This is a genomic window from Arthrobacter terricola (assembly GCF_004354015.1).
In the GTDB taxonomy this organism is placed as follows: Bacteria; Actinomycetota; Actinomycetes; order Actinomycetales; family Micrococcaceae; genus Arthrobacter; species Arthrobacter terricola.
Window position 1 is genome coordinate 111721 of sequence record NZ_SMRU01000001.1, and the last position, 57671, is coordinate 169391.

Here is a 57671-nt window from a genome sequence, read left to right on the forward strand (position 1 = left end):
ACCGCCGCCTCGTCGCTGCTTTGCTGCTGTGCGTCGCCGCCGGCATCACCGTCCACCAGTTGACTCCGGCTTCGGAGGCCCGGGTAAGGGTCCTATCCGCGGCGCGGGACCTTCCGGCAGGCGCCAACATTTCGGAAACCGACTTCACCCTCCTCGCCGTGATCCCGGATGGAGCCCCGGCAGGAGCGCTGACCACCGGCGCCGAGGTACGTGGTAAACAACTTGCGTCGCCATTGCGGAAAGGGCAAATTCCCACTAACGCCCAACTAGTCGGACCGGGGCTTCTGACGGGCACGGCTCCTGCCACGGCGGCCGTGCCGTTGCGGATGGCAGACCCCGCATCGATTCAGCTTGTATCCCCCGGCCAGTTGGTCAATATCGTGCTCACGGCGGGTGACGGCCCGGGACGGAAATCCGAAGTCCTGGCGGCATCTGTTCCTGTCTTATGGACCTCCGCGCAGGGAGGCAAGGCCAGCCAGTGGCTCGGCACGAACGACTCCGATGGTTTGGTGGTTGTCGCAGCCAACCCTCAACAGTCCGAAAGCCTGGCCGGAGCGTCAACCAGGGGAAAACTGTTCTTCGTGCTGGTTAGTCCTCCCACCGGTGCTCCCCTCGGGTCCCCCGAAAGTTAGGTGGACCACAGTGGAATTGTCAGCCCCAGTGTGGCGGCCGCTGCTCCCTCAACCACGCGTCCCGATCGTCGTCGGGTTCGTCGCCCCAACGTCGAGGATCATCCTCGGAAGCTTTCTTGGGCAGGATGCCTCCTGCCGCCCGCCTTGTTTTTGGCCGGGGCTTCCGGTCCAGGGTTTCCTGCTCGTCAGCCTGGTTTTCCGTCTGCGGGACCGACTCGTTGTCCGGCTGGCTGCCCTGTCCTACAGCGTCTGCTTCGGCCTTACTGGGGTGGGTCGATTCGGCATGTTCATTGCCCGACATTGCGTTTCCTTACTGGGCAGCGGCCGCGGAACCGTGCGCGTCGGCGCCGCCAACTTCCGCGACGCTCTCTGCCGGCTTCGCATTGGTATCCACATCCAATTGTTCAACGTCGACGTCGAGGAAACCATGCTCCACCGCTTCAAAGGTCGGTGCGGCCGTCCCCTCCAATCGCAAGTAGGAGCCAATGCGATCGGCACAGGACGAAGGATCAGTGAACACCTCGATGGTCCACAAGGACATGTATCGCCAGCCAAGCCGTTCCAGCAGCTGGGGTCGCAGGCGACTCCGCTCCCGGACACTCATCCTCCGGTAACGTTCCGTGCCGTCCGACTCGATGGCTACCGGGGTGGGCAATTCGGCGTCTTCGCGGCCGATGGTGTGCACGGGATCGGCCGCCGCGGCGATGTCGAGCGCACCGTCATAGTGGTGCCACACCCGGGCCCCACGGGCACGGAGCCGTTCGCCCAAATCCGCCACCAACGGGTCTTCACCCAATGCCTGTTCACTGGCCGCTGCCCGGGTTGCAGGCGTGCCGAGATCCGAATTTCCGGAAAGCTCGCGGTCCAGCAACTCGTAGAAATCGATCGCACCATGCGACAACCGGTCCAGGTCCAGATCCTCCGGGCGGAAGCAGCTCAACACATGCAGCGAACGCCGGGATCGGGTCATCGCCAACGCGAATTTGTTGCGCCCTCCTTCCGCGGACAACGGTCCGAAGCTGTGAAGGGCCCGGCCGTGCGGAGTTCGTCCGAAGCCGAGGGAAAAGATGACGTGGTCCCGGACAAGTCCCTGCGCACGTTCAAGGTCCACCACACGGAAGGACTCGACGCCCGCGTTGAAGAAACCGGCCAGCAACGGATAGTTGGGCAGCTGAAGCCTGATCGCTTCGCCGATCCTCGCGGCGTGGCGCAGGCTGGCAGTGACCACCGCAAGGGAGGTCCTCGGACGAAGCATGGCGTGCTCGAACACAAGGTCCACTACACGGTTGACTTCGGCCGCAACCGACTCGACGCCTTCCATGTCGGACCCCGGGAGCCCCGTTCCATCCGGAATGTACTCGACCACAACCGAGCGATCCAGGCCCGTCACAGATTGGCCGTCCGGCAAACGGCGAAGGCCCCCGTCGTAGTAGTTCTTGCTCAGCTGAAGAATCAAATCTTCGTCAACTGTGCGATACACCCAGTTCAACTGCCACGTGGGCAAGACGCGTGCCAAGGCGTTGAATGCGCTGTCGACGGTGTCCTGGCTCGCGACTCCCGAGACCGGAGGTTCGACGGCGACGCTGAACGTACGGGCGTTGGCAATCTTCGCGTCACCGAAAGCGATCACTTGCTTGGCCCTGGCGATGGCCGGCAGGACCGCTTGCAAAGAGGTGCTTTCGGCATCGAGGATCACCACGGCGTCGAACTTCTGTTCAGCCGGCAAAAGGCCGGTCAGCAGATAGGGGCTGACGGACCAAACCGGCACCAAACGGGCGACGAGCGCCGGCGCTTGTGCACTGAGGGCGGAAAGAGTAACCCTGCCGTCTTTGATCAGGTTCCGGAGGAGCTCCGCCTGCCGCGGATGCTCGACAATTCCGGCCCGCCAAATTTCAGCGAGCTTCCACCGCAGCCTGGCCGCCCCGCTCGCAATGTGAGCGTGATCGGCAAGCCGATACTCTGCCTCGAGCCGGCGAAGGGAATCGCCATCGGACATGGCGAGATAGTCGTCGCCACTGATCATCGCCTCCAGGGCGGACTGCCACCAAGCGAGGTCCAGCTCTGCACCGACGGACTCCGCTGGTACCTCACGCTCGGCCAGGTCGGCGAGGAGCTCCCCCAGGCCATGTTCGCGCATGTTCTCGACCAGGAGCGTCCGCTCCGGCAAGGTTTCGAGGGTCGCCGTATCGGCGACAAGCCGTTCGAGGCGCTCCATGAGGTTCTCGAAACGCGTAGCGTGAAGGTCCCCTCCATCGGCCGTGTGCTTGAGGAGATCCCCCAGCCGGCGAAGGTCACGGTCCAATTCCCGGTAGCTAGCCCCGAGGTCGGCGAGACCGGAAGGCACCGCAGGATGCCGCTGAGTGGTGGCGTACTCGGCCCACAGCGCCCGCTGTTCCTGGACGAGCGCAAGGGAACTGTGCAGGTCCGCGATGTGAACTCCGGGGCGGACGTATTCCTTGGCCACACGTCGCAATCGCGATCGCTGCATCGACGGCATCTCAATGCCATGTTCGCGTCGCCAGGCAGACGTCGCCGTCGCGGAAATCAGGTCGTGCACGGGCCGGTCGAAGATGTCCGGCGTGAACTTGTCGAGGCTCTCCCGCACCGCGGTCAGCAGTTCAAGCTGCTCGCCCCATTCGGCGAAGTTGGCCCCCAGCCGGATTTCGGAGTGCTCCGCAACTTGGTTCATCCGCTCGCGCAGTTGCGGAAGCTTCTCCGCCGCAGTGCTGGCCAACTGCTGGGCTTCCTCGGTTTCCTTGCGCGTCACCAGGCGGGCCCCATACCAAGGACTCGACGTGGACGTGCGGCTGAAGCTGCCGAGTTCGGCGGCCCGGCGCAGCCTTTCGGAAAGCTCGGCGCGGTCCTTGATGTTGTCCAGGACGCTGCGCTTCAAGCGCACGGTAGTAGCAGGGGCCGGCTGGATTGCCGTCAGCTCCGCGAGGGACTGCATCGCCTGGTACGGAGAGCACCCCCACCGCTCGCGCACGTTGTGCAAGGACGCAACATGGTCCAACAAGGCGTGCCGGTGTTCGGTGAGCGTCTTATGAAGATTCGCGAGTTGCGGTTCCAGGGACTTCTCGTTGCGGATGATCGCGCTGACCAACTGTGCCTTGAGCTGTTGGGCAGTGGCACCGTTCCCAGGCCGGAACAGCATCGACTCAAGTCCCAGAACCTCGAAATGGGCAGCCAGGCCGTTAAGGCTTGCCCGGCGGTCTCCCACCACGAGGACCGACTTACCCTCCGTGACCAACGCACCGATGGCATTGATGGCCGTTTGCGTCTGGCCGCTGCCTGGCGGCGTGCTGACCACGAGCGAATCTCCCGCCCGGACAGCATCCACGACGTACTGCTGGTCGGTGTCTGCGTCCAGCAGCAGTGCTTCCTCCGACGGATCCCGCTCGTCAAGGCTCGGGAACCGCCCGGACTTGATCGGTTCGGGCTCGATGTCGACTCCGGTCGCCGCCTCGAACAGGGAGGTGACAACTTTGTTGTTCTCATTGATCCACGGATCGTCGAGGTTGCCGGACAGATCAGCCAGCGTGGTCACGAGCAAGTTGTGGCTTACCTCGGCCCCGTGGATCGGTTGCACCAAGGTGGCCAAGCGGTCGAGCACGGGCTGGGGGTCGAGGCGGGCGGTGTTGTACGCCATGCGGGTGACGGCATTAACGTCGAAGACAATCCCGTGCACGGTCTTCAAATGCCGGACCAACGCCGGATTCATGCTGGCCTGTTCAGTGAGCTGAAGTTCGTAGTCGTCCTCGCCCGGCCTAGCGGTCAGGGAGACGGCAGCCAGCATGACGGGAGCCGAGATGCGTTGGGCCTTCCCCCCGACTGCGGATGTCCAGACCACCGTTCCGCAGGCCAGATACCCGGCGTCGATCCCCCTGTCGTTGCCGAGTTCGAAGATCTTCGAACGAAGGTTCCGGGCAGCACGGGCGGCAACAACGTATTGCTGGCGGTCCCGGATCAGCGTGGAAAGACGCGTTCGCCGCCCCGCGAGGAGCTGCGCCAAGCCGGAGGGGTGGCCGCTGCTCAGGTCGATCGAACCTTCCGGAGTCTTGACGAAGCGCAGCATTGTGTCCGCGCCAGTCACAGGCTTAAGCCCAACCAGCCATTTCTTGAGCTCGACTGAGCTCTCTTCGTGGCTTTGACCTACTGACACCGCTGCCTTCTTTTCTGAACTAGCTCGAGACGACTTGGACCAAATCGGCATACTTTCGAGGGTAGCGGGAATCGACCGGCTGCTCGCCTCACCACACTGGCGGAAAGCAAATTCCCCTTGATTTCCAAGGGAAAATGCGAAGTGACCGGTCTCTGCAAAGAGACCGGTCACTCAGACGGCTATTCCCACTCGATGGTTCCTGGGGGCTTGCTGGTCACGTCCAGCACCACCCGGTTAACACCCTCCACCTCATTGGTGATCCTGTTGGAGATCCGTGCCAGGAGTTCGTACGGGAGCCTCGACCAGTCAGCGGTCATGGCATCCTCCGAGGAGACAGGACGAAGGACGATCGGATGGCCGTAAGTGCGGCCGTCACCTTGGACACCGACGCTACGGACATCCGCGAGCAGCACCACGGGCATCTGCCATACGTCGTCGTCGAGGCCGGCAGCGGTAAGTTCGGCGCGAGCGATCGCATCCGCCTTGCGCAGCAGGTCTAGGCGTTCCTTCGTCACTTCACCGACGATCCGGATACCCAAGCCGGGGCCAGGGAACGGCTGGCGACCGACGATTTCCTGGGGAAGGCCAAGCTGCGCGCCAACAGCGCGGACTTCGTCCTTGAACAGCGCACGAAGCGGCTCTACAAGTTCGAACTGCAGGTCCTCAGGCAAGCCGCCCACGTTGTGGTGGCTCTTGATGTTCGCTGCGCCCTCGCCGCCGCCGGATTCGACGACGTCCGGGTACAGGGTGCCCTGAACGAGGAACTTGATGCTCTCGCCTTCGGAAGCGGCCTGGGCAATGATGGCCCGCTCTGCTTCTTCGAACGCACGGATGAATTCGCGGCCGATGATCTTCCGCTTGGTTTCCGGGTCGCTGACACCGGCAAGGGCGTTCTGGAAGCGCTCTTGTTCGTTCGCCACGTAGAGGTTGACACCTGTTGCGGCGACGAAGTCGCGCTCAACCTGCTCGGCTTCGCCTTCGCGCAGCAAACCATGGTCCACGAACACGCATGTGAGCTGGTCGCCAACGGCACGCTGGACGAGCGCGGCTGCAACAGCGGAGTCGACGCCGCCGGAGAGGCCGCAAATAACCTTGGAGTCGCCGACCTGCTGGCGGATCCTCTCGACCTGCTCCTCAAGGATGTTCCCGGTGGTCCAGTTCGGCGTCAGGCCCGCTCCCTTGAACAGGAAGTTCTCCAGGACCTGCTGGCCGTGGGCCGAGTGCTTGACTTCGGGGTGCCACTGCACACCGTAGAGGTGCTTCTCTTCGTTCGCGAAAGCGGCGACAGGGGCACCCGCCGTGGTCGCGAGAACGTCGAAACCCGCGGGAGCTGCGTGGACTGAATCGCCGTGGCTCATCCAGGTGTTCTGGGAATCCGGAATGCCGGCCAGGATCGAGCGGGCCTCGCCCACCGTGGTGGCTTCCGTGGCGCCGTATTCGCGAAGGCCGGTCTGCGCGACAGTACCGCCGAGCGCGTTGGCCATGGCCTGGAATCCGTAGCAGATGCCGAAGACGGGCACGCCTGCCTCGAAGAGGTCGGCGCCGACGTTCGGTGCACCCTCGGCGTAAACGCTGGAAGGTCCGCCGGAGAGGATGATCGCTGCCGGGTTCTTGGCCAGAAGCTGCTCGGTGGTGAAGGTATGCGGAACAATTTCCGAATACACATTCGCTTCGCGGACGCGGCGGGCAATCAGCTGCGCGTACTGGGCACCGTAGTCAACAACCAGCACCGGCTTCTGTGAAGTCTGAACTTCAGAACTGAAGGGTGTGGTGGGAGTAGTCACCATAACAGCGTACTTTGACTGAATGCCCCATGCATCTTGGGACCGGTCGTGAAAGGCTGGAACAGCCAAAAAACCGGGCGGAAGTTAGCGATCTCACACTAGCCCGGGGACTGCCGGGTCAGTAGCGCTTGGACGCCTGCGGGTTCGCAGCGAGTTCAGCTTCGACGTCCGCGTGGAACTTCTTCTCCACAATGAAGGACATCAGCGGAACAACACCGCCCAAGGCAAGCAAGATGAGCTTCAGGAACGGCCATCGCATGAGGGACCACAGGCGGAAGTCCGAGATCAGGTACAGCACGTACATCCAGCCGTGGACAATCAGTACCGCAATGGAGACGTTGAACCCGCCCAGGACGCCCTCGGCGTCGGCGAACCCGAAACCGAAAGGCCGGCCCGTGGCCGCGTTAGTGCCCCCGGCAAAGAGGTAGACGCCGAAAACGTACCGTGCAACGAGCTCCGCGCAGAGCAGCAACAGCATGGTACCGGTCAGGTACGCCATCACCTTGTAGAACTTCAGGGCCGAGCGGATCTGGGCAGTGGTCCCGCCGAAGCGGCGCTTCTTGGTCTTTGCGGTGGCCGGTTTGGCGGATCCGGATTCTTCGGGTTGGATGGCCGGTTTGGGCTCGATCATGGCTTTACCTGTTCTGGATCGGTCATTGCTGGCATATCTTCTGGGAGGAAGTCATCGTCATCATCCGGCTCGTCCTCTTCGAGGCTGCGTCGGTAGTCGTCGGCCACCATGCGCCACCAAATGTAGAGGGCAAAGCCTGCGAAGACCACCCATTCCACGGAGTAGAAGAGGTTGAGCCAGTTGATCTGTTGGTTGGCCGGCTGGGCCGGAATGTTGAGCGGTTTCAGCTGCTGCGGGAGCGCCAGCGTCTTGGCCGCGGACACCTCAGACGTGGCGGCGACGAACCCCGGGTAGCTGGAAACGTTCCACACATTGATGAGTTCCGCGACTGAAACCGCGGACGCCCGGCCGGCGCCGGCGTCGACGTTGGGAACCGGAGCCTCGGTCGGCAGGAGCCGTCCGGTCAACTCAATAGTGCCCGACGGCGGCGGGCTGGCTTGGGAGGGATCGGCGATCCAGCCGCGGGCCACCGGAATCCAGGTCTTGGGGGAAACAGCAGCGCCCTTCAGGACGGGAGCGCCGTCGACTGCAAATGCGGTGACAACCCAGTAGCCCTTTTGGCCCTCCAGCAACCGGCCCTCGACAAGGACCTGCTTGGAGGGGTCGTAACTGCCCTTGGCGCTGACCATCTGATCAGCCACGGAACCGGGGAAGAACACGCCCGGTTGCAAGACGCCTGTCAGCGGTTTGACCTGCTCTACTGAGGGGTCAACCGGGGTTTCGCTCTGGGTAGATCTGCCGAACTGCCACTGGCTGAGCAGCACGAACACCCCGGACAGCAGGAGCGCGAAGACAAGTCCGGCGATCCAGCGGGGCTTTAGAGCGGTTTTTAACACCCCTTAACCGTACTTCGTCAAGCTGTAGAACAGCTAAACGCGTACCACGGTGGAGAAGCAGGCCGCTTCATAGGCCGGTAGCGGCCTTGAAATGGTTCGTCCGATGCCGGTCAGTGGTCGAAAAACACCAGGCTCGAGTTGATCAACTCGGCGATGACTTCCGGGTCATGGGCGCGGCGGAGCGAGTCACGGAAAGACTCCTTGGAGAGGGAACGGGCCAACGTCGCGAGGACCTCCAGATGGTCCGAGAACGAACTGGCTGGCGTTGCGATGAGCAACACGAGCGTGGCGGGCCCGTCGGCGGCGCCGAAGTCGAGCGAGTGCCCGAACTTTGTGACGCCGACTGCGATGGAAACCCGGGACACGAACTCGCTCCGGGCATGCGGCAGGCCGATGCCTCCGGGAAGCCCGGTGGCCAGTTGATGCTCGCGGGAATTGACGTGCTCAAGGAATCCTTCAAGGTCCGTTATACGTCCGGCGGCATACAGGCGTTCAGCGAGCTGCGTCGCGGCGTCTGTCTTGTCTGCCGCTTCCATCTCGAGGATGACGGTGTCCGGCGTCGTCAGTTCGGCATCATACGGGTCCAGTGGTTCCGCCAAGTCGTTTCCCTCCAGTGTGCCCGGCCAACTTTGGACGCTTAGCGCAGGGGAACGATGTCGTCGACTCCCATGCGCGCCGCGTCCGCGGATTCATCATCGGGTTGCTGCTGGCTGAGCCGCTCAGCTTCCACCCTGGCCAGGTAGTGCTTGATTTCGCTTTCCCGCTGCGCGTCGCTCCAGCCAAGAATTTCTCCCATCAGCTTAGCGACAACCGGGACCGCGGAGACACCTCTGTCCCAGGACTCGATGGAAATCCGTGTACGGCGGGTCAGGACGTCATGGACATGCCGGGCGCCCTCGTGGGTGGTGGCATAGATGACTTCCGCGGAGAGGTAGTCGTCAGCCCCGGGTAGCGGTTCAGCCATCGCCGGATTGTCGTTGATGATCGCCAGGACCTCTGTGGCCATGGACCCGTAGCGATTCAGGAGATGTTCCACCCTGGCAACGTGGACCCCGGCCTCGTCCGCGGTCCTGGACCGGCGGTTCCAAGCGGCCTTGAAGCCCTCGGCTCCGAGGAGCGGAATGGTCTCGGTGCAGCTCGCCGGAACGCGCTCGTCCATGGCCCGGGTTGCTTCGTCGACAGCATCCTTGGCCATCACCCGGTAGGTGGTGAACTTTCCGCCGGCCACAACCACCAGGCCGGGGACGGGGTGCGCCACGACATGCTCGCGGGACAGCTTCGCTGTGGAATCGCTCTCCCCCGCCAGCAGGGGCCGCAGGCCGGCATAGACGCCTTCGACGTCCTCGCGGGTGAGCGGCCGTTTCAGGACGCGGTTCACGTGCTCCAGGACGTAGTCGATGTCCTTCGCAGACGCGGCCGGATGTGCCTTGTCCAGCTTCCAGTCGGTGTCGGTTGTGCCGATGATCCAGTGCCTGCCCCACGGGATGACGAACAGCACGGATTTCTCAGTCCGCAGGATCAATCCCACGGTCGATTGGAACCGATCGCGCGGAACCACCAAGTGGATGCCCTTTGAAGCGCGGACCTTGAGCTGGCCCCGGTCCGTCACCATGGCTTGGGTTTCGTCCGTCCACACGCCGGTGGCGTTGACCACTTGTTTGGCCCGGACTTCGATGATGCTGCCGTCTTCCTGGTTCTCCACCTTCGCGCCGACCACGCGTTCGCCTTCACGGACGAACGAGACGACGCGCATCCGGTTCACCGCGTGTGCTCCGTAATGGGCCGCGGTGCGGACAACGTTGACAACCAGGCGGGCATCGTCTACTTGGGCGTCGTAGTACCGGATGGAGCCCACGAAGGCGTCGTTCTTGAGGCTCGGCGCCGCCCGCAATGTTCCGCGCCGGAAGAGGTGCTTATGCCTCGGAACGCCCCGGCTGTGGCCGGACGTGAGGCCCAACGTGTCGTAGAGGAAAATGCCGGCTCCGACGTACGGCCGCTCCCAGAAGCGCCGGGTCAGCGGGTAGAGGAACGGGACCGGACGGACGAGGTGCGGCGCGATTTGCTGGATCAGGAGGCCGCGTTCCTGGAGTGCTTCCTGGACGAGGGCGAAGTCGAGCATTTCGAGGTAGCGTAGTCCGCCGTGGATCAGCTTGGAGGAACGCGATGATGTGCCCGATGCCCAGTCCCGGGCTTCGACGATGCCCACGGACAGTCCGCGCGTGACCGCGTCCAAGGCCGCCCCGGCGCCCACCACGCCTCCGCCGACAATCAGGATGTCGAGTTCCTGGCCGGGCTCGGACGTGCCCTTGAGCACCTCGATGGACTTTGCCCTCGCCTGCGGACTCAGCGCACCTGCCGGTGCACTTCCGTTATCCGAACCACCTGCAACATTGCTCATCGGACGCCTCCCAACGCACAATCCCCGTAGTCCCCCACACTACTTCGTGAGGGCAGGCTTGGGCAGGGGCTGGGAGGCGCCGGAACAGTCGCGAGGCTTTCCGGCGCCTGGTGGTTGCTAGCCCGCGTACGGTGAAACAACGACGTCGACCCGCTGGAACTCTTTCAGGTCCGAATAGCCGGTGGTCGCCATGGAGCGGCGCAACGCGCCAATGAGGTTGGAGGTGCCGTTGGTGTGGTGGCCCGGGCCGAAGAGTACCTCTTCGAGCGGCCCGACCGTGCCGACATTCACCCTGTCTCCGCGGGGCAGTTCGAGGTGGTGTGCTTCCTGGCCCCAGTGCCAGCCCTTGCCGGGAGCTTCCTCGGCGCGGGCCAAGGCGCTGCCGAGCATGACGGCGTCTGCGCCCATGGCGATGGCCTTGACGATATCTCCGGAAGAGCCCATGCCGCCATCAGCGATCACGTGGACGTACCGTCCGCCGGATTCGTCCATGTAGTCACGCCGGGCCGCGGCGACGTCCGAGATGGCCGAAGCCATGGGCGAGTGGATACCCAACGCGCGGCGCGTGGTGGTGGTGGCGCCGCCGCCGAAGCCCACCAGGACACCTGCGGCACCCGTGCGCATGAGGTGCAACGCGGGGGTGTAGCCGGCTGCGCCGCCCACAATCACCGGAACGTCCAGTTCGTAAATGAACTGCTTGAGGTTCAACGGCTCGTGGTTCTTGGAAACGTGCTCGGCGGAGACTGTGGTGCCCCGAATGACAAAGATGTCGACGCCGGCAGCGACCACCGTCTTGTAGTGCTCCTGGGTGCGCTGCGGCGTCAGGGAACCAGCGACGGTCACCCCCGAAGCGCGGATTTCGGCGAGCCGGCTGGTGATCAGTTCGGGCTGGATGGGCGCCTTGTAAAGTTCCTGCATGCGCCCGGTAACTGCGGGACTTGCCGTTTCGTCCTCAAGGGCTGCGATCTCGTCCAGGACTGATTGCGGATCTTCGTAGCGCGTCCACAGGCCCTCAAGATCGAGAACGCCCAAGCCGCCAAGCCGGCCCAGGGCGATTGCCGTCTCCGGGGACATGGCGGAGTCCATCGGTGCCGCGATGACGGGCATCTCGAACTTATAGGCATCAATCTGCCAGGAGACGGAGACGTCCTTGGGGTCGCGCGTCCGGCGGTTGGGGACGATCGCGATGTCATCCAGGGAGTAGGCACGACGCCCACGCTTGCCACGGCCAATCTCAATCTCATAAGTCACTGCTCTAGGTTATCCCAGCGCGGCTGCAAGAAAACCCAGCGGAGCACCCGGAAGACCAGCGCACCTGCAACAAAGCCCGGCAGCCCCTGGAAGCCGAAAGCCCGCCGCCATCGTGGTGATGGGGCAGGCTTTCGTTCAAAGGAGACTCGCGGTCAGCGGGAACCGTAGTTCGGAGCTTCGACGGTCATCTGGATATCGTGCGGGTGGGATTCCTTCAAGCCGGCAGCGGTGATGCGGACAAACTTGCCGCGGGCCTTAAGTTCGGCAATGGTGGGTGCGCCGGTGTAGAACATGGTCTGGCGCAGGCCACCCACCAGCTGGTAGGCAACGGAGGAAAGCGGTCCACGGTACGCGACCCGGCCTTCGATGCCTTCGGGGATGAGCTTGTCATCGCCGGAGACGTCGGCCTGGAAGTAGCGGTCCTTCGAGTAGGACGTGTTCTTGCCCCGGGACTGCATGGCGCCCAGCGAGCCCATGCCGCGGTAGCTCTTGAACTGCTTGCCGTTGACGAAGATCAGTTCTCCCGGCGATTCATCGCAACCGGCGAGCAGGGAGCCGAGCATGACGGTGTCTGCTCCGGCGACGAGCGCCTTGCCGATATCGCCCGAGTACTGGAGGCCGCCGTCGGCGATCAACGGAACTCCCGCCGGAATGGCAGCCTTCGAGGACTCGTAGATGGCCGTGATCTGCGGAACGCCGACGCCTGCGACGACGCGGGTGGTGCAGATGGAGCCCGGACCAACGCCGACCTTGATACCGTCGGCCCCGGCGTCGATCAATGCCTGGGCGCCTTCGCGGGTGGCTGCCTGGCCACCGATGATGTCCACGTGCGCCGCTACTGGATCCGACTTCAGGCGGGAGATCATGTCGAGGACGCCTTGCGAGTGGCCGTTGGCGGTGTCCACGAAGAGGGCGTCCACGCCGGCGTCGATCAGGGTCATGGCGCGTTCCCAACCATCGCCGAAGAAGCCGATGGCGGCACCGACGCGGAGCCTGCCTTCGTCGTCCTTCGTGGCAAGCGGGTACTGCTCGGCCTTGGTGAAGTCCTTGGTGGTGATGAGGCCCTTGAGCCGGCCCTGCTCATCAACGAGGGGAAGCTTCTCGATCTTGTTGGTGGCGAGCTTGTGGGAGGCTTCTTCGCGGCTGATACCAACGTGGCCCGTGACGAGCGGCATCTTGGTCATGACATCGCTGACCAGGCGCGACGGGAATTCGGATTCCGGGACAAAACGGGTGTCGCGGTTGGTGACGATGCCAAGGAGGCGCCCATCGGGATCGATGACGGGCAGGCCGGACACCCGGTAACGCGAGCACAGCTCGTCGAGTTCCTGCAGGGTGGCTTCGGGGTGGATCGTCAGCGGGTTGGTGATCATCCCGGACTCGGAACGCTTCACGCGGTCAACGTGGTCCGCCTGGTCCGCGATGGACAGGTTCCGGTGGATGACGCCGAGGCCACCCTGGCGGGCCATCGCAATCGCCATGCGCGACTCCGTGACCGTGTCCATGGCCGCCGACAGCAAGGGGGTCTGCACCGAGATCCGTTTGGAAATCCGCGAAGAAGTATCGGCTTCGGAGGGGATGACGTTGGTGTGGCCCGGCAGGAGCAGGACGTCGTCGTAGGTCAGGCCGACAAAGCCAAAGGGATCGTGTTCGGGCTGGGTCATGAGTGCGCCTCTTACCTTGGTTCTGGGGGGTGGATCTGGTAGGGGTTGCAGCTGATGACCAGCCCGTCATTACGGGACTGGCCTGTGCAGAAAGGTTCTGAATAAATATTAGAACCTCGCAGCCGATCCCCATATTCCGCAAGGGCAATGTGAGCAACGGCACCTGCTGCCGCCCGCCGTCGGGCGCTTCCGCCCCTTATGTCCACCCGGTGGCGGCCATGAAAGCCTGCTCGAAGTACGGCGTGAGGGTCTTCATGTAAGTGGCGGTCACGTGGTTGTCGTCCTTGTAGACAATCACGTTACCGATCACCGCCGGGCAGTTCGTGTCCGGGCAGAAGTACTTCGAAAGATCCAGGAACTTGGTGTCCGGAAGCTCGCCGGCCACTGCCGCCGTCGGAGAATCCTCGGAGTAGATCTGGTCCCGCTGCGAACCGCACGCGACGTATGCTCCGGGGGTCTTCTCGAGGCAGGCCGGAACGGGTTGGGCCGCACGCGGGGTGTCGCGGAAGGCAACTACCTGGATGCCGGCGGCATTGAGCGTCTTGACCTCGGACACCCAGCCCGGGTCAAGCTTTTCGGGAATTCCGGGCTGCGCGTTCGTGCGCGTGCTGGTTGTCACTACGACGTCCGGGTGCATCTTCAGGACTTCGTCAAGGGTGGACTTGTTGAAGTCGACACAGGCCTGGGTGATATCCGCCGCCGTGTCTTCGCCAAGGGGGCAGTACCCCTTGGTGATGGACGTCAGGCTCCAGTCGTTCTTCGCGGCCATGGTCAGGAGCGGCGTATTCAGCACGTGGGCGTGCGAACTGCCGATCACCACCACGTTCTTCTTTCCGTTCTTGATCCCGTTGGTGCAGATGTTGACGAATTCCTGCGGATCCTTGGCGGTTGTGCAGGGCGTCGGGAACACCGGCCAGTCGGCGTCGATCGCGGTCATGGCCGGAACCAAGGGAACGCTCGGATCCGGGGTGTAGACGTACTGCCCGCCGACGGCCGCCGCGCCCGGGTTGCGGGCATCCATGTTGGCGAGCAACGTCCGGTTGGTCTGCTCGATCTGCAGGGGCCATCCGGTCAGCGGCAGGAGCGCTACGGTTCCGACGGCGACCAAGGAGACCAGGCTCCGGCGCCGGTTGACCTCAGGCCACTTCCACTCGCGCCACGGCTTCTCGATGAACCGCGTGGTCAGGACAGCCATGATCAAGGCTGCAATGATGATTGCGGTTCCGGACAGCCAGCCCGCGTGGGTCTTTCCCGACCATGCCAGGTAGATGACCAGCATGGGCCAGTGCCAAAGGTACAGCGCGTACGAGTTGTTGCCCATGCGGACCAATGGCTTCGAGCTCAGGAACCTGTCCACCCCGAACCGGCTCCCGGTCTGGCCCGCGGTAATGAGGCAGGCAGCCGCAAGGGTGGGCCATAGGGCCACCCAGCCGGGAAACACGCCTTCGACATTCAGGATGAGCCCGCAGCTAAGCATGGCCACGATCCCGATCCAGCCGAGGACGATCCTGACCGTCCGGGAAAACTTCAGTGAAGGCAGGAAGAGGGCCAGCAATGTTCCAAGGGCGAATTCCCACAGCCGGGCCAACGTCGAGAAGTACGCGGAGGCCTGGTCGGATGCGGTGAATATCACGGAATACACGAGCGAGGCGAGAAAGATCAGCCCGAAAATGTAGCGAAGAAGGGGTATGTAGGAGAGCTTGAAGCGGCGCGCGACCCAAGCAACTACTACAAAGATGATGGGCCAGATGATGAACACTTGCCCTTGGATGGAGAGCGACCAGAAGTGCTCCAGCGGGCTGGCCGAGCTGTGGTCAGACGCGTAGTAGTTGACGGCCTGGGATTGCAGCAGGAAGTTCTCTACATAGAAGAGCGAAGCCCAGCCTTGTTGGATGGTGTCCATCCAACGGGTGGCCGGCATGAAAAGGTAAGTCGCCACCAGGGTTCCAATGATGACCGTGACGGCTGCTGGCAAGAGCCTGCGGAAATGGTGCAGGTAGTGCATCAGCAGGGCTGTTTTTTGCCCGGCGGCGTACCGCCTGGTGAACTGGCCCGCCATGAGGAATGCCGAGACGAGAAGGAAGATATCCACGCCGCCGGAAACCCGGCCAAACCAGATGTGGTAAGTGACAACCATGAGCACGGCGACGGATCGAAGTCCCTGGATCTCTGGTCGGAACGTTGATTTCGCCGTTGCTTTCGCCGTCCCGCTTTGATGCCGGGCTGGCACCATTGCGCGCATGGTTGTCAAAGTCTTGCCTCCAGGGTCCTACACGAACCGTCAATGTTACTGATTCGTAATCTTCATCGTCAATTTACGCAGCTCTATCGGCCAACGACTCCTCATCCATTAGGACACAGCTTTCTGGGAGCTTTCGGAACGTTCTCTGGGCCAAAGCCGCTAACAGCGAAGGCCCGGCCCCGAAGAATCGGGGCCGGGCCTCGTGTGCCTTGCGGCCAGGATTCAGCCGGAATTAGTGGCTGTGGCCTGCGTGCTGGTCTTCCTCAGCGGCCTTCTCCACGACCAAGGTCTCGGTGGTGAGGACCAGGGCCGCGATGGACGCCGCGTTGCGGAGTGCGGACCGGGTGACCTTGACGGGGTCGATCACGCCGGAGCCGATCAGGTCCTCGTAGACCGCGGTCTTGGCGTTGAAACCGTGGTTGGCTTCAAGCTCGGAGACCTTGGCGACCACGACGTAGCCGTCGAAGCCGGCGTTCTGGGCGATCCAGCGCAGCGGCTGGGTCAGCGCGCGGCGGACAATGCCGACAGCTGCTGCGGCGTCGCCTTCGAGGGCCTTGACGGCTGCGTCCTCGTCCAATGCCTTGAGGGCGTGGATGAGGGCCGAACCACCACCGGAAACGATGCCTTCTTCAAGGGCGGCACGGGTGGAGGACACGGCGTCCTCGATGCGGTGCTTCTTTTCCTTGAGTTCAACCTCGGTGGCGGCGCCGACCTTGATGACGCCGATGCCGCCGGCGAGCTTGGCAAGCCGTTCCTGCAGCTTCTCGCGGTCCCAGTCAGAGTCGGTGCGCGTGAGTTCAGCGCGGAGCTGCGCCACGCGGGCTTCGACGTCCTCGGCAGTGCCGGCGCCGTCCACGATAGTGGTGTTGTCCTTGGTGACCGTGATGCGGCGGGCGGTACCGAGGACCTCCAGGCCGACCTGGTCCAGGGACAGGCCGAGCTCCGGGGAGACAACCTGTGCACCGGTCAGCGTGGCGATGTCCTGCAGCATGGCCTTGCGGCGGTCGCCGAAGCCCGGAGCCTTGACGGCAACGACATTCAGGGTGCCGCGGATGCGGTTCACGATCAGCGTGGACAGGGCCTCGCCGTCGATGTCTTCAGCGATGATGAAGAGCGGCTTGGCAGCCTGCAGCGCCTTCTCCAGCAGCGGCAGGAATTCCTGCAGCGAGGAGATCTTGCCCTGGTTGATGAGGATCAGGGCGTCTTCCAGCACGGCTTCCTGGCGTTCCGCGTCGGTGACGAAGTACGGGGACAGGTAGCCCTTGTCGAACTGCATGCCCTCGGTGAGGACCAGTTCGGTCTGCGTGGTGGAGGACTCTTCGATGGTGATGACACCATCCTTGCCGACCTTGCCGAAGGCCTCGGCGAGGAGTTCGCCGACTTCGTCGCTCTGGGCGGAGATCGCGGCGACGCTGGCAACCTGGCTGCCTTCGACTTCGCGTGCGTTGCTCAGCAGGCGGGCTGCGACGGCCTCGACAGAGACCTCGATGCCGCGCTTGATTTCGCCCGGAGCTGCTCCGGCGGCAACGTTGCGCAGGCCTTCCTTGACGAGGGCCTGGGCCAGGACGGTAGCGGTGGTGGTGCCGTCACCAGCGACGTCGTTGGTCTTGGTGGCGACTTCCTTGGCCAGCTGGGCGCCAAGGTTTTCGTAGGGGTCGTCGAGTTCGACTTCGCGGGCGATCGTGACGCCGTCGTTCGTGATGGTGGGGGCGCCCCACTTCTTGTCCAGAACGACATTGCGGCCGCGCGGGCCAAGGGTCACCTTGACGGTGTCGGCGAGCTTGTCAATGCCTGCCTCGAGCGAGCGACGCGCAGCGTCGTTGAACGCAAGCTGCTTAGCCATGGTTTTGTCCTTTCAAGACGGAAAACCCGCACCGCTGACCAGGCGGAAGAACTTCCGGCTCAATCTGCGGTGCGGGATCCAGGGAATTACTTAACGACGATCGCCAGGACGTCGCGGGCGGACAGGACGAGGTACTCGCTGCCACCGGTCTTGACTTCGGTTCCGCCGTACTTGGAGTAGATAACAACGTCTCCAACGGTGACGTCTACGGGCACGCGGTTGCCGTTGTCGTCGAAGCGGCCGGGGCCGACTGCAACAACTTCGCCTTCCTGCGGCTTCTCCTGTGCGGTGTCCGGGATAACCAGGCCGGAAGCGGTGGTCTGCTCTGCTTCGAGCGGGCGGACAACAATGCGATCCTCGAGAGGCTTAATGGAGACCGACACTCGGATCTCTCCTTTACGTGAGGTAGTACGTGGACTATCAAACCAGGGGTGCCGTGGCGTGCTTACCGTCGTCGCGGTGCCGGTAAGTACCTTGCGGCATGATTAGCACCCGCCTAGGGAGAGTGCTAATCAAGACTCTATGTAAGCATTAGCACTCGGTCAAGGCGAGTGCCAGATTTTCGTCGTGGGTGAAAGCCGCGGGCGCCCCGCGAAGGCGAGCGGCACGCAAGCAGCTCAGCTGCCGGTGAGGTCCTCGAAGTCGACGTCTTCGCCGTCGTCGTACTCTTCTTCGCCACCTTTTCCGCGGTTCAGGTACAGCACCACGGCGCTGGCAAGGGCGACGACGCCGGACAGCACGAGGCCCACAATCGTCCACACGCGGACGCCGGAGTAGGTGTCCCGGATCTCGCGGGCTTCTTCGGTGGCGTCCTGGACGCTCTTGCCCGTCATGGAATACGCCGCGGCGTTGAAGGAATCAAGGAAGAAAATAATCACCAGAAGCGCGATGCAAATAATGGCGATTGCGGCTCCGGCGATGAGCGCGGGCCGGGCATACTTCGAAAGATTGCCGGCAGGGGGTCGTTGATCGGGAACCGAGGGAGATCCATTGGCGTCGTCAGGCAGGCGTACTGGGTTGTCTTCCATGCAATCAACCCTATCGGCCTGAATCGCCCATTAACCGCCCGGGCCCCATGTGACGGGCGGCCACTAGGCTTGTTTCCATGGCTGACACACCCCCGGACCAGATTGCCCCCTTGCTCACCACGGAGGGCTGGGAATTGCTCGCATCGCTGGGACCGTACAGTGACAGCGAAGCTTTCGCCCTCAACGCCCGGCTCCGCAAGGAAGGGCACTCCCCCGAACTCGTGGCCGCAGTCCTCACCCAATCGAGGCTTCGCACGCGCGCCGAGGCCAAGTTCGGCGAGTTCGCCCGGCACATGCTCTTCACCCAGGCCGGATTGGAACAGGCCACCAGGCTCAACGTGGCTGCGCGCCACGCCGAGCGGTTCGCCAAGGCCGGTTCGCGGCATGTTGCCGACCTTGGTTGCGGATTGGGGGCCGACTCGATGGCAATGGCTTCGATGGACCTCGCAGTAACGGCCGTGGAGCTGGACGAGACCACCGCGGCGTGCGCCACCATCAACCTCATGCCGTTCCCGCACGCTTCGGTGGTGCATTCCGATGCGACCTCGGTTCCGCTCGACGGCGTTGACGGCGTCTGGCTCGATCCCGCCCGACGCACCACATCGTCCTCGGGAACCAAGCGGATCTGGGATCCGGAAGAGTTCTCGCCGCCTTTTTCCTTCGTCGAGTCACTGGCAGCCTCGGGCAAGTCCATCGGCGTCAAGATGGGCCCGGGCATGCCACATGAATCGGTGCCGGCCGCGTGTGAAGCGCAGTGGGTCTCGGTGGGTGGCGATGTCACCGAAGTGACGCTGTGGTTCAACGACGTCGCGCGCCCCGGCGTCCGGCGCGCCGCCTTGGTCCTCGGCCCCCAGGGCGCCGCCGAAATCACCAGCGGCGAGGATTTCGACGGCGGCCCGGTGCCCGACGTCGGGCCCGTTGCGGGCTACCTCTACGAACCGGACGGGGCGGTCATCCGGGCGGGACTCGTGGCCGACGTCGCACTCCGCCTCGGCGGGCACCTCGTCGATGAGCACATTGCCTACATCTGCGCGCCCGAGCTCGTGGAGACCCCGTTCGCAAGCGCCTACAAGGTGTTGGAAGCCATGCCGTATAACGTCAAAGCACTCAAAGCTTGGGTCAAGGACAACGGCATCGGTGTCTTGGACATCAAGAAGCGCGGCACGTCCGTCACTCCCGAGGAGCTGCGCAAGCAACTTCTTCCAGCCGGCAAGGCTTCGGCAAAGGCCCGCGGCAGCAAAACAGCCACCCTGGTCCTCACCAGGATCGGCGAGGAGCGGGTGGCTGTTGTGGTGGAACCGGTAACCGCAGACTAAGCCGCGGCCTACTGGGCGCGGGTGAACTGCTCGGCAGCAGCTACTTGCTCAGGCGTCGGCGTCACCCCTGTGTAAAGGACGAACTGCTCAAGCGCCTGAATGGTCGCCACTTCGGCGCCGCTGATCACGGTCTTGCCCGCGGCACGCCCCGCCTTGACGAGCGGGGTCTCCGCAGGAAGCGCGACGACGTCGAACACCACGTTCGCGGCCGTCACCGCTTCCTCGGAAAAGGAGAGCGAATCGGCCTCGGGGCCGCCCGCCATCCCGATCGGGGTGACGTTAACGAGAACGTCGGCGGTCGACTCCCCTACCTCGGCCTGCCAGCCGAATCCGTAGAGTTCGGCCAACGACGCGCCGGACTCTTCGTTGCGGGCAACAATGGTGACCCGCGTGAAGCCGGCATCCCGGAAGGCTGCCGCAGTGGCCTTGGCCATGCCACCCGAACCGCGCACGAGAACCGAAGATGCGGGATCAATGGCGTTGCGTTCGATCAGCTGGGCGATTGCCGTGTAGTCAGTGTTGTAGGCCGTGAGTACCCCGGAATCGTTGACGATGGTGTTCACCGAGTCGATCGCGGAAGCCGAGGCGTCCATCTGGTCAACCAAGGCAATGACGTCTTCCTTGTAGGGCATCGAAACAGCGCAGCCCCGGATACCCAGCCCGCGCACGCCGGCAATCGCATTCGCGAGGTCCGTCGGAGCGAAGGCCTTGTAGATCCAGTTCAGGCCCAGTTCCTCATAGAGGAAATTGTGGAAACGGGTTCCGTTGTTGCTTGGCCGGGCAGAAAGCGAGATGCAGAGCGTCATATCTTTGTTGAGGATCGGCACGCCGAGGGCTCCTTCATGTAGCGGGTTCTCTGCCCAGCCTAGACGGGTCAGCCTTGGCGCGCCTTGAAGCGGGGATTCGCCTTGTTGATGACGAAAGTGCGGCCCCGGCGGCGCACCACCTGGGCGCCTGGGATTTTCTTGAGGGCTCGCAGCGAATTCCTGACTTTCATGGTTTCTCCTTCGATGGTGATTGGTCTAAATGGTCCGGGGGCAAAAGCTATGGGGCCGCTTCAAGGCCGAACACGTCGACAATGCCGGCGAAGCCGCGCCGCATCTCGTCGTCGGTCAAAGCGCACCCATCCAGCAAGGACTGGATCTCGGCGGCATCAACATCCTCTTCCCGGCCGGTGACGGCCAGTACCGTGCCTCGATCGCCAAAACGGGGGTGCCAGTCAAGGACGGCGTCGACGTCGTGCATCCCCTTCCCGCTTCGGGAACCCGACTCTCCGCCAACCGTTGCGTTAGGGGCATCAGCGAGCCACTTGCCTGTATTTTCGAGCCAGACCCGCGGACCGATCCCTTGGACCGCGATGCGGTTCGTAGATGCCGAGGCGATCCATAGGCGCCCTCGCATCCAGTGGGAGCCTTGCGCAAGGCGGGGCAACGCCTCTTGGAAGCGCCCGGGATGAAGGGGACGTTCCACCTTGTGGAGTTCGGTCCGGAAGCTTCCCGCTCCTTCCTCGAGCGGCACCCTCACGGTACCCGGACGGACCCGCGCGAGCGCCTCGGTGCCGTCATAGCAGCCGGGCCGGAAGTCGCCGTCGCTCTCGCAAACTGCCGCGTGCGGCGCGAGTTGCCCAAGGAGTTCCAGCCCTTGGGCCCAAGCCTCGCTCGAGCCCGGATGCAATCCCGAAAGTTCCGCTCCGAGACCGCGGTGCACCATGACCGTGTCCGCATGGGCCAATTCGCCAATGAGGAATTCCCCGCTGGTGCGCTCGTCCTCCGGCATGGCCGTGAAGCCGGATTCGAACAATGTGTGCTTGTCCCAGATGTGCTCATCCAATTCCGAGGGATCGATCGCGACTACCGCGTTGTCCACGACGACGGCCTGGCCCAGTTGGTGTTTAAGTTCGGTTATCGCGAAGCCCGCGGAAACCCCGGGAGGCAAGCCGAGGACCATGTGGTCATGGCCAAACGAGGCGAGGCGTTCCGCCGTCGGCACCACGTCCAGGCGAACCGTGCAACTAAGGCAACCGTGCTCCAGAACGGTTTGCGCCTGATCCAACAGTTCGCCGTTGCGGAAAATACGCCGAAGGACAATGGACTCCGCCAGGAGGTCGTGCAGCACCACCACGGAATCCCGATGGGTCTGTCCGAGCTTCACCGCAGCAGCCTCTCGGCAGTGGCTATCCAGGGAACTGACAACAGAAAAGTGCATGGCAAGATTATAAATAAAAATGATTCTCATTAGCAACCTGAGTTATATGTCACATGTCATCGCGCGTTGTCCGCCCATGCTGTGCCACCACAACGCTGCATTAGACTTGAGCCAACCGCTGACGGCCCCACGGCGGGCACCGCTCAGGGCGTTGTGGCACAAACCGAGGGGACCTACGTGCAGATTGATTTCGCTCCATCCAAGCAGTCGACCTTGGGGGTGGAATGGGAACTGGCGCTCGTCAATGCCCGCACAGGCGAATTGGTCTCGGTCGCCAATGAGGTCCTGCGGGGCGTGGCTGCCCGGCACCCCGACTTGAACGAAGACGACGAACATCCCCATATCAAGCGGGAACTGCTCCTCAACACCGTGGAACTCGTGACCGGCGTGTGCACCACTGTCAAGGAAGCCAAGGAAGACCTTGCGAGGTCATTGCAGGCGGTCAGGGAAGTCACCGACCCCATGGGCGTCGAGCTGTTTTGCGCCGGAAGCCACCCATTCAGTCCCCCGCAGCTCCAGCCGGTCACGGACAAAGAGCGCTACGCCAAACTCATTGACCGCACCCAATGGTGGGGGCGGCAAATGGTCATTTACGGCGTGCATGTCCACGTCGGGCTGGACAAGAGGGATAAGGCCCTTCCGATCCTCGACGGCTTGGTCAACTACTTCCCGCACTTTCAGGCGTTGTCGGCGTCCAGCCCTTTCTGGGGTGGCGAGGACACCGGCTACGCGTCGCAGCGCGCCCTCATGTTCCAGCAACTGCCCACTGCCGGTTTGCCCTTCCGGTTCCCCAGTTGGACCGAGTACGAGTCCTATGTGCAGGACATGTTCACCACGGGCGTCATCGACACGCTTTCGGAGATCCGTTGGGACATCCGGCCTGTCCCGACGTTGGGCACCATCGAGATGCGAATTTGCGACGGCCTGGCCACGCTTGAGGAAGTTGGTGCGATCGCGGCCCTGACCCAATGCCTCGTGGACGAGTTCTCCACCATCCTGGACAACGGCGGCAGCATTCCCACCATGCCGCCGTGGCACATCCAGGAGAACAAGTGGCGCGCCGCCCGGTATGGCATGGAGGCGATCATCATCCTTGACGCCGAAGGCGACGAGAAACTAGTCACCGAGCACCTCCAGGAAACGCTGAAGCGACTGGCTCCCGTTGCCGAAAAGCTCGGCTGCACGAAAGAGCTTGCCGACGTCGAAAAGATCATTGAGCGTGGCGCGGGCTATCAACGACAACGCCGCATCGCCGCCCAGCACAACGGCGATCTGCAAGCGGTTGTCCTGGACCTCGTCCAGCAGATGCGGTCCGTCTCGCCGTAAACCCGCCCCTCAAACCGCTGTGCCGCCGTCGGGGGCTTTGCCGCGCCTAGACCGAAACGGTGGTGACCGGCAACGACGAGTCGGGTGCGAAGGCGACGCCGCTCGGATCGATTCCCGCCATGACGAGCTGCGCGCCCAAGGCGGCAACCATCGCGCCATTATCCGTACATAGGGACAGGGGCGGCACGTGCAGGGTGATTCCCGCGGCACTGCAACGCTGGCCCGTCAGTTCCCGAAGCCTGGAATTGGCAGCAACGCCACCGCCCAGCAGCAGTTCCGTAATGCCGTTCTCCCGGCAGGCCAGGACGGCCTTTGACGTAATGACATCCACGACGGCTTCCTGGAACGCCGCTGCGATATCGGCCACGGGAACATCCTCCCCGCGCGCCTCGAACTGTTCAACGCAGCGCGCGACGGCGGTCTTGAGTCCGCTGAAAGACCAGTCGTAACGGTGGGGGCCGGGTTCCTCGACTGTTCCCACGTACTTGGGTTGCGTCAGTCCGCGCGGGAACCGGATGGCTTTGGCGTTTCCCTGCTTGGCGAGCTTGTCGATGGCCGGGCCACCCGGATAGCCCAAGCCAAGGAGCCGCGCCACTTTGTCGTAGGCCTCGCCCGCGGCGTCGTCGATCGTGGAACCCAGCATCTCGACGTCGTCCGTGATGCGCCGGATCCGCAGGATTTCAGTGTGTCCGCCGGAAACCAGGAGCGCGCCAAGGTTCTCCGGCAGGCGCCCGTCCGCGCCGAGCCCGTCCGCGCCGAGCCCGTCCGCGCCGAGCCCGTCCGCGCCGAGCCCTGCACTGGCGAGGCCGGCCGCGCCGCCACTGGCGGGAGCACCGCCGTCGGGATTCCCCGCGACCGGTTTGCCGTCAAGGAGTCCGACGCCGACGTGCGCAACGAGGTGGTTGATGGCGTATAGCGGCTTGCCCGTGGCGACGGCGAGCGCCTTCGCCGCACAGACGCCCACCATGAGCGCTCCGGCCAAGCCGGGTCCGGACGTCACGGCAATGGCATCGATGTCCTCGAGTGTCACTCCGGCCTCGTGCAGGGCCTCCTGGAGAGTCGGAACGAAAGCGTCAAGGTGTGCCCGGGAGGCGATTTCCGGAATCACGCCGCCGAAACGGACATGCTCATCCATCGAGGAAGACACCGTGTTGGTGAGCAAGGTGGTGCCGCGCACAATCCCGACGCCGGTCTCGTCGCACGAAGACTCGATCCCCAACACGAGCGGCTGGTGGATATTGGGCTTGTTCACGCAGGGTTTCCTCCGGTCAATGAGAGCCGCATGATGAGGGCAGCCGCGCCGTCGCGATAGTAGCGCGGCCGGATATGGATCTGTTCGAATCCGAACCGCAAGTACAGGGACTGGGCCCGGGGGTTGTCGGCGCGCACCTCGAGGAGGACGTCCGCCGCGCGGCGCCGCCTAGCCTCCGCGATGAGTTCGCTCAGGATGGCCGAGCCGATTCCCTTGCCTTCGAATTCGGGTACGACGGCGATCGTCTGGATATCCGCGATCGGCTCGATGCACATGAGCCCGGCGTAGGCCACTATGTGCCCGTCGACTTCAGCCACGACATAGCGGCGGGTGTCCACCTGCGCGAGTTCATCGAAGAACATCTGCAGCGGCCACGCGTCGATCGGGAACAGTTTGCGTTCGAGGAGGTCGACGGCGGCGACGTCCTCGGCGGTCATGTCCCGCAAGGTCACGCCGTCGAGCTTGGGATGGGACGATGCGGTCACAGGGCACGCTTCCTGGGGCCGGGCACTTGCGCATCGGATTCGCGAAGGTACAGCGGGGTGGAGTCCGGCAGGGTGTTTCCGGCCGCCAGGAGGGCCATGGCGAACTGGCCGAGGGAGGCCGCATCCGGTTGGGTGGTGCTGAAGTCCTCGTTCGCGTTGACGACGTCCGCGTATATTCCCGCGCCGGCCCCGAACACCGGAAGATCCGGCAATTCAGAGGCAAATCCGACGTGCGGACCATCGACGAGTTGCGGCAATTGGCCTTGCACGAGCGTATAGCGGGCCCAGTAGACCTCCTTGCGGCGTGCATCAGTAGCCACGAGGAACTCGGCCTGCGCTTCGGTTGACTCGGCCACTTCCAAGGCGATCGCGTCCAGGCTGGTGAGACCGAACAATGGCTTGTTCCAGGCAAAGGCCAGCGTGCGGGCGGTCGCGATGCCGGATCGGAGGCCCGTGAACGGTCCTGGGCCGACACCCGTCACGATCAGGTCAATGTCTGCTCCGGTCACACCGGCATCGCTCAACAGCTTCTCGATGCCCGGCGCCAGGACTTCTGCATGGCTTCGCGTGTCCTCCGTGGCGAAGGACTCCACCACGCCTTCCATGGCGTCGTCCGAGATGAGGGCCGCGCTTGCCACGGCCGATGTGTCAATGGCCAGGATCAGCATCGAACATTCCTTTCAGGATGGCGGGCACGGTGCTCCATCGCGGGCCGAAGCCGCGGAATACGATCGTGCGCGGTTCGTCGTCGTCATCGGGGTCGAAGTCGAGCACGGCGTCCAGCCCTGTCGGCCCTCCTGCCGCATCCGAACCGCCCGGGCTCCTGTGCATTTCGATGTCCAGGCGGCTGTCCGAAAGGTGTTCCACCCGTTCGCGCCCCCACTCAACCACCGTGACAGAAGTGTCCATTGTGTTCTCGAGGTCGATGTCGTCGATTTCGGCAGCCGAAGCCAAACGGTAGGCGTCGACGTGGACGAGGTCCGGGCCACCGGGCCGGGGTCCGTCAGGCAAGTTGGGATGGATCCGAACCAGGACGAAAGTGGGCGAAATGACGCCGGCCCTGACACCCAGGCCCTCGCCGAGCCCCTGGGTGAAGGTGGTTTTCCCGGCCCCAAGTTCACCCGTGAGCACCAGAAGGTCGCCCGAGGCAAGTACCCCCGCGAGCGCCGAGCCCAACGCGTGGGTTTCTTCCGCCGTCGCGACCCTGACTTCGCGTTCCCACAGTGCCCCGCTCACGGCCGGTCCGCTTCCGGTGCTTCGTTCGCGTAGATGCGCGGCACGCGAGGGCTGATGCGGGTGACGATCTCGTAGTTGTTGGTGCCGGCCGCCGCTGCCCAGTCGTCCGCCGTCGGACCGCCGTTGGTGCCGTCGCCGAACATGATCGCTTCAGCGCCGCGCAGGCCTGCTTCCGCCGGTCCCACGCCTCCGAGGTCAATGACCATCTGGTCCATGGCGATCCGGCCCACTACGGGGTAGGTGATTTCGCCGATCTGCACGGGACCGCCGGTGGCGACGCGCGGCACCCCGTCTGCGTAACCGAGCGGAATCAGGCCGAGAGTACTTGGCCTCGGCGTCCGGTAGTTCAATCCGTAGGAGACGCCTTGGCCTTCGGGGACCCGCTTGCAATTGGAAACGAGGGTCCGCACGGTCATGGCCGGGCGCAGGCCGAGTTCCGCGGAGTTTTGCCCTTCGAACGGAGACAAGCCATAGAGTCCGAGCCCGACGCGGACAAGGTCGAAATGCGTATCCGGGCGGGACAGGGTGGCGGGCGTGTTCGCAAGGTGCCGGACTTCGGTATCAACGCCGGCGTCCTCGGCCACCGCGATGGCCTCCCGGAACGCTGCCAACTGCTCGTCGGTTTCCAGCCGGTGCGGCTCGTCCGCAACCGCCAGGTGCGAGAAAATGCCTACGACCCGGAGGAGTCCCTCATCCTGGTATTCCATGGCACTGCCCACCAGTTCGTCCCACTGGTCGATCGTCGCGCCGTTCCTGCCAAGGCCGGTGTCCACCTTCAGGTGGATCCGGGCGGGGCGTTCCTGCTCACGCGCGGCCGCAACCACGGCGTCCAATTCCCAGCCGGAAATACCGATGTCGACGCCGGCGGCGACTGCCGCTTGGAAGTTGCTTTCCGTGGTGTGCAGCCACGCCAGCAACGGGGCGTCGATACCCGCGGCACGAAGCGCCAAGGCTTCCGAAATGTGCGCGACGCCGAGCCACCGGGCTCCCGCGTCAAGGGCTGCGCGGGCCACCTGCACGGCGCCGTGCCCGTAAGCATCCGCCTTGACGACGGCCATGACGTTGGCGGGAGAGGCGATCGCGACGAAATGGCGCACATTGTGCCGTACGGCATCCAGGTCGATGACGGCCGATCGTTCCAAGACCGTTGCCGAACCCGATGTTGTGGCGGGTTCGAAACTGGCTGCTGCTTCGTAAGTCACCCAACGATTCTAGTGCCGCGCCAACGTGCGAACTGACGGGTGGCTCCGGCTAGCTCCGGAGCCACGCAGCGCGCTCAAGCGTCTGAACTGTGGGCGATTGTCGCCGTCGCACGCCGTTGGGCGCCGGCGGGGACGCTGCGCACGATGTCCTCAAGGAACGCGAACCGCCTGAGCCACTGGCTGGACTTCCGCTCTGCCCTGGCGTTCGCACGGTGCCACCAATCCGCGATGTCGCCCCAACCCGGGGCGGCCAGCGAGCCTCCCACCTCCTGCACCGCGAGCGAGGCGCAAAGGTTCGCGAATCGCAGCCGGTCCCCCAACGGCCAGCCGGCGAGGGAACCGACGACGAACGCCGCCCCGAAACAGTCCCCTGCCCCGGTGGGATCATAGGCAGTCACCGGCAACGACGGCACCCATTCCTCTTCACCGGTTTCTGAATCCACCGCCATGGCACCCTGGGCGCCCAAGGTCACCACGGCAACGGGAACCCGGTCGGCGAGCGCATAGAGCGCGGACCACGGATTATCCATCCCGGTGAAGGCCATCGCCTCCCGCTGGTTGGGCATGAACGCGTGGAAATTGCTGAGCTGCTCCAGCCGCCTCGGCGACCATTCGCCCGTCGGGTCCCATCCGGCGTCGCCGAACAACTTCACCCCGGCTTTCCGCGCGGCGAGCATCCACGGTTCGGGCTCCTCGCCGAGGTCCGCGACGGCGGCGAGCGCCTTGGGCGGTTCGCCGATCAGTTCCGAGGCGCTCATCGGGGCCGGATGGCCGTGCGTCACCATGGATCGGTCGTGATCCACGCACATGGAGACGGTGACCGGGGAGTGCCAGCCTTCGAACCGGCGGGACAGGGAGAGGTCAACGTGCTCCTGGGTTTCGAGGATCCTCCAATTGAAGTCCCCGTAGCCGTCGTCTCCGAACGCGGCTGCAAGGCTCGTCCGCAACCCGAGGCGCGCCGCGGCTATGGCTTGGTTGGCCACCCCGCCCGGGCACGTGCCCATACCTTGGCTCCAGACTTCAGTTCCCGGTTCCGGCCCGTGGTCCAGCCCCGTGAAAATGATGTCCTGGAACACAGTTCCCGTCAGGAGCAGGTCACAGCCGCCGTCTTCGCCGTCGTTCGTTGCCGCGCGGACCGCGGCAAGGGGATCGAATCCAGGCCTGGGCATTGCGTCCATGCACGGCAGACTACGCCGAGGCCGCCCGTTTGGATAGGCGGCCGTTGGATCAAGGATTCCCAAACGGACACGCGTCGAGCTTTCCTCGCCGGTATGGAATCGGGATGCTGAGGTTCTTGACCGCGTACCTCTCGTCAGGGAGCCTAAGCGCATGGCAACTCGACTTATTCGAGCATCGCCGCCGCGACTGCCGCGATGGCGGTGATGAGCGGCCAGTCTGGACTCTTTCGGGGAAGTCACCGGCGATGGGCTCGGCTTTCTTGGCGCGGACAGCCCAAGGGCGAATCGGAACCTCAGCGCGCACCAGACCTTTGAGTGGCATGCCGGCCTGCTGGTCGACGGATCGGAGGACCCATGAACTGCTGTGTCGTCGGGGGTGGCCCCGCAGGCATGATGCTCGGCTACCTTCTGGCCAGGGCCGGGGTCGAGGTCACCGTAATCGAGAAACACGCCGACTTCTTCCGCGATTTCAGGGGCGACACCATCCACCCGGCCACCATCGATCTGATGGCCGAACTCGGCCTGCTGGAGGAGTTCATGGCTCTCCCGCATACCGAGGTTCCGGAACTATCCATCGGGGTCGACGGCAAAGTTTACGGCCTTGTCGATTTCAGCCGGTTGCCGACGCGTTGCCGGTTCATGGCCTTCATGCCGCAGTGGGACTTCTTGACCTTCCTGGCAGAGAAGGCCAAGCAATACCCGAACTTCCACCTCAGCATGAGCAGCGAAGCAACAGATCTGCTGTGGCGAGGCGACACGGTGACGGGCGTACGCCTCGGCGACCGCAGCATCACCGCTGATCTCACCGTTGCCTGTGACGGCCGCTTCTCCGTGCTGCGGGAGACGTCCGGGCTGCCGGTGCGGGAGTTCCCAATGCCCGTTGACGTGCTGTGGTTCCGTGTGCCCCGTCGCCTCGGGGCAACGCCTACGCTCGGCTATCTCGGCGGTGGCCAGATCGTCCTCGCTATCGACCGGGGAGAGTACTGGCAGTGCGGGGCCATCATCGGCAAGGGAACGATGGGGCAGGTCAGGGAAGCCGGCCTGGATGCCTTCCGGGACAGTATTGCCGGTGCCGCGCCTTTCCTTGCCGAACCGCTTGCGACGCTGGTCGACTGGGAGCAGGTCAAACTGCTCTCGGTGCGCGCCAACCGGCTGCAGCGCTGGTACTGCCCCGGCCTGCTGTGCATCGGCGACGCCGCGCACGCCATGTCGCCAGTCGGTGCCGCCGGAGTGAACTACGCGATCGCCGACGCCGTGGCGACAGCCAACGCGCTCGTCACACCGCTGCGCACCGGCACCCTGACCACAGCAGACCTGCACCGCGTGCAGCGCCGCCGGGCTCCGGCCGTACGCACCGCGCAAACGCTGCAACGCCAACAGACGGCGAACCTGGTCCGTCTGGCAGGATCACGTCCACCCCTGGGGTTGATCCGAGCCATCGACAAACTGCCCCCGGTCAAACACCTCCTCGGGAGGTTGATCGGCCTCGGTATCCGTCGCGAGCACATCCGCTTCGAGCAAGCATGAGCGCCGCGACCGGCCATTGACGCTAAGCAGATGCCTTCATCGGCGTGATGAGTGAGTTGCCGGGGAGATACAAGCCGCCGAACGCCGCCCAAGGGCGGGCACGGGCTGCCGCTCATCCGACTCGTGCCTTCTCCAAGGCAACCATTAGCCCGTCAGTATCAGCGACGTCGTAGAAGGCGACCGCCTGGCCCATCCCGAAGATGAAGAAGTCCAGTCCTGTGTTCTGATACATGCCCAAAAGACCAATGAGTCCTTGGTATCCGAAAGTCACGCTCACATGCCGTCCGTCCCTGGCCCTGTCTACCTTCGTCGGCATGCCGATTACAGGAGAATCGGCTACGGATCTGTTCCCCGTGCAGACGATTGCACGCGAATTGGTCAGCCCGTAGATTGTCGCGATCTTCCGCCGCTTCTTGAAGATGAAACGCCCGAAAATGAAATAGAGGCCGACCACAACGAAGGGAATCCCCCAGATAATAAACAGGGGCTCTCTCACCGTCGTGATAGCCGCACCTTCCCAAAAGACCGCAAACCCTCCCCAGAGGACACTGAAGGGTACAAGGAAGGCGTCAGCCCGGGTGAAGCGCACCCGAGGATCGGGTTGCCCCGCCCACAACAGCTGCTCTCCCTGGCGGAGGAGTGGAAGAATGATGCCTCGTGGGTCGTTCATGCCCGAAGTCTTGCACAGCCGCTTCCCCACTGGAATGGGCAGCCCTGCCGAAACACCAGGACGGAAATTCTTGCATATGACAGCACCCGCTTGCCGGCTGGCTCATTGACGGAACCGATGGGTGAATTATCATCGCAGGCAACCTGCCGCACGGAGTATGCCGACGCCACCGTGCCAGCCCTGGCCCTCCATACTCATAGTTCAAGCGCACACTTGAACTATGAGTATGGAGCAACTCCTTGAGACAGTTCGTGCGCTCGATGGCGTTCTCGATCTCGCCCCCGACAAGGGCAGCGCCTCCCCTGAGATCGCGTGGGGAGACCACTTCTTCTACTACGCACCCGATGGCCAAGTGCCACAGCGGCAGCAACCCTACGCCACCATCGTCACGAAGAACTACCCCGGCGATACCCTTTGCGACCTCGACCATCCCGACCGTTGGCGCCTGAACGTTCACGTCGGTACAGATGCGTTTGTCGAGCTAACCGGTGAGATTCCCCGCGCCGAGCCGACATCCAGGGACTACACCGCCGTCGACGTCGTCCTCCCTCATCCTGTGTATCGCGCGCAAGGGTGGGTCTCAATCATCAACCCAGGTGTCAACACATACGCGCTGGCAACCCGCCTCCTACACCAGGCCCATGAGGACGCGAGGCGGCGGGCGGAGCGCCGGAGAGCCAATAACCCGACAGACGGCGACCTCGACGCAGGCACGGAACGGTGACGCACGCAACGCGCCACCCTCAGTAGAACGCAAACACCGCCCTGTTTGGCGGTATCGGCCCGCCCTACAGAAATGGCTACTCATTGAAGACCGCCTGGTTCCGGCTGTGGCCCCGCCGATCTCAGGAGTAGTGTTTTCGCTGAGGCGTCACCGAAGTCGGGTTGCGCTGATTCATGGGTTCGAGGAGGTCGGTCGTGTCGTTGATCCGCCGCGTAGCTTTCCTTTCGCTCCACACCTCCCCCATGGAACAACCCGGTTCCGGCGATGCCGGCGGAATGAACGTTTATGTCCGCGCGCTGGCCATCGCCCTCGCCGACCTCGGCATAGAGGTCGAGATTTTCACGCGTTCGACGGCGGCCGGGCAGCCCGCCGTCGAACATCCGCACCCAGGGGTCTGCGTCCATAACGTCCTGGCCGGGCCGCCCCGGAAGCTCCCGAAGGAAGAGCTTCCCGAGCTCCTGCACGCCATGGTCGCCGAGATCGAGCGGATCCGGCAACGCCAACCGCACGGACGCTACGACGCAATCCATTCGCACTACTGGGTATCCGGTGTTGCTGGCTTGGAGCTCTCCGCACTGTGGAACGTACCGCTGATCCACACCATGCACACCATGGCGAAAGTCAAGAACCTCGTCCTGGAGTCGGGCGAGCAGCCCGAACCCCGGCGGCGCGAGGAAGGCGAGCAGCGGATCGTGGACGGGGCCGCGCGCCTTGTCGCAAATACCCCGGCTGAGGCCCATGAGCTCGTTTCGCATTACGACGCCGATTTCGACAACATCGATGTTGCTCCCCCGGGTGTTGACCTCTCGGTGTTCATCCCGGCGTTCCATGCACGGTCCCGCACGGAACTGGGCGTGCGCTCCGGAAGTTTCCACCTCCTGTTCGCGGGGCGGATCCAGCGGCTCAAGGGACCCCAGGTCTTCATCGCGGCGGCCGGCATCCTCCGCAAGCGCAGGCCCGACATCGACCTCGAACTCACCATCCTCGGCGCGTTGAGCGGAGCGAAGGACTTCGACCTGAACTCCTTGATTTCCGACGCGGGGCTCGACGACGTCGTGACCCACCGTGCGCCCGTCACGGCACCGACGCTGGCTGGCTGGTTCCGCTCGGCAGACGTCGTGGTCATGCCGTCGTTCAGCGAATCGTTCGGTCTGGTTGCCCTGGAGGCCCAAGCCTGCGGGACGCCGGTGGTCGCGACCAACGTGGGCGGGCTGACCCGGGCCATCTCGAACGGCCGGACCGGCATTTTGGTGGATGGACATGATCCGTCGCGCTGGGCGGACGCCATCGAGGCCCTCTACGACGACCCCCGCACACGGGAGGACATGGGCCGCGCCGCCGCAGTGCACGCCGAGGCCTTCGGCTGGCAGCGGACCGCCGCCGTCGTCCTCGAGAGCTACCAAGCGGCCATCGGCCCGGTTCTCGTCCGCCACACCTGACGCCCGATCACATCTCGCGCCCGTCCCGGCAACCCTCGCGCATGTCCGGCGGCGTGCCTGATAGATTGTCGCGCACAGTGTTCGACACGAAGTTGAGGACAAGGATGTCTGAAAACAAGTTCTTGAGCGACCTTGAAATTGCCCGCAACGCGACTCTGCGTCCGATTGAGGAGATTGCTGAGCGTGCGGGGATCAATGTCGATGCCCTCGACCGCTATGGTCGCTTCAAGGCGAAGATCGATCCCGCGAAACTTCGGCTCCCCCAGGGCAAGGACCCCGGCAAAATTGTCCTCGTCTCGGCCATGTCCCCTACCCCGGCCGGAGAAGGGAAGTCCACGACCACTGTGGGGCTCGCCGATTCGCTGGCGCGCGCGGGGCACCGCGTCATGATCGCCCTGCGCGAGCCGTCCTTGGGGCCGATTCTCGGTATGAAAGGCGGAGCGACCGGCGGCGGGTACTCGCAGGTCTTGCCGATGGATGAAATCAACCTCCATTTCACAGGCGATTTCCACGCGATTACCTCGGCAAACAACGCGTTGATGGCTCTCGTGGACAACCACATTTTCCAAGGCAACGAACTCAATATCGACCCCCGACGCATGACCTTCAAGCGCGTCCTGGACATGAACGATCGATCCCTGCGCGAAGTCGTCATCGGTCTGGGCGGGCCGGCGCAAGGCGTTCCTCGACAGGACGGGTTCGATATCACCGTGGCGTCCGAGATCATGGCCGTCTTTTGCCTCGCCTCGGATCTGGACGATCTTCGCGAGCGCCTGGGCCGGATCACTTTCGGATACAACTACGACCGGCAACCGGTCACCGTTGCGGACCTCGGAGTCCAAGGAGCGTTGACCTTGCTCCTCAAGGATGCGATCAAGCCAAACCTCGTTCAGACCATCGCGGGCACCCCAGCGCTGGTCCACGGCGGCCCGTTCGCCAACATCGCCCACGGCTGCAATTCGCTCATCGCCACTCGGACGGCGCAGCGGCTGGCGGACTTCGTTGTCACGGAAGCCGGATTCGGGGCCGACCTCGGCGCCGAAAAGTACATGGATATCAAGGCGCGGATCGCGGACGTGGCTCCTTCCGCCGTCGTGGTTGTGGCGACCATCAGGGCACTGAAGATGCAAGGCGGCGTCCCCAAGGATCGTCTCAAGGACCCGGACCTCGAGGCGCTTGCCGCTGGAATCGAGAACCTCAAACGGCACGTTCACAACGTTGAGAAGTTCGGCGTCACACCGGTTGTCGCCATCAACAAATTCGCGACCGACACCCCAGAGGAGCTCGACTGGCTGCTTGCATGGTGCGCCCGCGAAGGGGTGCGCGCGGCGGTGGCGGATGTTTGGGGCCGGGGCGGAGGTGGCGACGGCGGCGACGAGCTCGCGGCGAAGGTCGCCGAAGTGGTGGCGGCAGCATCGCCGTCGGACTTCCGGCACTTATATCCGCTCAGCCTGCCAGTGGAGGACAAGATCCGCACGATCGTGCAGGAAATTTATGGTGCCGACGGCGTCGAGTTCTCAGTTCCCGCGATCCGGCGCCTGGCGGACATCCGGAAGAACGGCTGGGACCGTATGCCGGTGTGCATGGCGAAAACGCAGTATTCCTTCACGGACGATGCCTCGCAGCTCGGCGCTCCCAAGGGATTCACGGTGCACGTTCGGGAGCTGATTCCCAAGACCGGGGCCGGCTTCATCGTCGCGCTGACCGGCGCTGTCATGACGATGCCAGGCCTTCCCAAGGAGCCGGCGGCAATGCGCATGGACGTCGATGAGCAAGGCAACCCCGTCGGCCTCTTCTGACACCGCTTATGTATTCCGGTAATTTCCCGAACGCCCGCTCACATGAGTCGGTCATTTCCCAAACGCCCGCTCACCTATGCCGGTCATTTCCCAAACGCCCGCTCACCTATGCCGGTCATTTCCCAAACGCCCGCTCACCTATGCCGGTCATTTCCCAAACGCCCGCTCACATGAGTCGGTGTGCCAGGTTTTGGTCTTCGCGCGCCAAAGGTGGCCTGTGGATAACTTCTGCACGTAAGCAACTGTTTGGGTAACAATGCCGGTATGCAGAAACCTCTTGCCCTTCCGCCTGAACTTCTGTCAGGACCCTTCACCCTCCTCGAAGCCCGGGCTCAAGGCCTCGGTCTCGACCAAATCCGTCGTGCCGGCGCCGCCCACGTCAGCCGTGGATTGTATCGTCCGGCAAACTGGGATTTCGATCTGGAGGCCGCCGCCCGGGCACTTTCGGCCGCGACGCCTGGCGCTTGGATCTCCCACGTGACAGCAGCCCGGCTTCGCTGTTCCATGCTTCCGCCTTGGCTCGCCGACTCGACCGAGCTTCATCTCAGCAAGCCCCGATCCCTGCCAGGTGTTCGCCGCAAAGGCGTGGTGGGGCACAGGGTCATCGCGGCCGAAGGCGAAGTCGAATCCGTGGACGGAATCCTGATAAGCACGCGGTCACGCACCTGGCTGGACTTGGCAAAGGTGCTGCCGTTGAGCGACCTCGTATGCATGGGTGACGAACTGATTCGCGTGCCCCGGCAAGTATTCGAGGGTCGGGCTGTTCCATACGCGACTGTCGATGAGCTCCGCGCAATGGTGGAGCGGCATCCAAACTTGCAAGGAGTCGTTCGTGCCCGCGAAGCGCTGGATTTGATGCGGGTGGGTTCCGACTCCGGTCCCGAGTCCTTGCTGCGCTTGGCAATGTTCGACGCCGGGATCCCCGAGCCCGAGCTTCAGATCAGGCTTCGGAAAGCGGACCCGTTCTCGCCTTCGGCCGATTTGGGGTTTCGGCAGCGGCGCGTCGCCATTCAGTACGACGGCGGCCATCACCTCGGGGAGGCCCAATCCCTCAGCGATCGACGCCGGGATAAAGCTTTCGAAGCGGCCGGGTGGAAGGTCCTCGTGTTTCGCAAAGACGATTTGGAAGACGGATTTAAGGAAGCGACCAGGAAGATCAAGAAGACACTACGTTCGGCGTGGGTGGATCCCGCCGTCGCGTCAGGATTTGAACGGGCGGTCTAGTGATGCCGGACCTTGTCCCCTCGTCCGCCCTGGCCGGGTTCTGTGATCAGCCGGTTTATTCCAGTCTCAGGGATCAAACAGCGGACGCCCGCCCACTTTGGAAGTGAGCGAGCGTCCACAGGAAACCCGCCAAACGTGAGCGGGCGTCCGCAGGAAACCGGCCAAACGTGAGCGGGCGTCCGCAGGAAACCGGCCAAACGTGAGCGAGCGTCCACAGGAAACCGGCCAAACGTGAGCGAGCGTCCACAGGAAACCCGCCAAACGTGAGCAGAGGGTTAGCGCTCGACGTCTCCGCGGATGAAGGCCTCGACCTTTTCGCGGGCGAGGTCGTCGTTGAACTGCTCCGGCGGGGACTTCATGAAGTAGCTGGAAGCCGAGAGCAGCGGGCCACCGATGCCACGGTCCAGGCCGATCTTCGCGGCGCGGATCGCGTCGATGATCACGCCGGCGGAGTTCGGGGAATCCCAGACCTCGAGCTTGTATTCGAGCGAAACCGGGGCGTCGCCGAAGTTACGGCCTTCGAGGCGGACGAAAGCCCACTTGCGGTCATCGAGCCAGGCGACGTAGTCGGACGGGCCGATGTGGACGTCGTCGGCGTGCAGTTCGGCCTCGACGTTGGAGGTCACTGCCTGGGTCTTGGAGATCTTCTTGGACTCGAGGCGGTCGCGCTCAAGCATGTTCTTGAAGTCCATGTTGCCGCCGACGTTCAGCTGGTAAGTGCGGTCCAGCGTGACGCCGCGGTCTTCGAAAAGCTTGGCCATGACGCGGTGGGTGATGGTCGCACCGATCTGGCTCTTGATGTCGTCGCCGACGATCGGCACACCGGCCGCGGTGAACTTGTCTGCCCATTCCTTGGTACCCGCGATGAACACAGGCAGGGCGTTTACGAACGCGACACCGGCGTCGATGGCGCACTGCGCGTAGAAGTGGGCCGCGTCCTCGGAACCTACGGGCAGGTAGCACACCAGGACATCGGCCTTGGATTCCTTCAACGCGGCAACAATGTCCACCGCTTCTTCGGGTGCTTCCACAATGGTCTCGCGGTAGTACCGGCCCAGCCCGTCCAAGGTGTGTCCGCGCTGGACCTTCACGCCGAGCTTGGGGACATCGGCGATCTTGATGGTGTTGTTTTCGCTGGCGCCGATCGCGTCCGCGAGGTCCAGGCCAACCTTCTTGCTGTCGACGTCGAATGCCGCGACAAACTGGACGTCGTTGACGTGGTACTTGCCGAACTCGACGTGCATCAGACCTGGAATCGTGGCCTGGGGGTCGGCGTCGCGATAGTAGTGGACACCTTGGACCAGCGAAGCGGCGCAGTTACCTACACCGACAATGGCCACACGAATCGGATGTGAAGACACGGAACTCCTTTGAGAACTAACCTCAGGTGCCTTGCGCGTCAGTACCTGAATGTACGACGGCGTCTTAAAGGCACAGCGCCATTCGGCGCTCCTTGCATTGTAACCAACCCGGGAGGGACCGGCTTTGTTCCCGGCCGGCCCCTCCCGTCATTTAAGTTACGCGTCCTGCTTCTGTGCCCACAGGTTGATGTCGGATTCGACGGCGAACTCGTCGATTGCCGTCAGTTCCTCAGTGGTGAACTCGAGGTTGTTGATGGCGGACAGAGTGTCCTCCAACTGCGCGACACTGGATGCGCCCACCAGTGCGGATGTCACGGGCGACCCCTTGGGTTGTTCGCGCAGGATCCACGCGATAGCCATTTGCGCCAGGGTCTGTCCTCGTCCGGCGGCGATGGCGTTCAAACCGCGTACTCGATCCAGCTTCTCGTCCGTCAGGGCCGACTCTGAGAGAAAGCGGGCCTTGGCCGCGCGGGAGTCCGCCGGTACGCCGTGCAAGTAGCGGTCGGTGAGCATGCCCTGTGCCAGCGGTGAGAACGCGATGGATCCCGCGCCCACCTGATCGAGCGCCTCGTAGAGGTTCGGCGAACCGTTCTCGGTCCAACGGTTGAGCATGGAGTAGCTCGGCTGGTGGATGAGGAGCGGGGTGCCCATTTCCTTCAGGATCCGGGCAGCCTCAAGCGTCTGCTCCGGGGTGTAGGACGAGATGCCGGCGTAGAGCGCCTTCCCCGAACGGACGGCGTGGTCCAGCGCGCCCATGGTCTCTTCGAGCGGCGTCTCGGGGTCGGGACGGTGGCTGTAAAAAATATCCACATAATCCAGCCCCATGCGGCTCAGCGATTGATCCAGGCTGGAAAGCAGGTACTTGCGGGATCCCCATTCCCCATAGGGACCGGGCCACATGTAGTAGCCGGCCTTGGTGGAAATGATCAGTTCGTCGCGGTACGGCTTGAAGTCGTCCTGGAGGTGGCGTCCGAAGTTGGTTTCGGCGGAACCGTCCGGCGGACCGTAGTTGTTGGCGAGGTCGAAGTGGTTCACGCCAAGATCGAAGGCACGGCGCAGGATGGCGCGCTGCTCGTCGAATCGCTTGTCGTCGCCGAAGTTGTGCCAAAGCCCCAGTGAGATGGCAGGGAGCTTGAGACCGCTGCGTCCGACGCGGCGGTAGGGCATGGTTTCATAGCGGTTTTCCGCAGCCGAATAAGTCATACCCACCATCCTGCCACCGGTACCCAAGCGGCCCGTTCAATGTCCGTCATGTGGGCACCGTCACGTAAGGCGTACGACGGCGGCGCTCTCGCCCGGGAGGGTCAGCATGGCGTTCCCGACGGCGGCAGCAGGGTCCGTGGCGAGCAAGAGTTCGGCATTCATCGCCCGTTCGAGAGGGGTGGTGCCGAAGTTGTAGGCCACCTTCACGTCACCGCGGGTCAGGATCAGCCATTTGTCCTCTTCGTTGAGGTCGACGTGGGTGTCGGTGAATCCGCCTTCGGCGAGTTCCGGCGTCGAACGCCTCAAGGCTGTGAGGGCGCGGTACAGCTCCAGAAGCCGGGCGTGGTTGCTGTCCTGGATTTCCTCCCACTTGAGCTTCGAGCGGAGGAAGGTCTCCGGATCCTGCGGGTTCGGCACCTTAGCGGGGTCCCAACCCATCCGTTCGAATTCCTTGAGCCGGCCCTCGGCGGTGGCTTGAGCCAACCAGGGCTCGGGATGGGAGGTGAAGAATTGCCACGGCGTCGAGGCACCGAATTCTTCCCCCATGAAAAGCATCGGCGTGAACGGGGAAGTCAGTGTCAATACGGCAGCCAGCGCAAGCCTGCGGTAGGACAACGTGGCGCTGAGGCGGTCACCCGCGGCCCGGTTGCCGATCTGGTCATGGTTCTGGTTGCAGACAACGAGCGCGGCCGGGTGCGCCAAGCCAGTGCGGATCGGACGTCCATGGTGGCGTCCCCGGAAGCTCGAGTAGCTTCCGTCATGGAAGAACCCGTGTTCCAGGACCTTGGCCAATGCCGCTAACGAGTCGAAGTCCGCATAGTAGCCGGCGGTTTCGCCTGTGAGGTTGACGTGGACAGCGTGGTGGAAATCGTCGCTCCACTGTCCTTCAAGCCCGTAACCGCTGACGTCGCGACGGTAGAACATGCGCGGATTGTTCAGGTCCGACTCGGCAATCAAGGTTTTAGGAATGCCTGTTTCGGCTTCAATGCCGTCAGCGAGGGCTGCCAGGTCTTCCAGGATGTGGACGGCCCGCTCGTCACGGAGTGCGTGCACGGCGTCGAGTCGCAGGCCGTCGACGTGGAAATCGTCCAACCACATGGCGGCGTTATCCAGGATGTATTGCCTGACCTCGTCGGAGCCCGGGCCGTCCAGGTTGACCGAATCGCCCCACGAGTTGCCTTCTCCGGACTTGAGGTACGGCCCGAATTTCGGCAGGTAGTTCCCGCTGGGTCCCAAGTGGTTGTATACGACGTCCTGGATCACACCAAGGCCTGCAGCGTGGGCAGCATCGACGAACCGCTGGTACGCTTCCGGTCCCCCGTAGGCTTCGTGGACAGCGAACCAAAGCACGCCGTCGTACCCCCAGTTATGGGTGCCGTTGAAGGCATTTACTGGCAGGAGCTCCACGAAGTCGATCCCCAGTTCGGCGAGGTAATCCAGCTTCTCGGCGGCCGCGTCAAGCGTCCCCTCAGGAGTGAAGGTGCCGATGTGGAGCTCATAGATGACGGCCCCGCCAAGCCCGCGCCCAGGCCACTCTGAGTCCTTCCAGGCGTGGGCGGCGGGGTCGAAGGTGCGGGACAGCCCATGCACCCCGTCCGGTTGGCGCTGCGATCGTGGATCGGCAAACGGACCCTCGCCGTTCACCAAGTAGCCGTAATCCGTGCCCTCGGTCCGGGGAACATCGGCCAACCACCAACCCGCGGCGCGTTCCTCATCCGGCCGCATGTCATGTTGCTGACCCGCCGCTAGCAGTGAGACGGATTCTGCCTGCGGCGCCCATACCTCGAACGCCTTGCCTGTGTTGGTTTTCTGGGCCATCGCTCCCTCAATCGTCTGGTCCGGTCATTCGCATGGTCTGGTCGATCGCGTGGTCTGGGCTTCTTCCGGCCGCTAGGGCTTATCCGGCTGGTTCGTCGGCACCAACAAGGCCACGGGGTAACTCCGGAGGAGTTTTTCGACCGGCAATTTGCCCGCGGAATAGCTGTTGCCCGTGAATTCGTCCCGGGCATCGTGTGCAAGGTTGATGAAAGTGTCTTGCCATCCGCCGTTTTGTTCGAGCTTCCGCGGGAGCCGCGTGGCCACCGTAATGGCGCCCTGACCGCCCGGTGCCCCTCGTTCAAAGGCAATCACGTGATCAGCTGCTTGCCCCTCGGCCTCGACCGGACTGTAACCGCCGAAAAGCTCCGGGCGGTCGCGGCGAAGGCGAAGTGCCCGGGAAGTGACCAGAAGCTTGGCCATCTCGTTCCGCGTTTCGGTCTCCGCGCCAGCGTCGAGCGCGGCAAGCGCAGTCCTCCGCCGTTCGAAGTCCACCGGGCGTCGGTTGTCCGGGTCCGTGAGTGAACGGTCCCAAAACTCCGTCCCTTGGTAGACGTCCGGCACGCCGGGCATCGTCAGCTGGACGAGCTTGGCGGAGAGCGAGTTGGACGCCCCGTATGGGTCTAGGAGGGCCACGAACTTTTCCAGCTGGGCGGTCGCCTCCGGCACGTCGAACACGGCGTCGACGGCGGACGTCAGCCTCGTTTCGAACGTCGCGTCTGGCTCGAACCAGTTGGTGGAGTTACCGGCTTCCCGCGCAGCCTTGGTGACATAGCCGTGCAGGCGTTCGCGTCTGGCGGGCCAAGCGCCCGCGACGGCCTGCCATACGAGGGCTGCGAGTGGCCCGTCAGGGATCGGTGCCACGGCCTGCATGTGGTCCAGGAACGCTTCCCATTCCGGGACGGACTCGGCGATGGCTGAGATCCTGGCGCGTGTGTCTTCGCTGCGCTTGGTGTCGTGGGTCGTCAAGGTGGTCATCGACAGAGGCAGGCGATCCTGGCGAAGGGCCATCCGCTCGTGGAAACCCCGGACCGGCAACGCGAACTCCGTGGGGTCCGCTCCGACCTCGGTCAGTGTGCCGAGACGGGTGTAACGGAAGAACGCGGTGTCTTCCACACCTTTGGCCATGACCATGCCGGAGGTTTGCTGGAAGCGGCGGCCAAGTTCACGCTCGGCATCAAGCAACAACGGGAGCAGGCCTTTGAGGACCGGTTCCAGTTCCGGCCTGGCCTCTGCCGCGTGTTCGACTGCCTCCACCAGGACGTCCTTGCCGAACGGCAGGTAACTCCGATAAACGGTGAAGCAAGCGATGATTTCGGATAGTGCGTCGGCAACATCCGGCCGTGGCAGTTCCACGGACTCCGGGACGAGCCGGGCGAGCCGCAGGATCTCCGAGTGAAGGATCCCGTCCGTGATGCGCCGCTTGGTGCCGTGGATCATTTCCGGGTAGTCGGCCGCCGTGCTGGTGCCGCGGAGCCGCGCGTCCAAGGCGTCAAGCGGCGCTTCGGCGTCGGGATCCACGAAAAGACGGTCGACGTCGGCGAGCGCGTCATAGCCTGTGGTGCCTTCGCAATCGAAGGTCTGAGGGAGTTGCTCGCCGGGCTCAAGGATTTTCTCCACGAGAACGTAGGATCCGCCGCTCGTGTCCTTGAGGCGCGCGAGGTAGCCCTCCGGATCGGCGAGCCCGTCCGGGTGGTCAATCCTCAACCCATCGACAAGTCCTTCGCTGAACCAACGGGCAATTTCCGCGTGGGCTTCGTCGAACACTTCGGGGATCTCCACCCGGATTCCAGCCAAAGAGTTGACCGCGAAGAAGCGCCGGTAGTTCAGTTCCGAGTCGGCCTGGCGCCACCCCACGAGTTCGTAGTGCTGGCGCGCATGGACGTCACGCGGATCGTCACCGGCGGTGAAGGTGCCTTCGGCGAGCGGAAACCGGTGATCGTAGTAGCGCAATTCGCCGTCGACAACCTCGAGCTGGTCTACGTCTTCCGCGCTGCCAAGGACGGGAATCCGGATCTTTCCGCCGCCAAAGTCCCAATCGACGTCGAACGCTTCCGCGTAGCGAGACGACCGGCCCTCCTTCAGGAGCGACCACCACCACGCGTTTTGCGGAGGCGATGCCACGCCCATGTGGTTGGGAACGATGTCCACGAGCACGCCCAGTCCGGCGTCCCGGGCCGCCCGGGACAACACGGCCAGTCCTTCGGCTCCCCCACGGGATGCGTCAACCGTGGAAGGGTCCGTGACGTCGTACCCATGGTCCGAACCTTCCTCCGCAGTGAGGATGGGCGACAAATACACCCAATCCGCCCCGAGGTCCCGGAGATAGCCCGTGAGTGCCGCCGCGTCCTGAAGGGTGAACGATGGCCGGATCTGGAGCCGGTAGGTGGAGGCCGGTGTCCTCATGCTCCCCCGTTCCTGGCCGTCCGCAGTTTCCTGGTCCGTTTCGGAGCAGCGGCGGGCTTGGATTCCGGTTCGGGCTTGGACTCGGCTTCCGCCTCAGCCCCGCCTTGCGGCTCACCTTCCGCCTCAGTCACACCTTCCGGTTCAGGCTGTGGTTCATGCTCCGCCTCAGGTTCAGGCTTCGAACGGGCTGCCTGTGCAGACGCTGCCGGCGTTGTGGGCGCGGGGATGGTTGGAACGGTCAAGGACGCCGTTTCGGGAGTGGTCGATTGCGTCAATGCCGCAACGGACGCAGCAACGGAGTGATCCGGTTCCACATCCGGGGCCGTATGCGCCCGCAGCACGACGAGGGCCTTGGCGCCCACGCCGAGCACGGTCTCTGCCGGGACGGGCTGGGTGTTGGCACCCTCCCCAGCGGTATCGATGATGATGTCCCAGGCCGGCGCGTACTCGTCCGAAGGCATCTTGAAGCCAACTTCCTCGTCGTGCGCATTGAAGTACAGGAGGAAGTTGACGTCCGTGATGCGGCGGCCTTGGCTGTCGCGCCCGCGGATGCCGTCCCCGTTCAGGAACACGCCTACGGATCGGCCGAATCCGCTGTCCCAGTCCGACGGCGTCATGGTAGTTCCGTCGAGGTCGAGCCAGACGATGTCCGGAAGCCTCTCACCCTCGCCACGCAGTACCGGGCGCCCGTCGAAGAAACGGCTGCGGCGGAAGGTGGGGTGCTTGGCGCGCAGCGCGCTGACGGCGGCCGTGAACTCCACGAGGGGCTGGTCCACGGATTCCCAATTGATCCAGGTCAGTTCGGAGTCCTGGCAGTAGCCGTTGTTGTTGCCGCGCTGTGTACGTCCGAGCTCGTCGCCGTGCAGCAACATGGGGACGCCTTGCGAGAGCAACATGGACGCGATGAAGTTCCGCTGCTGGCGGGCCCTGAGGGCAAGGACCGCCGGGTCCTCGGTGGGGCCCTCCACGCCGCAGTTCCAAGAGCGGTTGTGGGATTCGCCGTCGTTGTTATCTTCGCCGTTCGCCTCGTTGTGCTTCTCGTTATAGGAGACGAGGTCGGACAGCGTGAAGCCGTCGTGGGCCGTGACGAAGTTGATCGATGCCACCGGGCGGCGTCCCGAGTGTTCGTAGAGGTCTGCCGAACCGGTCAGGCGGGAAGCGAACTCGCCCAGCGTCGACGGTTCGCCGCGCCAGAAATCGCGCACGGTATCGCGGTACTTACCGTTCCACTCGGTCCACTGCGGCGGGAAGTTGCCCACCTGGTAGCCGCCGGGTCCGACGTCCCACGGCTCGGCGATCAGTTTGACCTGCGACACCACCGGGTCCTGCTGAATGAGTTCGAAGAAGGTGGACAGTTTGTCCACGTCATAGAACTCGCGGGCAAGCGTCGAGGCAAGGTCGAAGCGGAACCCGTCAACGTGCATCTCGGTGACCCAGTAGCGCAGGGAGTCCATCAGCAACTGGAGCGAATGCGGACTGCGGACGTTGAGCGAGTTACCGGTGCCCGTGTAGTCCATGTAGTGCTTGAGGTCGCCCTCCACCAGCCGATAGTACGCCGAGTTGTCGATTCCCTTGAAGGACAAGGTGGGCCCGAGGTGGTTGCCTTCGGCAGTGTGGTTGTAGACGACGTCGAGGATGACTTCGATGCCCGCGGTGTGCAAGGACCGCACCATGGCTTTGAAGTCCTGGACCTGCTGGCCGGTATCGCCTTTGGAGCTGTAGCTGTTGTGCGGGGCGAAAAAGCCGATGGTGTTGTAGCCCCAGTAATTGTTCAGGCCTTTGTCCTGGAGGATGCCGTCATTGGTGAACTGGTGGACGGGCATAAGCTCAATGGCCGTGACGCCCAACTTCTTGAGGTGCGCGATGACGGCGGGGTGTGCCACCCCCGCGTATGTGCCTCGCTGTTCTTCCGGGACCTCCGGGTGCATCTGGGTCAAGCCCTTGACGTGGGCTTCGTAGATGAGTGAGCGGTGGTACGGAATCCGAAGCTGCTGGTCGCCTGCCCAGTCGAAGAAGGGGTTGATGACGACGCCCATCATCATGTGTTGTGCGGAGTCCTTGTCGTTTCTGGAGTCCGGATCTCCCATGTTGTATGAGAAGAGCGCCGGGTCCCAGTCGATCTGCCGGTGGATGGCCTTGGCGTAGGGGTCCAGGAGGAGCTTGTTGGGGTTGAAGCGCTGGCCGGTTGCAGGATCGTACGGGCCGTGAACGCGGTAGCCGTATTTCTGCCCCGGTTGGACATGCGGAAGGTAGCAATGCCATACGTAACCGTCAACCTCGTTGACGGTGTAGCTCATTTCGTCCCCGTCGTCGTCAAAGAGACACAACTCCACCTTTTCCGCCTTCTCGCTGAAGAGCGCGAAGTTGGTTCCCGTGCCATCAAAGGTGGCTCCCAACGGGTACGCGGTTCCTGGCCATATGTCCATGTGTTCTCCTTCACTTGACGGATAACTTGATCACAGCCTAGCGAGCTACTGGGACATTTAAGGAACGCCTCGGATTACGCGGACACGTACTTGTGGATAACTCGGAAGGTTTCCGGCACTTCCCGCGCAATGGCGGCAGCCGTCGTCGGACCGGCCCCGGAGGCCGCTTTCCCGGCCATCCCATGGATGCTTGCACCGACGGCGGCAACAGCGGCCCAGCGCTCCTCAGGGCCGATTCCGATCCCGGCGAACGGGCCGTCGTCGCCGAGTCCCGACGCCGCGTATGAAGCAGCAAGGGCTCCAAGGATCCCGCCGAGGACGTCGCCGCTGCCGGCCGTCGACATCCACGGATTGCCGTCCGACTGGCTGAAAACCGTGCCGGACGGAGAAGCTATGAGCGTCGTGGCGCCCTTGAGCAAGACCACGGCTCCGGTGTGTTCGGCCGCGAGTCGGACAAAGTGCAGGGTCCGGGATTCGACGTCGTCACGCGTCACCCGCACTTCGCTGCGCCCGAGGAGCGAAGTGAGCTCGCCTGCGTGCGGGGTCAGGATCCAGTTGGGCGGGCAACGTTCCGGAAGCAATTCGAGGGCTCCGGCGTCGACGACGGCGGGCTGGCCGCCGTCGTACGCAGCCTGCAAAGCGTCCTTGGCGCGCTGCAATTGGTCAGAACCGTCCAGCCCTGGACCAAGGAGCCAGGCCTGGACCCTTCCGGGCTCGTCAGGCTCCCAAATAGCCTCCGGGGTCCTGGCCAGCACTTGCCGGGCGACGGTCTCCGGGCCGAGGTACCGCACCATTCCTGGGCCGGATACCGACGCGGCTTCGACGGAAAGCGCGGCCGCGCCCGTATAGCGGGCTGAGCCAGCCACAACGCCTACCACTCCCCTGGTGTATTTCTGGGCCCGACGTCCCGGATGCGGCAATAGTTTGGCGAGATCGTGAACCGTGAGCCGCCGCAGGGCAGGAGATGGAAGGTGGTCTTCTATGCCGATCTGCACCACGTGCACCCGGCCGGAGCAGCCTTCGCCGGGGTCCGCCAGCAATCCGGCTTTGGCTCCTCCGAAAGTCACAGTGAGCCTTGCGGTCAGGACAGGCCAATGGGTTTCTCCCGTATCTGCATCCACCCCGCTCGGAACATCACACGCCACCACGAGGGCCGGATGGAGCTCCTGCAACGCCGCCACCAGTTCCGCCGCGGGACCGTTGAGGCCGCCCCGCGCGCCCGTGCCAAGGATGGCGTCGATAACCACGTCGTCACCGGCGGTGGCCACGGCGAGCTCTTCGACATTCGCGTCATCCAAGGGCTGGACCCGCCCGCCGGCGGCCCTGAAAGCAGCCAAAGCGTCGGGGTGGGCCGAGCCTGCGGTGAGTACCGCCGTCGTACGCATTCCGCGGCGCGCCAGCATTGCGGCGGCAAAAAGGCCGTCGCCGCCGTTGTTGCCCTTGCCCGCGAGTACCGTGACGCTTGAGCCGTAGATGCGGCGACCGTCTGCACGGAGTTCGCGAACGACGGCGTTTGCCAGCCCGTGCGCGGCCCGCTGCATGAGAACAGCGCCCGCACCGGCATCAATAAGCGGTTTCTCCGCTGTCCTGACCTGTGTACCGGTGTAGGCGCTGATCATGGTGGCTAGTCTTCGGCGATGACCATGGCCGTGGCGATTCCGCCGTCATGGCTCATGGAGACATGCCAGCGTTTCACGCCTTTCGCGTCTGCGACGGCCAAAACGGTGCCCTTGACCTGGATGGTCGGCCCGTTCTGGTCCAGGCCGATCCAGCAGTCCTGCCAGTTCATGCCCGCCGGAGCCCCCAGGACCTTGGCCACGGCTTCCTTGGCCGCGAAACGCGCAGCCAAGGAACGCGTGTTGAGCTCACGCTCGGCAGGAACGAACAAGCGGTCCCGGAGCCCCGGGGTTCGCTCGAGTTGGCGCCCGAAGCGCTCAATGTCTACGACGTCTACGCCAATGCCAACAATCATGGCGCTATTCTACGGTCACACTCTTGGCCAGGTTACGAGGCTGGTCCACGTCATATCCCTTGGCCTTGGCCAGTTCCGCCGCAAAAATCTGCAGCGGGACCGTGGTGAGCAGTGGCATCAGCAAGGTGGGAGTCTGCGGAACATAGAACACGTGCTCAGCGTAGGCCCGCACGGTTTCGTCGCCTTCCTCGGCAATCACCAGGGTGCGCGCACCGCGCGCGCGGATTTCCTGGATGTTGCTGACCACTTTCGCGTGCAGGGAGTCGCGGCCACGGGGCGAGGGAACAACCACGAAAACGGGCTGCCCTTCGTCGATCAGGGCGATCGGTCCGTGCTTCAGCTCGCCGGCTGCGAAGCCTTCAGCGTGGATGTAGGCGATTTCCTTGAGCTTCAAAGCGCCTTCAAGTGCCACCGGGAAGCCGACGTGGCGGCCCAGGAACAGCACGGATTTCTCGTCCTTCATGCTGCGGGCCAGTTCGCGGAGCGGACCGGCGCCGTCGAGGATCTCCTGGATCTTGGCCGGAACCTTGCCGAGGTCGGCAAGGACGTCCTTGATCTGGCCGCTGAAGATGTTTCCGCGCAACTGGGCGAGGTAGAGGCCGAGCAAGTAGGCGGCCGTGATCTGGGCGAGGAACGCTTTGGTGGACGCAACCGCGATCTCCGGACCGGCGTGGGTGTAGAGCACGGCATCCGATTCGCGGGGAATGGTGGAGCCGTTCGTGTTGCAGATGGAGATCGTCTTGGCACCCTGCTCCCGCGCGTAGCGGACAGCCATCAGTGTATCCATGGTCTCGCCGGACTGGCTGATGGAGACCACGAGGGTTTTCGCGTCAACGATGGGATCCCGGTAGCGGAACTCATGCGCGAGCTCGACTTCCGTGGGAATCCGGCACCAGTTCTCGATGGCGTACTTGGCCACCAGGCCGGCGTAAGCGGCGGTTCCGCAAGCCAGCACGATGATCTTGTCTACCTTCTTGAGCAGCTCGGGGTCGATCCGGAGCTCGCTCAGGGTGAGCTGGCCGTTGAGGTCCGAGCGGCCGAGGAGGGTCTGTGCCACGGCGTCAGGCTGGTCGTGGATTTCCTTCTCCATGAAGGAGCTGAAGCCACCCTTTTCGGCGGACGCCGGATCCCAGTCAACGTGGTATTCCTTGCCCTGGGCGGGGGCGCCGAAGAAGTCCGTGATCTCCACGGAATCGGCGGTGATGGTGACGATCTGGTCCTGGCCCAGCTCCACAGCGCGGCGGGTGTGGTCGATGAAGCCGGAAACGTCCGAGCCGAGGAAGTTCTCGCCCTCGCCAAGGCCCACCACGAGGGGGGAATTGCGGCGGGCGGCCACGACGACGTCGGGCTGGTCGGCGTGCACGGCGAGAAGGGTGAATGCGCCCTCGAGCCGCTGGCACGCGAGCTGCATCGCCTTGGTGAGGTTTGATGATTCACCATTGAGCTGGTTGCGGAAGATGTCGCCCAGGAGCGCCGCGGCCACTTCGGTATCGGTTTCCGAGGTGAAGGTGACGCCCTTTTCAAGGAGTTCCTGCTTGAGTTCGGCGAAGTTCTCGATGATTCCGTTGTGGATCATCGCCAAGCGACCACCGTCAGCCAAGTGCGGGTGCGCGTTCTGGTCCGTGGGGCCGCCATGCGTTGCCCACCGGGTGTGGCCGATTCCCGTCAGCGAGGTGGGAAGGGGATCGCTTTCGAGTTCCGCCAGCAGATTGGTGAGCTTCCCGGATTTCTTCCGGGCCGCGATGGTTCCGTCCGCCACCACGGCAACACCGGCGGAATCATAGCCCCGGTATTCAAGGCGACGAAGTCCTTCGAGTACTACGTCGAGAGCCGAATGCCCGGCGTCTGCCCGGCGGGATGAATTGCCAACGTAACCAACGATTCCACACATGCCTACAAGAGTAGCGGGTGCCCTGCGGATCGGACGTAGGATATCCCTCTCCACGAACAGGCCATTCCGCGGAACCAGCAGGAGGGCCGAGCCACCAATGGAGAGCATGCTCACATAAAGTCTCCTGTCCGTTAATGCTGCATTTCCAGATCGGCCAAGTGGGGGGCAGAATCATAAAAGTGACTTTGCAACGCAACGAAGCGAACGGCGACACCTCCTCACCGTTCGTGGAGCTGGACAGGCAGACGTGGTCCCGGCTGGCTGCCCAGATGGAACAGCCGCTCAACGAAGAGGACATCATCCGGCTTCGCGGTCTCGGCGACCCCCTGGACATGAAGGAAATACGCGAGGTCTACCTTCCGCTTTCGCGTTTGCTGCACCTCTACGTCCAGGCGTCCCAGCAGCTCCATTCCGCCACCACGACGTTCCTTGGCGAGCAGACCCAGCGCACGCCGTTCGTGATCGGCGTTGCAGGTTCGGTGGCTGTCGGGAAGTCCACGATTGCCCGCGTACTACGGGAGATGCTCCGCCGCTGGCCCGGAACACCCAACGTGGAACTCATCACCACTGACGGGTTCCTCTACCCGCTGGCAGAACTGAAGCGCCGGCATTTGCTGGAACGAAAGGGATTCCCGGAGTCCTACGACCGCCGCGCGCTGCTCCGCTTCGTCAGCGCCGTCAAGGGAGGGGCCGAGGAAGTACGCGCCCCTTGGTATTCGCACGTGACCTACGACATCGTGCCGGACAAGGAAGTTGTGGTGCATCGGCCTGACGTCCTGATCGTCGAAGGCCTCAACGTCCTTGCCCCCGCCCGGCCGCGACAGGACGGTCGCCAAGGCCTGGCATTGAGCGACTTCTTCGACTTCTCGATCTACGTGGACGCCAAGACCTCCTACATCGAAGACTGGTACGTGGACCGTTTCAGGAAGCTGAGGAGCACGGCGTTCGCCCAGCCGGAGTCGTACTTCCACCGCTACGCGACGCTCTCCGATGTCGAAGCGGAAGCAACCGCCCGCGGCATCTGGAAGCGCATCAATGAGCCGAACCTCGAAGAAAACGTCCTTCCCACGCGGGGACGTGCCCAACTCGTCCTCACCAAGGACGCCGATCATTCCATCCGACGAATGTTGCTAAGGAAGGTCTAGCACGCGTGTGCCGCACCGGTGGCCTGAGTCGCAGATCCTTCGCCGCGCTCGTGACGGCGGGCGTCGGAATGGCCACGTTGGCAGCCTGCACCCCCGGTTCACCGACCGCTTCGCCGGCTCCGGCCCCTTCCGTTTCCGGTCCCGGCACACCGTCACAGTTGCCGTTGCCGTCCGCAGCAATTACGACGGCGGAGCCCGCCTCCGGTTCGCCGGTTTCCCCGGTGAGCCACGCGCCTTTGGGCGCACCGCCGTCGAGCACTCTTCCTCAACAGCACTCGCTGACCGATCCCGCGAGCCAATGGGTCATCGTTAACAAACACCGGCCACTCAATCCGCTGCAATACGTCCCTGGCGACTTGGTGCAGCCGGACGTCCTGCTCGCGATCAGCGGGGAAGGGGCCTTGCTGAACAGCACCACAGCGGCGGCCGCTGAAAAGCTCTTCGCGGGGGCCGCTGCCGCGGGTGTGACCCTCACGCTCGCTTCCGGCTACCGTTCCTTCCGGACGCAGGCGGAAACCTACAACGGTTACGTCAATGCGAGCGGCCAGGACTCGGCGGACACCGCCTCCGCTCGCCCTGGATTCTCCGAGCACCAGACCGGTTGGGCGTTCGACATCGGCGACGGTGGGGGTGCCTGCAGTTTCGAGCAGTGCTTCGACGAGCAGCCAGCCGCAGTATGGACCAAGGCCAACGCGCACACCTATGGGTTCGTGGTCCGGTACCCCTCGATGCGCGAGGACGTCACCGGTTACATTTATGAACCTTGGCATGTGCGTTTCGTCGGCGTTGAAGCAGCCGTGGACATGGCCACCCGGGGAATTGGGACCCTCGAGGAGTATTTTGGAGTCGGTGCGGCCCCGGACTACCTCTAGCGGTTGATTATCAAAGAAGTTTCCGGGTTCCGGTAAAGAATTGACCGGCTGCTCATTGCGTATTTACCGCCATGGACTAGTTTGGTGCCATGTTGAGTGGATTTAGGAATTTCATCCTGAAGGGCAACGTCGTAGACCTTGCCGTAGCCGTCGTCATGGGTGCAGCTTTCGGTGCAGTTGTGGATGCACTCGTGAAGAACGTCCTCATGCCGCTGATTGCTGCCTTGGTTGGCTCCCCCAACTTTGACAGTTTCGCAAAAGTGACCATCAACGGAAATGACCTGCAGTTCGGCGTCCTGCTGACTGCGATCGTGAACTTCGTCCTCGTCGCGGCCGCCATCTATTTCGTGGTTGTTGCCCCAATGAACCATCTCATCGAACGCCGTAACGCGAAATTGGGTATTGCCGAAGAGGAACCCGCTGCCGATCCGGCGGTAACGCTCCTCACCGAAATCCGGGACAGTCTGGTCCAAAGATAACTCGGCAGACAATTGTGGCCCGCATCCCTTGGGGGGCGGGCCACAATTGCGTGGATTGCTAAAGCGCCAGTTCGCGCGGAACCGTCAATCTGTCCTCGACGACGGCGGCGAGCTCGGTGCAGATGCGCGTGGCTGTCTCCATGTCCGCCGCTTCGACCATCACGCGTACCAATGCTTCGGTGCCCGACGGGCGCAGGAGCACACGGCCGGTGTCACCCAGTTCGAGTTCCGCGGCTGCTACCGCTGCGGCTACGCCCTCGTCAGTGGCGGCGCGTGATTTGTCCACGCCCTTCACGTTGATCATGAGCTGCGGCAGTTTGGTCATGGAACCGGCGAGGTCCTGGAGCGTGCGGCCGGTCCGTGCCACCTGGGCAGCAAGCTGCAGGCCAGTGAGGAGGCCGTCACCGGTTGTGGCGTAGTCGGAGAAGATCACGTGGCCGGACTGCTCGCCGCCGAGGCTGAAGCCGCCGGCGCGCATTTCTTCGAGGACGTAGCGGTCCCCTACCGCGGTTTCACGAATGGTAATTCCGGCTCGGCGCAAGGCGATCTTGAGCCCGAGGTTGCTCATCACGGTGGCGACGAGAACGTCGTCGTTCAACTTGCCGGATTCCTTGAGCGCGAGTGCGAGGATCGCCATGATCTGGTCCCCGTCAACCTCGTTGCCTTCGTGGTCCACTGCAAGGCAGCGGTCGGCGTCGCCGTCGTGGGCGATTCCGAGGTCCGCCCCATGCTTGATCACAGCGTTCTTGAGCTGGTCCAGGTGGGTGGATCCGACGCCGTCGTTGATGTTCAGGCCGTCCGGTTCCGCTCCGATGACAACAATCTCGGCGCCGGCGCTGGCGAAGACCTGCGGGGAACAACCGCTGGCCGCACCGTGGGCGCAGTCCAGGACGATCTTGAGCCCTTCGAGGCGGTTCGGGAGGGTGCCGAGCAGGTGGACAATGTAGCGGTCCTCGGCATCGGCGAAACGCTGGATGCGTCCGACGTCGCCGGCGACTGGACGGGCGGGCTCCTTGCCGAGCTGGGCCTCGATCGCGTCTTCCACCTCGTCCGGCAGCTTCTGCCCGCCGCGGGCGAAGAACTTGATGCCGTTGTCCGGCGCCGGGTTGTGGGACGCGGAAATCATCACGCCGAAATCGGCGTCGAGGTCCGCGATGAGGTAGGCGGCTGCCGGAGTCGGGAGGACACCGGCGTCGTACACGTCGATGCCGGAGCTCGAAAGCCCCGCCTCCACAGCGGCGGCGAGAAACTCGCCGCTGGCGCGCGGATCCCGGGCGACGACGGCGCGCGGCCGGGCACCGCCTTCCGTGCGTTCATGCCCCAGGACCACCGCGGCAGCCTGGGCTAACTGAAGCGCGAGCTCCGCTGTGAGCAATCCATTGGCGAGACCACGCACGCCGTCTGTTCCAAATAATCTAGCCATCGCGTCCCAGTGTAGACGACGGGGCCCCAGGCCGAAGGCAGGATCGCTACGGGTGCACACATAGCCCATCGGGGCTATCTTCACAAGAGTGCCGCTACCCGACTTGCGAAATTTGCTCCACTCTAGTAATGGACATTAACAAATCCCTACGATTGCCCCATGAAACCTAGCTCTGGGGGCTTGGCGATTGAAATAGTTGTCCCCGTTTTCAACGAGTCCGCCATACTCGAACGAAGCATCCGCCGGCTTGCCGAATACCTGTCCCAGGAATTCCTGCATAGCTGGAAAATCACGATAGCCGACAACGCGAGTACGGACGCTACCGGCGCCATTTCGCGGAAGCTCGCCGAAGAGATTCCGAATGTTGGCTATCGGCGCCTTGAAACGAAGGGACGAGGCTACGCGCTCCGCGACACGTGGACATCTTCCGAGGCAAAGGTCCTCGCCTATATGGACGTGGATCTGTCGACGGACTTGGCAGCCTTGCACCCCCTTATTGCTCCGCTTCTTTCCGGCCACTCGGACATCAGCATCGGCACCCGGCTCGGCCGCACTTCCCGCGTGGTGAGGGGTACGAAGAGGGAATTCATTTCCCGGAGCTACAACTTGCTCCTCAAGCGGACCATGCAGGTTCAGTTCTCCGATGCCCAATGCGGTTTCAAAGCGATCCGAGCGGACGTCGCACACCGCCTCCTGCCGTTCGTTGAGGACAACCGGTGGTTCTTCGATACGGAATTGCTGATATTGGCCGAGCGGGCAGGACTGCGGATCCATGAAATTCCTGTCGATTGGATCGACGACCCCGACAGCAGGGTGGATATCCGGCAAACGGCCATTGATGACGTCAAAGGCATTATTCGCGTAGCGAGTTCCATCATGAAGGGCGCCATCCCCTTGCAGGCGATTTATGCGGAGCTAGGACGCGGACCAATCGCTGCACCGGCGCGTCCGAGCTTCTTCGGCCAAGTTGTCCGGTTCGGCATCGTCGGCGCGTTTTCCACCCTCGCTTTTGCTTTGCTCTACCTGCTATTCCAAGGGCCGTTTGGCGCACAGCAGGGAAATTTCCTCGCATTGCTGGTGACAGCCGTTGCGAACACAGCGGCAAACCGCCGCTTCACTTTCAGGATCCACGGTCCCGAGCGGCTGTTCACTCAACAGATTCAAGGGCTCGTAGTCTTCATGGCGGCCTGGGGTATTACGTCTTCATCCCTGCTTTTGCTTCATGCCATGCACCAGGATGCATCACCCAGTAACGAGCTTTTGGTCCTGACCTGCGCGAATGTACTCGCAACGCTGCTGCGCTTTGTCCTCCTCCGCATCTGGGTGTTCCGGGTTCGGAGAAGTGAAGAGCGGCGGGGTGCGAGAACGCCAAAGCTGGCGGTATGAGCACGCAAGCTAGCGGGCCTGCGGTGGCGGCAGCACCGAGCGGTTTCAAGGACCTGCCGTTTTCCGTTTTGCGTTGGTTTCGAGGAACGGATTCGGCGACGCCTGCTTGGGAACGGCCCGCGCTTGTTGGGCTCTTAGCACTCACGTCGGTTCTCTACTTGTGGGGACTCGATCGCAATGCCTGGGCGAACTCTTTCTACTCGGCTGCGGTTATGTCCGGAGCCGACAATTGGACAGCGTTCTTCTACGGATCCTCAGATCCCGGTAACGCCATTTCCGTAGACAAGCCCCCCATGTCCTTGTGGATTATGTCGCTCTCAGTGCGGCTATTCGGCCTGAATTCCTGGAGCATACTCGTTCCGCAAGCGTTAATGGGCGTCCTCAGCGTCTACCTGCTGTATCGCATGGTACGAAAGCGTACCGATGCCGCAACCGGCTTGGTCGCGGGGCTCTTCTTTGCGATAACACCTGTGGCCACGGTGATGTTCCGGTACAACAACCCGGATGCTCTTCTAACGCTGCTCATGATCGGGGCCGCGTACTGCGCGCTCGAAGCAATTGACAGAAACAAGCTTCGATGGCTCATCGCTTCCGGAGCGATGGTAGGCGCGGGCTTCCTCACAAAGCAACTCCAAGTCGCGCTTATCTTGCCTGCGATCGCTTTGGCTTATCTCTTTTTCTCCCAACAACCGATTTATCGAAGGTTTCTTCATTTGACGGGAGGACTGCTCGCCGCGATCGTCGCATCCGGATGGTGGTTCGTGGTCGCCCAAACAGCCGACCCCACGAAGAGACCTTTCGTTGGCGGTTCCAGGTCCAATAGCTTCTGGGAACTGACGTTGGGGTATAACGGACTGGATCGCCTGAGTGGTGAGGATGCCACCCACACGATGTCGGCTACGGGTGAAGTATTGGCAACGAAGCTGGATCCCGGGTTTACCCGTTTTCTACAACCGCAGTTCTCGGGTCAGTTCGGTTGGTTCCTTCCAATCGCGATTACGGGCCTCGGTATCGCAATTCTTTTTGTGATTCGTCGGTACGGCACAACTGTGCAGCGCACTTTTTTGATGTTGTGCGCCGGATGGTTTGTGTGCTCAGCGACGGTTATTGCAATGATGTCCGGCATTGTGCATTCCTACTACACGATCGCCGTAGTACCCTCACTTAGTTGCTTGGCCGCCTTCGCGACCACCTACCTTGTGCGCCGCATGGCGAAAAGAAGAGCACGGCTGACGGCAGCGTGTACTCTGGCAGCCTGCCTACTGCTGGGATATGTTTCAGCGTCCCGTTCGGCCTCGGATTTCCCATGGTTGCCGGATGTTCTATTGGTCGTTGGCGCCCTTGCGATAGCCATCACATCGATACAAGCAGTCACTCGTCAATTTCGGGTGGCGGGGATTCTCTTGGTCGCGGTGACAGTTCTTTTAGGTCCCAGCATTTGGTCGGTGAACACCGTGCTGAGCCCGCACATCGGCGCCAGCGTAACTGCTGGTCCAAGCATTCTGGGGATACGAATGGATCATCCGGACCGAAACCTGCTACCACCAGGGACACCGGCAACCTTCACCGCCGTCATGCTTGGGGACGTGCAATCGCCTGGGGTGCTTGACAAGATCAGGTCGGCCCCCAGTTCGCAAAGGTGGGCTGCCGCCGTCGTCGGCTCGGAAACAGCTGCAAACTATCAGCTGAACGGCGGACGATCGGTTCTGGCTGTCGGAGGATTTGACGGCACCGACCCGTTTCCCACGCTGGAGCAGTTTCAGAGTATGGTCAGCAAGGGGGAAGTCGGCTCGTTCGTCATCAAGGATCTTCCGCCATTTACTGCTGAGGGACGGGGGGAATCGGCACGAATCGTCCATTGGGTGGAGAGTACTTTCCCATCCGAGATCATTAATGGAACGTCCTTCTTCGATCTCACGAAGTAGCTTGGTGCCCGCCGTCCTACGCCTTTGGAGATACAGAAGGCCCGTCCCACCAAATCGGAGGAACGGGCCTTCTCTGGACGCTTGAAGCGTCCAAAAGCGTCTTTAGCGCTTGGAGTACTGCTGAGCCTTGCGTGCCTTCTTGAGACCGGCCTTCTTACGCTCGATGACGCGAGCGTCACGGGTCAGGTAGCCGGCCTTCTTCAGGGTGGCGCGGTTGTTCTCGACGTCGATCTCGTTCAGCGAGCGAGCAATACCGAGGCGCAGGGCACCGGCCTGGCCGGAGGGGCCACCGCCGTGGATGCGGGCGATGACGTCGTAGGCGCCTTCAAGGTCGAGGATCTTGAAGGGCTCGTTGACGTCCTGCTGGTGCAGCTTGTTCGGGAAGTAGTTCGACAGCTCGCGGCCGTTGATGATCCACTTGCCGGAACCGGGCACGACGCGAACGCGTGCAACGGCTTCCTTGCGGCGGCCTACAGCCGAACCGGAAACGGTCAGGGCAGGGCGCTCCTTCTTCGGCGCGGCTTCGGCAGCCGAGCTTTCAGACGTGTAGCTGGTGAGGTTTTCCTCAGCCTCGAAGGCTTCGGCGGTCAGTTCTTCGTTCTGAGCCACGATTCTCCTTGTATAAAAAAGTTGGTTGGTGGCCAGGACTACTGGGCGACCTGGGTGATTTCGAAAGTCTTCGGCTGCTGCGCAGCGTGGGGGTGCTCAGCGCCACGGTAGACCTTGAGCTTGCTCAACTGCTGGGCAGCGAGGGAGTTCTTCGGGAGCATGCCCTTGATGGCCTTCTCAACGGCGCGGACCGGGTTGGATTCCAACAGTTCCGCGTAGTTGACGGAGGTCAGGCCGCCCGGGTAGCCGGAGTGGCGGTAAGCGCGCTTCTGCTCCAGCTTGGCGCCAGTCAGGGCTACCTTCTCGGCGTTGATGATGATGACGAAGTCGCCCATGTCCATGTGGGACGCATAGGTCGGCTTGTGCTTTCCGCGCAGCAGTGTTGCGGTCTGGCTGGCAAGACGACCAAGGACAACATCGGTGGCGTCAATGACGTGCCACTGGCGGTTGATATCGCCGGGCTTCGGGGTGTACGTACGCACGGTTTTGCCTCGTTCTTGTTCTGGCGTTCATGTTTTAGGCACCACGCTAAAAGCGGGCTCCTACTAGGTATGCGCTACCGGAGCAGAGGTGAGGACTCTATGTACCAGTCATCCCGAGGTCCCGATATGCCTCTCGGGTTAACGATCCTGCAACTGGATCCCCAAGCGGGCATGTGTCATCGAGAAAGGACACGCACAACGACTATCAACAATAGCGCCAAG

At 63.3% G+C, this 57671-nt stretch carries 47 protein-coding genes (1 of these 47 running past the window's edge); 13 read left to right on the forward strand and 34 right to left on the reverse strand.

Annotated elements, in window-relative coordinates:
- A protein-coding gene (locus E1809_RS00590; protein ID WP_133202299.1) for an RcpC/CpaB family pilus assembly protein crosses the window boundary here: on the forward strand, positions 1 to 632 show its 3' portion. It extends 160 nt beyond the left edge of the window; 632 of the gene's 792 nt are visible here — the last part of the coding sequence; its start codon lies beyond the left edge, outside the window; its stop codon occupies positions 630 to 632.
- A 19-nt stretch (positions 633 to 651) separates the two neighbouring features.
- Here the strand turns inward: E1809_RS00590 and E1809_RS27930 are convergent, their stop codons facing one another.
- The 13 genes from E1809_RS27930 to E1809_RS00650 all read right to left on the reverse strand — a co-directional run bounded on the left by E1809_RS27930 (position 652) and on the right by E1809_RS00650 (position 18471).
- On the reverse strand, positions 652 to 933 hold the full coding sequence (locus E1809_RS27930; protein WP_374102639.1) for a hypothetical protein: 282 nt from the start codon (positions 931 to 933) through the stop codon (positions 652 to 654).
- A gap of 9 nt (positions 934 to 942) precedes the next feature.
- Positions 943 to 4845 (reverse strand): DUF4011 domain-containing protein, encoded by a 3903-nt coding sequence (locus tag E1809_RS00595; protein WP_374102627.1) that lies wholly within the window; start codon positions 4843 to 4845, stop codon positions 943 to 945.
- A gap of 128 nt (positions 4846 to 4973) precedes the next feature.
- Positions 4974 to 6581: a glutamine-hydrolyzing GMP synthase gene (gene guaA / locus E1809_RS00600; protein WP_133202300.1), complete on the reverse strand. Its 1608-nt coding sequence runs from the start codon at positions 6579 to 6581 to the stop codon at positions 4974 to 4976.
- A gap of 115 nt (positions 6582 to 6696) precedes the next feature.
- Positions 6697 to 7209 carry a DUF3817 domain-containing protein gene (locus tag E1809_RS00605; protein ID WP_133202301.1) on the reverse strand — a complete coding sequence of 171 codons (513 nt, stop codon included), beginning with the start codon at positions 7207 to 7209 and terminating at the stop codon, positions 6697 to 6699.
- Positions 7206 to 8045: an SURF1 family protein gene (locus E1809_RS00610; protein ID WP_133202302.1), complete on the reverse strand. Its 840-nt coding sequence runs from the start codon at positions 8043 to 8045 to the stop codon at positions 7206 to 7208. Before E1809_RS00610 ends, E1809_RS00605 begins: the two co-directional genes overlap by 4 nt.
- A 110-nt stretch (positions 8046 to 8155) precedes the next feature.
- Positions 8156 to 8644, reverse strand: a complete 489-nt coding sequence (locus E1809_RS00615; RefSeq protein ID WP_133202303.1) for a PTS sugar transporter subunit IIA — start codon at positions 8642 to 8644, stop codon at positions 8156 to 8158.
- Positions 8645 to 8682: 38 nt separating this feature from the next.
- The gene (locus E1809_RS00620) at positions 8683 to 10443 is read right to left on the reverse strand and encodes a glycerol-3-phosphate dehydrogenase/oxidase (RefSeq protein WP_133202304.1); all 1761 of its coding nucleotides are present in this window, start codon (positions 10441 to 10443) and stop codon (positions 8683 to 8685) included.
- Positions 10444 to 10560: 117 nt separating this feature from the next.
- Positions 10561 to 11694: a GuaB3 family IMP dehydrogenase-related protein gene (locus E1809_RS00625; RefSeq protein ID WP_133202305.1), complete on the reverse strand. Its 1134-nt coding sequence runs from the start codon at positions 11692 to 11694 to the stop codon at positions 10561 to 10563.
- 152 nt (positions 11695 to 11846) lie between these two features.
- Positions 11847 to 13358, reverse strand: coding sequence for an IMP dehydrogenase (gene guaB, locus E1809_RS00630; protein ID WP_133202306.1), 1512 nt, complete (start codon positions 13356 to 13358; stop codon positions 11847 to 11849).
- A gap of 196 nt (positions 13359 to 13554) precedes the next feature.
- Positions 13555 to 15600 (reverse strand): acyltransferase family protein, encoded by a 2046-nt coding sequence (locus E1809_RS00635; protein WP_133202496.1) that lies wholly within the window; start codon positions 15598 to 15600, stop codon positions 13555 to 13557.
- A 232-nt stretch (positions 15601 to 15832) separates the two neighbouring features.
- Complete coding sequence (gene groL / locus E1809_RS00640; protein ID WP_133202307.1) at positions 15833 to 17443, reverse strand: chaperonin GroEL; 1611 nt, start codon at positions 17441 to 17443, stop codon at positions 15833 to 15835.
- 86 nt (positions 17444 to 17529) lie between these two features.
- A complete protein-coding gene (groES, locus tag E1809_RS00645) occupies positions 17530 to 17826 on the reverse strand; it encodes a co-chaperone GroES (RefSeq protein WP_133202308.1) in 297 nt (98 codons plus the stop codon).
- A 234-nt stretch (positions 17827 to 18060) separates the two neighbouring features.
- Complete coding sequence (locus E1809_RS00650) at positions 18061 to 18471, reverse strand: hypothetical protein (protein WP_235835365.1); 411 nt, start codon at positions 18469 to 18471, stop codon at positions 18061 to 18063.
- A 77-nt stretch (positions 18472 to 18548) separates the two neighbouring features.
- On the opposite strand from E1809_RS00650, the gene E1809_RS00655 reads away from it, so the two are divergent.
- The gene (locus E1809_RS00655) at positions 18549 to 19787 is read left to right on the forward strand and encodes a class I SAM-dependent methyltransferase (RefSeq protein ID WP_133202309.1); all 1239 of its coding nucleotides are present in this window, start codon (positions 18549 to 18551) and stop codon (positions 19785 to 19787) included.
- A gap of 8 nt (positions 19788 to 19795) precedes the next feature.
- Here E1809_RS00655 and E1809_RS00660 read toward each other — a convergent pair whose 3' ends face one another.
- From E1809_RS00660 to E1809_RS00670, 3 genes are read right to left on the reverse strand one after another with little or no spacing between them, the layout of a single operon-like run.
- Positions 19796 to 20614 (reverse strand): shikimate 5-dehydrogenase, encoded by an 819-nt coding sequence (locus tag E1809_RS00660; protein ID WP_268908651.1) that lies wholly within the window; start codon positions 20612 to 20614, stop codon positions 19796 to 19798.
- Positions 20615 to 20661: 47 nt separating this feature from the next.
- Positions 20662 to 20784 (reverse strand): type B 50S ribosomal protein L36, encoded by a 123-nt coding sequence (gene ykgO / locus E1809_RS00665; protein WP_133202310.1) that lies wholly within the window; start codon positions 20782 to 20784, stop codon positions 20662 to 20664.
- Between the two features lie 47 nt (positions 20785 to 20831).
- Positions 20832 to 21992, reverse strand: coding sequence for a GTP-binding protein (locus E1809_RS00670; protein ID WP_133202311.1), 1161 nt, complete (start codon positions 21990 to 21992; stop codon positions 20832 to 20834).
- A gap of 177 nt (positions 21993 to 22169) precedes the next feature.
- Here E1809_RS00670 and E1809_RS00675 point away from each other — a divergent pair, with 177 nt between their 5' ends.
- On the forward strand, positions 22170 to 23318 hold the full coding sequence (locus tag E1809_RS00675) for a glutamate--cysteine ligase (RefSeq protein ID WP_133202312.1): 1149 nt from the start codon (positions 22170 to 22172) through the stop codon (positions 23316 to 23318).
- 46 nt (positions 23319 to 23364) lie between these two features.
- Here the strand turns inward: E1809_RS00675 and E1809_RS00680 are convergent, their stop codons facing one another.
- The 6 genes from E1809_RS00680 to E1809_RS00705 form a co-directional block, all read right to left on the reverse strand.
- Positions 23365 to 24570 carry a tRNA (adenosine(37)-N6)-threonylcarbamoyltransferase complex transferase subunit TsaD gene (locus E1809_RS00680; protein ID WP_235835366.1) on the reverse strand — a complete coding sequence of 402 codons (1206 nt, stop codon included), beginning with the start codon at positions 24568 to 24570 and terminating at the stop codon, positions 23365 to 23367.
- The gene (rimI, locus tag E1809_RS00685; RefSeq protein WP_133202500.1) at positions 24567 to 25007 is read right to left on the reverse strand and encodes a ribosomal protein S18-alanine N-acetyltransferase; all 441 of its coding nucleotides are present in this window, start codon (positions 25005 to 25007) and stop codon (positions 24567 to 24569) included. The genes E1809_RS00680 and rimI overlap by 4 nt, the downstream gene beginning before the upstream one ends.
- A 44-nt stretch (positions 25008 to 25051) precedes the next feature.
- Positions 25052 to 25723 carry a tRNA (adenosine(37)-N6)-threonylcarbamoyltransferase complex dimerization subunit type 1 TsaB gene (gene tsaB / locus E1809_RS00690; RefSeq protein ID WP_133202313.1) on the reverse strand — a complete coding sequence of 224 codons (672 nt, stop codon included), beginning with the start codon at positions 25721 to 25723 and terminating at the stop codon, positions 25052 to 25054.
- Complete coding sequence (gene tsaE / locus E1809_RS00695; RefSeq protein ID WP_133202314.1) at positions 25704 to 26291, reverse strand: tRNA (adenosine(37)-N6)-threonylcarbamoyltransferase complex ATPase subunit type 1 TsaE; 588 nt, start codon at positions 26289 to 26291, stop codon at positions 25704 to 25706. Before tsaE ends, tsaB begins: the two co-directional genes overlap by 20 nt.
- The gene (alr, locus tag E1809_RS00700; protein WP_133202315.1) at positions 26288 to 27493 is read right to left on the reverse strand and encodes an alanine racemase; all 1206 of its coding nucleotides are present in this window, start codon (positions 27491 to 27493) and stop codon (positions 26288 to 26290) included. Before alr ends, tsaE begins: the two co-directional genes overlap by 4 nt.
- A gap of 74 nt (positions 27494 to 27567) precedes the next feature.
- The gene (locus E1809_RS00705; protein WP_133202316.1) at positions 27568 to 28671 is read right to left on the reverse strand and encodes a carbohydrate kinase family protein; all 1104 of its coding nucleotides are present in this window, start codon (positions 28669 to 28671) and stop codon (positions 27568 to 27570) included.
- 354 nt (positions 28672 to 29025) lie between these two features.
- Between E1809_RS00705 and E1809_RS00710 the strand changes: the two genes are divergently transcribed.
- Complete coding sequence (locus tag E1809_RS00710; protein ID WP_133202317.1) at positions 29026 to 30198, forward strand: FAD-dependent oxidoreductase; 1173 nt, start codon at positions 29026 to 29028, stop codon at positions 30196 to 30198.
- 112 nt (positions 30199 to 30310) lie between these two features.
- Here E1809_RS00710 and E1809_RS00715 read toward each other — a convergent pair whose 3' ends face one another.
- Positions 30311 to 30868, reverse strand: a complete 558-nt coding sequence (locus tag E1809_RS00715) for a hypothetical protein (RefSeq protein ID WP_133202318.1) — start codon at positions 30866 to 30868, stop codon at positions 30311 to 30313.
- A gap of 220 nt (positions 30869 to 31088) precedes the next feature.
- On the opposite strand from E1809_RS00715, the gene E1809_RS00720 reads away from it, so the two are divergent.
- From E1809_RS00720 to E1809_RS00735, 4 genes are all read left to right on the forward strand, one after another.
- Positions 31089 to 31592 (forward strand): DUF6194 family protein, encoded by a 504-nt coding sequence (locus tag E1809_RS00720; RefSeq protein ID WP_165962165.1) that lies wholly within the window; start codon positions 31089 to 31091, stop codon positions 31590 to 31592.
- 194 nt (positions 31593 to 31786) lie between these two features.
- Positions 31787 to 33031: a D-inositol-3-phosphate glycosyltransferase gene (gene mshA / locus E1809_RS00725; RefSeq protein WP_133202319.1), complete on the forward strand. Its 1245-nt coding sequence runs from the start codon at positions 31787 to 31789 to the stop codon at positions 33029 to 33031.
- Positions 33032 to 33135: 104 nt separating this feature from the next.
- Positions 33136 to 34830: a formate--tetrahydrofolate ligase gene (locus tag E1809_RS00730; protein WP_133202320.1), complete on the forward strand. Its 1695-nt coding sequence runs from the start codon at positions 33136 to 33138 to the stop codon at positions 34828 to 34830.
- 264 nt (positions 34831 to 35094) lie between these two features.
- Positions 35095 to 36054, forward strand: coding sequence for a DUF559 domain-containing protein (locus E1809_RS00735; protein WP_133202321.1), 960 nt, complete (start codon positions 35095 to 35097; stop codon positions 36052 to 36054).
- Positions 36055 to 36329: 275 nt separating this feature from the next.
- Here the strand turns inward: E1809_RS00735 and E1809_RS00740 are convergent, their stop codons facing one another.
- The 8 genes from E1809_RS00740 to glmS all read right to left on the reverse strand — a co-directional run bounded on the left by E1809_RS00740 (position 36330) and on the right by glmS (position 49128).
- Complete coding sequence (locus tag E1809_RS00740; protein ID WP_133202322.1) at positions 36330 to 37415, reverse strand: inositol-3-phosphate synthase; 1086 nt, start codon at positions 37413 to 37415, stop codon at positions 36330 to 36332.
- 156 nt (positions 37416 to 37571) lie between these two features.
- A complete protein-coding gene (mgrA, locus tag E1809_RS00745; protein WP_133202323.1) occupies positions 37572 to 38618 on the reverse strand; it encodes an L-glyceraldehyde 3-phosphate reductase in 1047 nt (348 codons plus the stop codon).
- A 60-nt stretch (positions 38619 to 38678) separates the two neighbouring features.
- The gene (gene treZ, locus E1809_RS00750; protein WP_133202324.1) at positions 38679 to 40436 is read right to left on the reverse strand and encodes a malto-oligosyltrehalose trehalohydrolase; all 1758 of its coding nucleotides are present in this window, start codon (positions 40434 to 40436) and stop codon (positions 38679 to 38681) included.
- A gap of 72 nt (positions 40437 to 40508) precedes the next feature.
- Positions 40509 to 42839, reverse strand: coding sequence for a malto-oligosyltrehalose synthase (treY, locus tag E1809_RS00755; protein ID WP_133202325.1), 2331 nt, complete (start codon positions 42837 to 42839; stop codon positions 40509 to 40511).
- Positions 42836 to 45265 (reverse strand): glycogen debranching protein GlgX, encoded by a 2430-nt coding sequence (gene glgX / locus E1809_RS00760; RefSeq protein ID WP_133202326.1) that lies wholly within the window; start codon positions 45263 to 45265, stop codon positions 42836 to 42838. Before glgX ends, treY begins: the two co-directional genes overlap by 4 nt.
- Positions 45266 to 45339: 74 nt before the next feature.
- Positions 45340 to 46884: an NAD(P)H-hydrate epimerase gene (locus E1809_RS00765; RefSeq protein WP_205754053.1), complete on the reverse strand. Its 1545-nt coding sequence runs from the start codon at positions 46882 to 46884 to the stop codon at positions 45340 to 45342.
- Positions 46885 to 46889: 5 nt separating this feature from the next.
- The gene (locus E1809_RS00770) at positions 46890 to 47237 is read right to left on the reverse strand and encodes a holo-ACP synthase (RefSeq protein WP_133202327.1); all 348 of its coding nucleotides are present in this window, start codon (positions 47235 to 47237) and stop codon (positions 46890 to 46892) included.
- A 4-nt stretch (positions 47238 to 47241) separates the two neighbouring features.
- Positions 47242 to 49128, reverse strand: a complete 1887-nt coding sequence (gene glmS / locus E1809_RS00775) for a glutamine--fructose-6-phosphate transaminase (isomerizing) (protein WP_133202503.1) — start codon at positions 49126 to 49128, stop codon at positions 47242 to 47244.
- A gap of 173 nt (positions 49129 to 49301) precedes the next feature.
- On the opposite strand from glmS, the gene coaA reads away from it, so the two are divergent.
- From coaA to mscL, 3 genes are all read left to right on the forward strand, one after another.
- Positions 49302 to 50273, forward strand: a complete 972-nt coding sequence (gene coaA, locus E1809_RS00780; RefSeq protein ID WP_205754058.1) for a type I pantothenate kinase — start codon at positions 49302 to 49304, stop codon at positions 50271 to 50273.
- 5 nt (positions 50274 to 50278) lie between these two features.
- Positions 50279 to 51145 carry a M15 family metallopeptidase gene (locus tag E1809_RS00785; RefSeq protein ID WP_407921052.1) on the forward strand — a complete coding sequence of 289 codons (867 nt, stop codon included), beginning with the start codon at positions 50279 to 50281 and terminating at the stop codon, positions 51143 to 51145.
- Positions 51146 to 51234: 89 nt separating this feature from the next.
- Positions 51235 to 51624, forward strand: a complete 390-nt coding sequence (mscL, locus tag E1809_RS00790) for a large conductance mechanosensitive channel protein MscL (protein ID WP_133202329.1) — start codon at positions 51235 to 51237, stop codon at positions 51622 to 51624.
- Positions 51625 to 51682: 58 nt separating this feature from the next.
- On the opposite strand, the gene glmM is transcribed toward mscL, so the two are convergent.
- Complete coding sequence (glmM, locus tag E1809_RS00795) at positions 51683 to 53047, reverse strand: phosphoglucosamine mutase (RefSeq protein WP_133202330.1); 1365 nt, start codon at positions 53045 to 53047, stop codon at positions 51683 to 51685.
- A gap of 159 nt (positions 53048 to 53206) precedes the next feature.
- Between glmM and E1809_RS00800 the strand changes: the two genes are divergently transcribed.
- Both E1809_RS00800 and E1809_RS00805 read left to right on the forward strand, forming a co-directional pair.
- Positions 53207 to 54433 (forward strand): glycosyltransferase, encoded by a 1227-nt coding sequence (locus E1809_RS00800; RefSeq protein WP_133202331.1) that lies wholly within the window; start codon positions 53207 to 53209, stop codon positions 54431 to 54433.
- On the forward strand, positions 54430 to 56358 hold the full coding sequence (locus E1809_RS00805; protein ID WP_133202332.1) for a glycosyltransferase family 39 protein: 1929 nt from the start codon (positions 54430 to 54432) through the stop codon (positions 56356 to 56358). The genes E1809_RS00800 and E1809_RS00805 overlap by 4 nt, the downstream gene beginning before the upstream one ends.
- 102 nt (positions 56359 to 56460) lie before the next feature.
- Here E1809_RS00805 and rpsI read toward each other — a convergent pair whose 3' ends face one another.
- Together rpsI and rplM are read right to left on the reverse strand one after the other, a co-directional pair.
- The gene (gene rpsI, locus E1809_RS00810; RefSeq protein WP_133202333.1) at positions 56461 to 56967 is read right to left on the reverse strand and encodes a 30S ribosomal protein S9; all 507 of its coding nucleotides are present in this window, start codon (positions 56965 to 56967) and stop codon (positions 56461 to 56463) included.
- 38 nt (positions 56968 to 57005) lie between these two features.
- Positions 57006 to 57449, reverse strand: a complete 444-nt coding sequence (gene rplM, locus E1809_RS00815) for a 50S ribosomal protein L13 (RefSeq protein ID WP_133202334.1) — start codon at positions 57447 to 57449, stop codon at positions 57006 to 57008.
- Between the last annotated feature and the right edge of the window lie 222 nt (positions 57450 to 57671).

What these genes read in the sequence shown, in the direction of transcription:
- E1809_RS27930 (WP_374102639.1), bottom strand. Translation starts at nt 933, where the DNA reads ATGTCGGGCAATGAACATGCCGAATCGACCCACCCCAGTAAGGCCGAA.
- E1809_RS00595 (WP_374102627.1), bottom strand. Translation starts at nt 4,845, where the DNA reads ATGCCGATTTGGTCCAAGTCGTCTCGAGCTAGTTCAGAAAAGAAGGCA.
- guaA (WP_133202300.1), bottom strand. Translation starts at nt 6,581, where the DNA reads ATGGTGACTACTCCCACCACACCCTTCAGTTCTGAAGTTCAGACTTCA.
- E1809_RS00605 (WP_133202301.1), bottom strand. Translation starts at nt 7,209, where the DNA reads ATGATCGAGCCCAAACCGGCCATCCAACCCGAAGAATCCGGATCCGCC.
- E1809_RS00620 (WP_133202304.1), bottom strand. Translation starts at nt 10,443, where the DNA reads ATGAGCAATGTTGCAGGTGGTTCGGATAACGGAAGTGCACCGGCAGGT.
- guaB (WP_133202306.1), bottom strand. Translation starts at nt 13,358, where the DNA reads ATGACCCAGCCCGAACACGATCCCTTTGGCTTTGTCGGCCTGACCTAC.
- E1809_RS00635 (WP_133202496.1), bottom strand. Translation starts at nt 15,600, where the DNA reads ATGCGCGCAATGGTGCCAGCCCGGCATCAAAGCGGGACGGCGAAAGCA.
- groL (WP_133202307.1), bottom strand. Translation starts at nt 17,443, where the DNA reads ATGGCTAAGCAGCTTGCGTTCAACGACGCTGCGCGTCGCTCGCTCGAG.
- E1809_RS00650 (WP_235835365.1), bottom strand. Translation starts at nt 18,471, where the DNA reads ATGGAAGACAACCCAGTACGCCTGCCTGACGACGCCAATGGATCTCCC.
- E1809_RS00655 (WP_133202309.1), top strand. Translation starts at nt 18,549, where the DNA reads ATGGCTGACACACCCCCGGACCAGATTGCCCCCTTGCTCACCACGGAG.
- ykgO (WP_133202310.1), bottom strand. Translation starts at nt 20,784, where the DNA reads ATGAAAGTCAGGAATTCGCTGCGAGCCCTCAAGAAAATCCCAGGCGCC.
- E1809_RS00670 (WP_133202311.1), bottom strand. Translation starts at nt 21,992, where the DNA reads ATGCACTTTTCTGTTGTCAGTTCCCTGGATAGCCACTGCCGAGAGGCT.
- rimI (WP_133202500.1), bottom strand. Translation starts at nt 25,007, where the DNA reads ATGACCGCCGAGGACGTCGCCGCCGTCGACCTCCTCGAACGCAAACTG.
- tsaB (WP_133202313.1), bottom strand. Translation starts at nt 25,723, where the DNA reads ATGCTGATCCTGGCCATTGACACATCGGCCGTGGCAAGCGCGGCCCTC.
- E1809_RS00705 (WP_133202316.1), bottom strand. Translation starts at nt 28,671, where the DNA reads ATGGACGCAATGCCCAGGCCTGGATTCGATCCCCTTGCCGCGGTCCGC.
- E1809_RS00710 (WP_133202317.1), top strand. Translation starts at nt 29,026, where the DNA reads ATGAACTGCTGTGTCGTCGGGGGTGGCCCCGCAGGCATGATGCTCGGC.
- E1809_RS00715 (WP_133202318.1), bottom strand. Translation starts at nt 30,868, where the DNA reads ATGAACGACCCACGAGGCATCATTCTTCCACTCCTCCGCCAGGGAGAG.
- E1809_RS00720 (WP_165962165.1), top strand. Translation starts at nt 31,089, where the DNA reads ATGAGTATGGAGCAACTCCTTGAGACAGTTCGTGCGCTCGATGGCGTT.
- E1809_RS00730 (WP_133202320.1), top strand. Translation starts at nt 33,136, where the DNA reads ATGTCTGAAAACAAGTTCTTGAGCGACCTTGAAATTGCCCGCAACGCG.
- E1809_RS00735 (WP_133202321.1), top strand. Translation starts at nt 35,095, where the DNA reads ATGCAGAAACCTCTTGCCCTTCCGCCTGAACTTCTGTCAGGACCCTTC.
- mgrA (WP_133202323.1), bottom strand. Translation starts at nt 38,618, where the DNA reads ATGACTTATTCGGCTGCGGAAAACCGCTATGAAACCATGCCCTACCGC.
- treZ (WP_133202324.1), bottom strand. Translation starts at nt 40,436, where the DNA reads ATGGCCCAGAAAACCAACACAGGCAAGGCGTTCGAGGTATGGGCGCCG.
- treY (WP_133202325.1), bottom strand. Translation starts at nt 42,839, where the DNA reads ATGAGGACACCGGCCTCCACCTACCGGCTCCAGATCCGGCCATCGTTC.
- glgX (WP_133202326.1), bottom strand. Translation starts at nt 45,265, where the DNA reads ATGGACATATGGCCAGGAACCGCGTACCCGTTGGGAGCCACCTTTGAT.
- E1809_RS00765 (WP_205754053.1), bottom strand. Translation starts at nt 46,884, where the DNA reads ATGATCAGCGCCTACACCGGTACACAGGTCAGGACAGCGGAGAAACCG.
- E1809_RS00770 (WP_133202327.1), bottom strand. Translation starts at nt 47,237, where the DNA reads ATGATTGTTGGCATTGGCGTAGACGTCGTAGACATTGAGCGCTTCGGG.
- glmS (WP_133202503.1), bottom strand. Translation starts at nt 49,128, where the DNA reads ATGTGTGGAATCGTTGGTTACGTTGGCAATTCATCCCGCCGGGCAGAC.
- mscL (WP_133202329.1), top strand. Translation starts at nt 51,235, where the DNA reads ATGTTGAGTGGATTTAGGAATTTCATCCTGAAGGGCAACGTCGTAGAC.
- glmM (WP_133202330.1), bottom strand. Translation starts at nt 53,047, where the DNA reads ATGGCTAGATTATTTGGAACAGACGGCGTGCGTGGTCTCGCCAATGGA.
- E1809_RS00800 (WP_133202331.1), top strand. Translation starts at nt 53,207, where the DNA reads ATGAAACCTAGCTCTGGGGGCTTGGCGATTGAAATAGTTGTCCCCGTT.
- E1809_RS00805 (WP_133202332.1), top strand. Translation starts at nt 54,430, where the DNA reads ATGAGCACGCAAGCTAGCGGGCCTGCGGTGGCGGCAGCACCGAGCGGT.